Source organism: Paraburkholderia sp. BL25I1N1 (assembly GCF_003002025.1).
Taxonomy (GTDB): Bacteria; Pseudomonadota; Gammaproteobacteria; order Burkholderiales; family Burkholderiaceae; genus Paraburkholderia.
The window spans coordinates 1-57,671 of the sequence record NZ_PVZB01000040.1 but is presented as its reverse complement, the minus strand read 5'-3'; the positions used below and the strand labels follow the sequence as shown (position 1 = coordinate 57,671).

Here is a 57,671-nt window from a genome sequence, read left to right as displayed (position 1 = left end):
GACTCCAGCACGCCGATCCGCCCCTCGGCAAAGCTGCCGGGCGCGATCACGAACTGCACGTCCGGACGGGTGGCGAGGCGCGTCTGCCCAAAGCCGCCGACGAGCGCCGCGCTATAGGTCAATACGCCGGTCCCTGACACGACGTAGCGCATCATCTCGCGCGCGAGCGCAAGTCCGTGCGCGCGCTCGTTCGCGGTACCGGCACCGCGCACCCTATAGCCGAGCCGAACAACATAGTGGTCCTGCAAATTGTTGCCCACGCCCGGCAACGCGATCCGGGTTTTAACGCCTGCATTGTCCAGCACGGCCTTGTCGCCGATGCCACTCATTTCGAGCAGCCTCGGCGTGCCGATCACACCCGCGCTCAGAATCACCTCGCGGGTCGCACGGATCTGCACCGGAATGTTCGCGCCCGTCGTCCCATTGATGCCGCTCACATGCGTGCCGTTCATCTCGAGCCTGGATACCTGAAGGCCGGTTACTACCGTCAGATTCGGCCGCGCCATTGCCGGCCGTAGATAACCGCGCGCTGCGCTCGACCGGCGACGTCCGTCGCGCGTTTGCTGGTAGAACCAGATCGACGGACCGCGCGTGTCGCTGTTCGGATCGTCGACGAAATCGAGACCCGCCTTCTGTGCGGCCTGGACGACCGCACTGCAAATCTCCGGCGGGTTCTTCACGCGGCTGACCTGGATCGGACCGTGCGTGCCTCGTTGCGGGCTGCTGCCCTCGGTCCACGTTTCCGAGCGGCTGTAAAACGGCAGACAGTTGTCGAAGTTCCAGCCATTCGCACCCGACTGCTCCCAGCTATCGATATCTTCCGCAAACGGGCGCACATACAGCAGGCCGTTAATGGCACTGGAGCCGCCAAGCCCGCGTCCGCGGGGAAACAGGATGGCACGGCCACTCGTCCCGGCGTCGGCCTCAGTGCGATAGCGCCATGTCACAGTGGGATGATCGAGCAATCGCACGAAGCCTGCCGGCACGTGGATGAACGGGTGACGATCGCGCTCGCCGGCCTCGACCAGAATCACTTTGACGGTGGGATCTTCGGTCAGACGGTTTGCGAGCACGCAGCCCGCCGTCCCCGCGCCGACGATCACATAATCCGCTGTGTACGATTTCATGGCTTCGCTCCGGCAGCGGCCAGTTCACGGCCTTCCAGTGCTGCGATCTCCTCCTCGCCGAAGCCGTACTCGGCAAGTACTTCGGCCGTATGTTGTCCGAGCGTAGGCGGCGGACGGCGGTAGGCGACGGGGCTGCTGTGAAAATTCACCGGACTCGCGATGTTCGTTACCCTCCCCGCGACCGGATGTTCGATCTCGACAACCGCATGGTTATGCGCGATCTGCGGGTCCTGCGTCAGCGCGGTGTGATAGTCCTGCACGACCGCGCATGGCACGTCCGCGGCGCTCAGATGCGCTACCCAATGTTCCGCGGTATGCAGCAGAAAGTGCTGCTCGAGGATCACGTCGAGTGCATGCCGATTCGCAGTTCGCGCGGTGTTGCCGATGAACCGTTCATCGCTCAGCAATTCTTCGCGGCCCAGCGCCCGGCAAAGGTTCTGCCAGAATTTCTCCGTGAAGCAGGCCGCAAAGAAATATCGGCCGTCGGAGCCCTGATAGTTGCGGTACGGCACCATCGTTGGATGCCCGCTGCCGAGACGCTCCGGCGCTTTGCCGCTTCTCAGCGTCTCGCCGTCGCGCGGGATGGTGCTGAAAAGCGCAGCCGAGAGAAGCGACGTATCAATTCGCTGGCCTTCGCCATGCCGTTCGCGGTGTAGCAACGCGGCCGAAATTCCAAACGCGAGCAGCGCCGCCGCGCCGAAGTCCGGCAACGGCGCACCGAGCCGGACTGGATTGCCGCCCGCTTCACCCGTCATGTCCATGAGACCGGCCACGGCCTGCACGATCGGATCGTTCGCGGGCCACGCGGCGTAGGGACCGCTTTGTCCGAACGCCGACACGCTGGCGTAGACGATCTTCGGATTGCGCGCCTTGACGGCCGCATAGCCGATGCCCAGCCGATCCACTGTGCCCGGCCGGAAGTTTTCGACGACAACATCCGCCTGCTCCGCCATGCGCAAAAACGCATCCCGTCCTTTCGGCGACTTCAGGTCGAGGCGGATGCTGCGCTTGTTGCGGTTCTGCGAGAGGAACTGCACGCTTTCGCCCTGGACGAATTGATTGCCCAGTTTGCGCGAGAGGTCACCCGCCATGGGCTCCTCGACTTTGACCACGTCCGCGCCGAGGTCGGCGAGCAGCACGGTACCGACCGGACCAGCGGTCATGACGGTGAGATCGAGAATGCGGTAGCCCGACAACGGGCCGACTTGCTTCTTATCCATGATGTGTCGCCTGCAAATGCGATGCGTTGGTAAATTCCGCCCGCGGGTAATCGAGCACGTCGAAGGCGAGACGGAACGGGTCGGCCTCACCACGCGTGATGGTCAACGCGTGGCCGAAACGGGCATCGTCGCGCTGGGGAAAGTCGGTGCGGTAGTGGCTGCTGCGCGACTCGCGCCGCTCGATACACGCCTGCAAGATAACTTCGGCAGTGGTCGCCATGTTGTCGATCGTCAGCGCGTCGATCGCTTGCGCCGGCGTGGCAGCGCCACCCGCGGTGAACTGCGCGCGCGCCTCGCGAACGGCGGCTAACGCGATGTTCAAACCGCTCTGCGTCTTCTCGACGAGGCAATGCGCTTGCATCGCGGCGCGCAGATCGGCGGCGATACGTTGAGCGTCGAACGAGGCATTCGGTTTTAGCGCTGTTCCGAGGCGCGTTGCGAGCGGCGCTACGTCGTGCTTCCCCGGCGCGTCACTGCCGCGCGCAAACGCGGCCGCGCCGGCGCCTGCGCGATGACCGAAAACCTGACCTTCGGCAAGCGAGTTGCCGCCCGGACGATCCGGGCCGCGCACGCCGCCCGCGAGTTCCCCCACTACGAACAACCCCTCGATGGTCGACATCGCGTCGGTGTTCGTCATTCGCACGCCACCGTTCAGGCATTGGAACGCAATCCCGACGTCGAGCAGATCGCGCTTCGGGTCGAGTCCCTTCGCGCGCATCCAGCGCAAGGTGTTCGGAATAGTGGCCGCCAACCGCTCGTCCGGAATGTCGGCGAACGAGAAGTGCACCGCACCGCGCTCCGTGCCTCTGCCCTGAGCGATTTCCGTTGCAATCGCGATATCGATGTAGCGCGATTCGTTCGAGATCGTGAAGGGGAACACCTTCTCGTCCATCGCGGCTTCGGGCGTCACGCCTGCCGGCAGGTAATCCGCGAGGAATTCATGTCCGTCGCGATTGAGCATTTTCGGATGCAGAATGAAGCAGGACTTGCTGAAGAGTTGCACGTAAGGGTGCACCATCGCCGGTCCGAACTGGTGGAACTCCATGTTCACAAGTTCGGCGCCATGGCGGAAGCAGATGGCCTGGCCGTCGCCGGTCATTTCTGCTGTCGAGACTTGCTGCGAGAACAGACCGTGCGCACCGCCGGTGCCAAGCACAACGGCGCTCGCGGAAACCACCAGCAGCCGCCGCGATGCCAGATCCATCGCGACCACGCCGCTTACGCGCCCAATTGAATCACGCAACAGGTCGATGAGCGCCGCTGGCTGACGCGTCTCGACGCCGAGCTTCCTCGCTTCGTCCGCGAGCGCGCTCACGAAGGCTTTGCCAGTTTTTCCCTTCACGCCGAGCGCGCGCGCATACGTGCCGAAGTCGCTGCGGATGAGTTTATAGCCATCGTTGACGCGGTCGAACGGCACGCCGAGTTTGATCAGGTCAGCGATGCGCTTCGGTGCGTCCTCCGCCAGCACGCGCACCAGCTCGCGGTCGATGAAGCCGCCCGCCGGACGCATCGTGTCTTCGTAATGCACCGTGGCGCTGTCGTCGGCGCTGCCATAGCCGGCCGCGCCCATGCTCATGATTTCGCTCGCGCCGTGCACCGTGCTGCCGCCCTGCCCGACCGGCGCCTTTGCCAGCACGAGGACCTTCGCACCGGCCTGTGCCGCCGACACCGCTGCACGCGAAGCCGCGCCACCACCGCCAACCACTACTACGTCGGCTTGCGCGTAGTCGACGCCAAAGCCAAGTTTCTCCAATGTCTGAGCTGCCGTCACGTCTGTCTCCGCTTACGATTTAAGCGCGCGCGCCACGATGTTGCGCTGGATTTGATTGGTGCCGCCGAAGATCTGGAACATCTTGGCTTCGCGATAATGGCGCTGCATCGCGTATTCGGCGGAGTAGCCATTGGCGCCCATGATCTGGATGCCGTCAGTGGCGACCTGCACGTACGTATCCGACGCGAAGTACTTCGCCTGTGACGACTCGACGTCGCACGTTTCCCCCTGGTCGAGCAGTTTGGCCGCGCGAAACGCCATCATGCGAGCAGCATCGACGCGAGTCTGCATGTCGGCGAGCAGGTGCGACACCGCCTGGAAATCGATGATCGACTGCCCAAACTGCTTGCGATCGTTCGCATACCAGCGTGCAAGATCGATCGCCGCCTGAGCGCCGCCCACACACATCGCCGACAAAGCGATGCGCTCCTTCGACAGCACCGTGGTGAGTTTCTTCCACCCCACGTGCAGGCCGCCCACAATCATTTCTCCAGGAACACGCACGCCGTCGTACACCACTTCGCAGGTGCGAATGGCGTGGCCGCCGAGCAGGTCGATCGGATTGATCGTCAGGCCTCTGGATTCTTTAGGGACCAGAAAGAGGCTGATCCCGTCGTGCTTCTTCGCCTCTGGATTGGTGCGCACAGCGGTCAAGATATAGTCGGCCTGCATCGCGCCGGAAATCCACATCTTGGTGCCGTCCAATATGAAGTCGTTTCCATCAGCCACGCCGCGCGTCGTCAGCGAGGCAGCATCTGAGCCGGAGCCGTTTTCGCTCAGGGCGAAGGCAAGAAAGGCACGGCCTTCAGCGAGCTTCGGCAACACGTCGCCCTTGATATTGTCCGGCGCGAAACGCGCCAGCGCGCCGCCCACCATGTTCACGTTCGCATTCCAGAAGCGCGCAAGCGCGATCGTGTGATAGGCGACGATCTCCAGATAAGCGGCCATGTCAAGATAGCCACCGACGCCGCCATACTCTTCGGGCAGCGTGATGCCGAACCAGCCCTGTTCCGCCGCCACCTTCACGAGTTCCTCTGGGAAGCGCTTTTCTTCGTCGCACTGGCGGACATATTCCGGCGACGCATGGCGCGTCAGCACACGATTCACTGAATCGCGAAATTCGAATTGATCGGCGTTCAGATACGGTTTCAGGTCGCGCCGGTTGACGAGATTGCTTGCGTATTCGGGATTCACTGTGTCTCCTCCTTGTCCGATCAGGACACCTTGCGTTGCGCCACGACTTCTTCGGCCTGCCCGAGCGGAATTGCACGCAGCATTTGCGAACGCGACTTCGCCCCCGTCATCAGGAACGCAAGATCCGAGCCGCTGAGAATGAAACGCGCGCCTTTCTGCACGTAGGCGGTCATCAGCGCTTCGTCGTACACGCCGCCCACGCCCGGTACCTTGCCGTGCCGGTGGCATGCGGCGCACACGGCGTCGATAGCGGCCGCCACACGCGTATGGCCAAGTTGTCCAGTGATACCGAGATCCGCCGTAAGGTCGGTCGCGCCGACCAGCAGCACGTCGATGCCCGGCACCGCCGCGATCGCGTCGGCGTTCTCGAGGCCTTCGCGGGTTTCTATCATTGCTACGACGAGCACCTCGTCGTTGATCGCCCGAACCACATCGGCGATCGGGAGAGCCTCGAAGCCGACCTGCGGCAGCATGCCCGGGATCGACCGCCCGCCCGCCGGCGGGAAGCGGCACATATTGGCGATCTGCACGGCCTGTTCGGGCGTACTGACGTGAGGCACCACGATGCCCATCGCGCCGGTATCGAGCAGTCGTGTGGCGTGGAACGGCTCGTGGCCCGGCACGCGGATGATCGGCGTCACCCCGCCCACCAGAGCCGCCGCGCAGATCTGCGCGGCGGTGTCGATGTCCATGGAGTTGTGTTCCATGTCGATGAACAGCCAATCGAAGCCGGCCGTCTGCGCGATCTGTGCGATGTCGACAGTGCGAGCCTGGCGCAGCCCCATGCCGAGTGCCAATTCACCTGCGGCCAATTGCGCTTTTGCGTGATTCTTGATGCTTTGCATGATGGATTCCATTCAGGCGGTTGCGTCGAGCGGCTCGTCGTCAGCCAGTTCGAGGTTGATGAATTTGGTGTCCAGGTAGTCGCGGATTGCGTTCGGACCACCTTCACGTCCAAACCCGCTGTCCTTACTGCCGCCGAATGGCGTCTCCGCCGTCGACGCCACGAACGTATTCACGCCGACCACGCCGGCCTGCAAACGCTCAGTTGTTTCCAGCGTGTTGCGCATCGAGCGCGTGAAGACATAGGCCGCAAGCGCGAACGGCAGCCGGTTCGCCTCGGTGATGACTTCGTCCATCGTCGTGAACCGGTTGAGAGTGCCGACCGGGCCGAACGGCTCGTCGTTCATCAGGCCAATGTGCGGAGCGGGATTAGCGATGAGTGTCGGCTCGTAGAACCAGCCACGGCCGGATTGCGATGGACGGCGTCCACCGCATAGCACGCTGGCGCCTTCACTCACGGCTTCGTCGACGAGGCGTTCAATCGCCTCGCGGCGCTTCGACGTGGTCAGCGGACCGAGGTCGGTGTCCTGCTGCAGCGGATCGCCGACGCGTAGCGCCTTCGAGCGCTCGACCAGCGCCTTCACAGTCTTGTCGAAGATCGATTCGTGGATATAGAACCGCGTCGGCGACGCGCAAACCTGGCCCGCATTGCGGAACTTGCCCAGCGACGCGAGATGCGCGAAAGCATCGATGTCTGCGTCCCGATGCACGATCACGGGCGCATGGCCGCCGAGTTCCATCGTGACCTTTTTGAGCGTCTTCGCAGACATCTCGACGATCTGACGGCCGATGGGCACCGAGCCGGTAAAGCTGATCTTCGCCACGCGTGGATCGGCCATGACCGTCGGCGTAATTGCGTCAGCTTTGCCGATCACCAGATTGACCGCGCCCTCGGGGAACCCTGCGTCGACGAAGCAGCGCACCAGTGCCATCGTCGCACCGGCCGCTTCATTTGACGGCCGGATCACGAGCGCGTTGCCGGCGGCCAGCGCCGGTCCCATCTTGCGGGCCAGCAGCAGCAGCGGGAAATTCCACGGCGTGAAAGCGGCGACCACACCGAGCGGCTCGTAATGCACCAGATACCGTCCGCCCTTGACGCGGCTTTCATATGACATGCCGAACACGCGACGTGCTTCGTCGGCGAACCAGTCGATCGACTCAGCGGACGCATTAGCTTCCCCATTGGCCTGAGCAATCGGCTTGCCGGTTTCCAGTGCCACGATTCGTGCGAGCTGCGGCGCGCGTTCGCGGATGAGCGTTGCGGCTCGGCGCAGCAGTGCTGTGCGCTCCCACGGTGTGAGCTTGCGCATTGCGGCTGACGCCTCGGTCGCGGCATCGATGGCCTCCGTGACCTGTGCCTGCGTGGCCAGCGGCATATAGCCCAGCCGCTCTTCAGTCGCCGGATTGATCGAGACCTGCCCGTTGTCAGCCGTCGAAGACTGCCAGCGACCGGCGATCAGCAAGCCGTGCTCGCGATAGTGCCCCTCTAGTTCCATTGCCTCCTCCTGATAAGTATTACGGATTACCTGCGTTCCAGGTGCTTTCCCGGTGTTTCAGTGCATGCACTCTTTTTCTTATATCAACACCTTGACAGCTAAGTGTCAACACTTTTATAGTGTGTGTCAGCGAAACAGGATCTATCGCATGCACTTTCGATGCCGACGAATCGCTAAAAAGAACGCCGCGGCGCCGCCGAATGCGTCATGCACCCTCCCTTTCCATGGAGCGAGACAAATGAGTTCGTATTCCCGTCGTACCTTTCTTCAAACCCTCGGAGCAGCCGCGGTGGCGACAACCGGGACCGGTTTGTTCCCATCCCCGGCTGGCGCGCAGACCGCGCAGTTCAAGTTGAAGTACGCGAACAACCTGGCGCTGTCGCATCCGCTCAATGTCCGCGCAAAAGAGGCGGCTGACGCCATCAAGAAGGAAACCGGCGGCCGCGTGGAGATGCAGATTTTCCCGAACGGTCAGATGGGAACGGATACCGACATGCTGTCGCAGGTTCGTTCGGGAGCCATCGACTTTCTCACTCAAGGTGGCGTGGTGCTGTCGACGCTGGTGCCGGTCTCTGCGATCAACGGCATCGGCTTCGCGTTCAAGGACTACAACCAGGTGTGGGCGGCGATGGACGGCGAACTCGGCAGCCACATCCGCAAGGCGGTTTCGAAGGTGGGCCTCATCGCGATGGAAAAACCGTGGGACAACGGCTTTCGCCATCTCACGAGCTCGGTCAAGCCGGTGCAAAGCCCGGCCGACCTCAAGGGCCTGAAGATCCGCGTGCCGGTCAGCCCTCTTTGGACCTCGATGTTCAAGGCGCTCGACGCATCGCCCACCAGCATTAACTTCAGCGAAGCCTATTCGGCACTGCAAACCCGGGTGGTCGACGCGGAAGAAAACCCGCTCGCGCTGATCGAAACCGGCCGCTTTTATGAAGTCCAGAAGTACTGCTCGTTGACCGGCCATATCTGGGACGGCTTCTGGTTCCTTGGCAACGCGCGTTCGTGGGGCAACCTGCCACCGGACTTGCAGACCATTGTGGCGAAACACCTGAATGCGGCCGCAGTGGCTGAACGGGCGGACGTCGCGGCACTGAGCACATCGCTCGTCGAAACGTTGCGATCGCACGGCATGGCGTTCAACAAACCCGATATCCAGCCGTTCCGCGCCTCGCTGCAAAAGGCCGGCTTCTACGACCAGTGGCGCAAGAAATACGGCGACGAAGCCTGGGCGTTGCTCGAGAAGTACACGCAGAAGCTCGCATGAGCACGGACCACCGAAGAGTTTCTGGAGAACGAGTCATGACTTCCCGAGTTCATCCCGAGCAGGTGTTCGCCCACGACATGGGCGCGCCGAAGGAACGACCTGCGGTATCGAAGGTCGTGCGCGTCGGCAGCACACTCGAAACGGCCATCAAGTGGATCACCGAAGTGCCCGCTGCTTTGCTGCTGTTGGCCGAAGTGGTGCTGCTCCTCACCAACGTTTTCTGCCGCTACGTGTTGCAGGATCCGTTGATCTGGGGTGACGAACTTGCGTCGATTCTGTTCATCTGGCTGTCGATGCTGGGCGCAGTGGTGGCGTTGCGCCGCGGCGAACATATGCGACTGACGATGTTCGTCGCTAGAATGTCCCCGCAAAATCGTGCGTTTGCGGAGACAGTCGGAAATTTCATCGTGATGACTTTCGTGCTGCTGCTGGTTCGGCCGGCAACCGAGTGGGCGATGAACGAATGGATCATCAGCACGCCTGCGCTCGATCTGCCCAATGCAATTCCAGCGGCCGCGATTCCCGTGGCGGCTGTGCTGATGCTCGTGCTCGCCATTACACGGTTGCTCGAACGCTCGTCGCTTCGCGATTGCCTGAAGGCTTTCGCGCTCGTGGCCGGTGTTGCAATAGCGCTTTACATCGCGCGGCAAGCGCTCGCGCCGCTGACCGCGGTGAGCCTGATCCTTTTTTTCGCCGTCGGCGTGATCACGATCATCTGTCTCGGTGTGCCGATCATGGTCGCATTCGGCGTGTGCACGTTTGCTTATCTTGCAACCGTCACTGGCGCACCGTTGACCATTGTCGTGAGCACGATGAATCAGGGAATGTCCAGCCTGATCCTGCTTGCCGTCCCGCTGTTCATTCTGCTGGGCGCACTAATGGAGGCGATGGGACTTGCCGAAGCGATGATCCGTTTCCTCGCTTCGCTGATCGGACACAAGCGTGGCGGCCTTGCCTACGTGCTAATCGGCGCCATGTACCTCGTGTCCGGCATCTCCGGTTCGAAGGTGGCGGATATGGCCGCGCTCGCGCCGGGCCTGTTCCCGGAAATGAAAAAGCGCGGCGCAAACGAAGGCGACCTCGTCGCAATGCTCAGTTCGGCGGCTGCCATGTCGGAGACCATTCCGCCCAGCCTCGTGCTGATAACGATCGGTTCGGTGACGGGCGTTTCGATCGCAGCGCTGTTCACAGGCGGCTTCATGCCCGCCGTGGTCGGCGCGGTAGCGCTCGCGGCAGTGATCTGGTTCAAGAGCCGCAGGGAAAGCCTGCAAGGCGTGCAACGGGCCTCCCGGGCCGAGATCGGCCGCGCATTTCTGATCTCGCTGCCTGCGCTCGCGCTGCCCTTCGTGATTCGCGCGGCCGTGGTGGAAGGCGTCGCCACGGCGACGGAGGTGGCGACAATCGGCGTGGCTTACACCTGTGCGGTGGGTTTGCTACTGTATCGCCGCTTCGACTGGAGCCGGCTCTATCCTATTCTGGTGGAAGCGGCGTCGCTGTCTGGCGCGATTCTGATCATCATCGGGTGTGCAACGGCGATGGGATGGGCGCTCACGCAGTCAGGCTTCTCCGCGCAACTCGCCTCTATGATGATGGCTGCGCCGGGGGGCAAGCTCGGCTTCCTGGCGATCTCCGCGATTACGTTCGTGATACTCGGCAGCTTTCTCGAAGGTATCCCGGCGATCGTACTATTCGGGCCGCTGCTGTTCCCAATCGCGCGCGCTATGGGCATCTCGGATGTGCACTATGCAATGGTCGTGGTGTTCGCGATGGGACTGGGCCTGTTCGCTCCCCCGCTTGGCCTTGGCTTTTATGCGGCGTGCGCGGTCAGCAAGGTGGACCCGACCACCGCGATGCGCCGCGTTTGGCCGTATCTGGGGGCATTGGCCGGGGCCCTCATCGTAATAGTGCTGGTTCCATGGGTATCGGTAGGTTTTCTGTACGTAAAATAGGCATCGAAAAAATGGCACAGACAAGGCAATCGTCATGAAAAGCACGCTCAATGGTGAACCGAACAGCAAGGTGAACGCCCGCGCACCGGAGGTGATTGCGTCGAAACTCGACGACATCCGCGATCAGGTGCGCGGCCTGATCCAGCGGGGGGAGTTGCGCCCCGGTGAACGAGTGAACGAGCAGGCGCTCGCCAACCAGATCGGCGTCGGCCGTAATTCGGCGCGTGAGGCGCTACGCTCGCTTGAACAGGCGGGGCTCGTTCGCATTGTGCCGAACCGGGGCGCGGAAGTGCGGCGGCTGTCGCTAGAAGAGGCAATGGACCTCTACGAAATCCGCGCCGGACTCGCACGCACGGCGGGCCGCCTCGCTGCGCTGCGCCTGACGACCGACGAGGAGCATCTGCTCGGGCTCATCCTTGACCAGATGGACGCGGCCGTGGCCGAGCGGGATAGCCGTCAGTATCAGAACCTGAACACCGAGTTCCACCGTCAGTTGATGGCGGCGACCAAGAATCCGCGGCTGATCACGATCAATCAGGCCGTCGAAGACGAGCTGACGCTCTACCTTCACAAGGGCGTGTATTCATTCGCACAGATGCAGCGCTCCTCGAAAGAACACCGCGAACTTTTCGAGGCGCTGCGCGCGGGTCAAGCCGACGCGGCTGCGGAGGCTTTCGAGAATCACGTGCAGACGGGAAAGAAACGCATGCTCGACACTGTGTCCACGAGCCCCTCTGAACGTAAATGAATTGGAGCAGCTTGTTGAAAACTATCGTGTTTCTGGACCGCGCGACGCTGTCGGCCGATCTACCGGATTTTCCGTTTCCGCATCGCTGGGTCGAATATCCGTCTACGACGCCGGAACATGTGGTCGGGCGTTGCCGCGATGCGCATATCGTCGTGACCAACAAGGTTCCACTGTCGGGCGATGTGCTCGAGCAGTTGCCGCAACTGGAACTGATCGGCGTGCCGGCCGCAGGGGTTAATCATCTGGATACCAAAACATGCCGCAAACGGGGCATCGGTATCGTCGCGTGTCCGGGCTATTCGACGATTTCCGTGCCCGAGCACGCGCTCGCGTTGATGCTCGCGCTCCGCCGCAACCTTATGCCTTACTGGCAAGACGTTTATGCTGGCGGCTGGAGCGGATCACCCACCTTCTACGCCGAACTGCATCCGATCCAGGATCTGCACGGATCGACGCTCGGTATCGTCGGTGCGGGTCACGGTGGAAAGCGTCTCGCCGAACTGGCCGGCGCGTTCGGCATGCGGGTGCTGTTCGCGGAGCGTAAGCACGCGAGCCGGGTGCGCGACGGCTATGTGGCATTTGACGAGGTGCTGCGTGAGGCCGATACGATCAGCCTGCATTGCCCGCTGACCGACGAAACGCGGCATCTGTTCGGTCTCGCCGAATTCGAGCGAATGAAGCGCAGCGCGTCACTCGTGAACGCCGCGCGCGGCGGTATCGTCGACGAGGGGGCGCTGATCGAGGCACTCGACCGCAAGCTGATCGCAAATGCCGCGCTCGACGTCCTCGAGCAGGAACCGCCCGCGGCCGATCATCCGCTGCTATCGAATGCGCGCACCGATCTGATCGTGACGCCGCATGTTGCATGGCGGACCCAGGTGGCCATGACGCGGCTCGTCACGCAACTCGCACAAGGCATCGAAGAGCATTATGCGCAGCATTGAGAACAGCCCTTGAAGGGTTGTGGTGTAATTGGAATGCGTCGATCTGTGACGCTCGAGCTTTTGATGAGCACGAGCCAACTCTTTATTGCGACAAAACCCCGCAACATCATTTGGATGCTCGCCTTCAGCCATACGTTGAACCGCAAGGATACGCATCTCTTCAAGCGTGTTGTGAGCCAGGCTCCGGCCATCTCGTTTCATGGGCGATCCTCTCAATAGCTATCGCTCAAGCATAGGTCATCTGTCCACAAAATTCCTGACTTGTGAGTAATTACGGTCGCCGACCGCAACAGGTAGGATAAAGTGAAAGACCGCGCCCCGCCCGAGCGCGCCGGAGACCCATAGACGCCCGCCATGTGATTCAACGATTGAACGGCTGATGCGAAGCCCCATGCCGGTGCCGTGGGACTTGGTTGTAAAGAACGGATCGAAAATCCGTTCCGCGAGCTGCGGCGGAACGCCCATGCCGGTATCACTGACAGACACAAGAATCTGCCCGTTTTCGGCCCACTGCGACCTGATGACCATCTCCCGGATTCCATCAACATCCTTCATCGCTTCGATGCTGTTGACGATCAGGTTCATCGCGACCTGCTGCAATTGCACGCGGTCTCCAACAATCTGAGGGAGACCGTCTGCCAGTTCTGTGCGGACCGATATGTCGTATCGCGCGGCCCCGCCGCGCAAGAGGTCCACGGTTTCCCGCACAATCTCGCTTACCTCGACGACCTCCTGATTCAGGGCACCCTTTTCGAATTGTGTGCGGAGCCTGGCGATGATCTGCGCCGCGCGTTGTCCGTCGTTCGCAATATGGGTGAGCGCCGCGCGCGCCTGATCGAGATTCGGCTCATCGCGGTCAAGCCATCGCAGGCCGGCATTTGCGTAGGCGATAGCAGCCGTAATGGGTTGATTGATTTCATGAGCCAGGGAAGCGGCCAACTCTCCCAAGGTGGTCGCCCGGTTAATGCGTGCGAGATCGGCCTGCGCTTGACGTAGCGCGTGTTCGGCACGCTTCTGCTCGTCGATGTCGGTGGTGGTACCAATGAATTTCAGAACCTTTCCTTCAGCGTCACGCAAGACCACAGCTTGTTGGAGATGCCAGCGATAGCTTCCGTCCTGAGCGCGCAGGGAGCGGGTTTCTATTGCGAATCCTTGTCCCGAGCGCACCCCGCCCCAAAAGACCCTCGATGCCGCTTCGCGATCCTCGCGGTGGACTGCGGTCATCCAGGCCTCCGGGTGCGACCGGACGAAGTCGAGAGTCTGCCCGGAGTAATCAAGCCAAACCTGATTCACGAAGTCCGGTGTCCCGTCAGGCTTGAGTGTCCAGGCGGATACAGGAAGTCGCTGCAGCAGTCCGGCCTGGAGTTGCAGATCCGAATAGAGATGCGAATTCTCCAGTGAAATGGCGGCTTGCGAAGCCAGCAGCTGCAGAAGAGCAACCCGGTTTGACGTGAAGGCACACGGCGCGAGATTATTCTCCAGATAAAGCGCGCCGACAAGCTTTGCCTGCCTTACGATGGGCACGCAAAGTACGGAGCGTGAACCCTTACGCCGGACATACTCGTCTTTCGAATACACGCTATCGGCCGAGGCGTCATCGAGGAGCACGCACTCCTGTGACCGGGTGACATATTGCAGCACGGATTGCGGGAGGTCAGACGGCGTGATCGCGGCTTGACGAAGTGCAATCTCGATATGGCTCGGTCCACTGATCGCTTCCGCTTCGATCCGGGGCTCGCCGCCCCAAAAGAGGATGAGCAGAGCCCGACTAGCCCCAGCGTTCTCGACCGCGAGTCGTACCAGCTTCTCGATCAGACTGGGAAGGATCATCTCACTGGAAAGTGTCTGCGAAGCTTTGACAACGGTCTCAACATCCAACTGACCGGTCGGTTCGCCAATCGCGGCTGCGGAACCCGGCGTTCGCTCCCGGAGCAGATTCGGATAGCGTTCGTCAAGTTGTTTTACTTTGCCGAGAGCACCCCAACCGTGATAGCACCGACGCGCGTTGCGAAGATAGAAGTAGCCCGCGCTTTCGATACCACCCCCCAGGAAAAAACGTCCAGCAAGCTCGTTGGCGACGGCCTCGTTGTGCACAAAACTGTTCGCTTGTGCGGAGCGGATAGCCTGCTCGTAGAGGCGCATGGCGTCGAGGTCGCGCCCTCCGATCCGGGCGAGTTCCGCGCCCACCAGTGCGGCCCGGTTTTCGAAGTTTTCCGGGCAATTCTCCGCCCATATTGCAAGCTGCCTTTGGTGATCGGCAAGAGCCTCGAAGTGCTCCTTTCGCGAGCCTGCGATTGCATGGTCAAAAGCGCCGGCTCGGGCGAGTCCGCCGTAAAAGTAAAACTCCGCCACTTCGAAGTAGGAGTGCACTGACCAGAGCAAACGTTTTGCATTCAACGACGCAAGCACCGCGGCACAATGATCGCCGGCAAAGAAGTGAGCCTGTAACTTTCTGATCCAATAAAAACACTCTCGCGTCGCCAAGGATGCATTGCTCGAAAATTGCGCCTCGAATTGAAGCTCGTCGAATTGACCGCAATTGAAAGAACCGAACTGCGTTGTCAGGCCGCGTAATGTCCGCACAAACGCGAGCTGCGTGGCGATCTGGTCAATGAGGCGGCCGAACCGAACTTTCTTCGCAAACTCGAGACCGGCCTCGGCTTCACGCTGCACCTCGGCCAACGGCTCTCCCGTTGCGAGCAGATTAGTGTTCAGATGGTGGCAGCTAAATGCGCCAAAACTAAGGTCGCCGATCCTGTTTGCCGCGTCGAAGGCGCGCCGTAGGAGTTGTTGTCCGGTCCTAGCATGTCGCTTCCATGGGATGACACAGCTTCCGAAGCGCATATAGACGCGCGCCTGATAGCGACGCCATCCGTGCTTCTCCACGAGATCGTAGCCTAGTTTTCCGAACTGAAATCCGGCCTCGTAGTTTCCGAAATGAGGCCCGGCGATCATGCCGAACGATACATACGCGAAGCACGATGCGTCGCTGTTGCCATGTTCGAGGCTAAGGGAAAGTATCCGGCAAAGCACGAGCGCGAGAAGGTTCTCGTCGGTGAATTGCGCCCTAAGCACAGCCTCCGTGAAAACATCCAGAATGTCGAGTACATCCGGATCGGTGATCAACGGTAGGTCAACGAGCTCGCCGATTTGCCTCGTCCCCAGCCACGACCAGATTTGTTCGTATTCCTGCAATACCTGTTCATCCGTGGGATGGGGCGACCAATCTTTTCCGTACCCTCGCTGGTATTCGACGAATACCTCCTGCCACGGTCACCGCGACCTAGCAGGTTATAGAGCGTCAGGCGTAAATGGGCGACCAGCGCAGTATCGTGAGCAGTTTTCGCCCGTCCGGCCAACATGGAAAGACGGCTTTCCGAGCCAGTCATGTCAGCAGTCAGCAATTCGCATGCGGCAAGCAGATGCTCGATCGCAAAGACAAGACTATAGTTGCGATCCCAAGCCTCCTCCGTCAGCAATCTGCGCCCGGCGTGGAGATACTTGAGGGCCGAGGCGTACGCCGTCGACATCTTGGCGCGTCTACCCGCAATGAGATTCAGTTGCGCAATCCGTTCACGTTCCGCAATTGGCGTGATCAGATGAGCGCCACGGTTGAGTTGATTGACAATCTCGAAGATCCCTTCCTCAAGTTTGTCTGGCGAAGTGTGCGAAGCCATCGACATGCCGATTCGCAGATGCGCCTCGGCGCGCAACTCCTGAGGAATGAGCGAGTAAGCCGCCTCCTGCACACGGTCGTGGAGAAACCGGGAAGCCTCGTCTGAACACATAACGAATCCCGTTCGGACCGCTTCCCAAAGCCGTCCGTGCATTTCCTCGCTCGAGTCCTGATACACCGTGCGCAGCATGACGAAGTCGGCGCTGTTGCCGAGACACGCGAGTTGCTGCAGCGCTTGCTGCGTTTCGGTGGACCGCGACGCTGTTTGTGACGACGGCCAGCTCGAAATCACCATCTGCCAGTCGAACGCGCGCTGCGCGGCTCCAGATTGAGACCAACGCTAGGCGGCACCCTGTGAAATGCTCACCGGGGGTAGATCAATGGTTCAAGCGCGTAAAAGTTGGCGAGCGCCCACGAACGCCGGCGATGTTGAAATCAACTCAACGTAAGATCATGAGGCACACGACGAACTGCGGTTCGACGGGTGTCGGGCCAAGCTGAATAAGCGTCTATCGCGTCATCTGACAGTTTGCGCGGCTCACAGAGAGCATTGACGCGTTGTAGCGCGGGCGGATAGACAGCAACCAACTGATTTTGCGCGTTTCTTATTTAGGGAGTAAAGGCAAACCCACGGCCAGCTTGGGTACGTCTAGCCGGCGAATTGTACGGAAATCAAAGTTACCCCGGTCAGCCTTTGTCCCATAACTGAATTGGGGTTGTTGTACGTGGTAGGGATCCGGCCGGGCACCTCTGTGTGGGCGCCAGGTACGGCGCCGCTTCCGCCCAAGCCATGGAGCGGGCGCGGCAAGCCACCGAAATTGTTGCGCCGTGCGCCCGGCCATAAACCGCTCGTGGTGAAGGAACTGGCCATGCAATTACCCATGAACGCCTGGCAAACCGTAACCTGGCGGGAAGGCAGCAACGCAGCACTTTCCTCATGCTTTGCCGCCATATGGGTTCGTCCCGCACATCATGACTATTGGCGAAGTACCGTTCGCGACGAAGAATGGTTGCTTATTGAATGGCCTGATGGCGATACGGAGCCGCTCAAATATTTTCTCACTACTGCCCCCGGGGAGGCGACACTTGAGCAGCCTGTGTTCGTGACCAAATGCGCTGGCGCATCGAGCGCGACTATCAGGACCTGAAACAGGAGTTCGGGCTCGGTCATTGCGAAGGGCGAGGCTGGCGTGGCTTTCATCACCACGCCACACTGAGTATCGCTGCATATGGGTTTCTGATGGCTCAGCGACTCAGAATGCGCTCGGATGAGCGCGATAAAAAAACTTCCCCGAACGCGCGCTGCCTGCCCTTCCCCCGGATTACATCCCCCGGCGCAATCCAGCGCGCTCAGCGCCACGTTCCTGATTCCATTTCCACGTTGGGCATCCTGCTTGGACTAAAGCTCATGCAACGATGGCATTCTTCCTGTACGGTAACAGACCGCGCAACTACTTATGTGACACAGTAGTACTAGTTGCCCCTTCCGACGCAAATCACGCACGAGTTTGGACAAAGAGGTGTTAAGGAAAGTCTGCAAAAGTCCTGGCACTGACGCCCCGTTCAGCTTTCCTGGAAGCAGCGGGAATTAGTTGAGGAGAAGAGTAGCGCCGCGCAAACGATTTATCCAGGCTGGACTACTTCCCGAGCAAGGCAGGCGCGAAGAGATTGGGGTTGGCTTGTAACGCATCGCGGCAAACCCGATATTTTCTAGATGGACAAGACTGTTTATCCATGGTTGGTGTTGGGCTTCACTTTAGGAATTTCCTAAAATTGAGTTACTCGATGTGGGGCGACGTATACGCTCCGGGAAAAAGTACCAGGCCAGCGTTAAGGTGGAGGTGATCTCATGGCAGTCGCGCTAATCACGGGAGCCAGCCGGGGCATTGGCGCGGCTGTTGCCGTGGTTCTGGCCGAACACGGGTACAAGGTGGTCGTCAACCATCGCGCCAGCGCATCCCACGCCGAGGACGTGGTCGCGACTATCGTCGCAGCCGGTGGAGAAGCCGTGGCGATTAAAGCCGACGTCACCGAGCCTCATGATGTCGCGACCATGGTCGATGAAATCGAGCAGCGGTGGGGCGAAGTCGACGTTCTCGTGCACAACGCGTTGACGCCGTATGACGTTACCTCGTTCGCCAACCTGAGCTGGGAGCAACTCGGTGGCAAGCTCGACAGTGAGCTGCGTGCCGCCTTCCTGGCAACGAAGGCTGTTGTGCCGGGAATGATTTCTCGTGGCCATGGGCGGCTGGTCTATATGAGTACCCTGCTGTCGCGTCATCCGCGTGATGGGATGATTACCCTGGGCACCGCCAAGGCTGCCCTGGACCAGTTCGTGCGGTACGTCGCTTTGGAACTGGCGCCGCACGGAATCACCGCCAACCTCGTCGCACCGACCACCGTGGAGGGCGCTACTTCGACCGGGCTAGTCTCGCCCGAACGGCTGGAGGCGATCGCGGCGTCCATACCGATGCGACGGCTCGCCCGTCCCGACGAGGTGGCCAATACGGTGGCGTTCCTGGCAAGTGACGCTTCGGGTTTCACCACTGGCCACTACATTCCGGTGAGTGGGGGATTTGGCATGGAGTGAACACAACGAGCACGCGAATCGTCCGAGACTCGGAGAGCAGCTATTTTGCCAATGCGATTGATTGACCTGACAGAGGTGTTAATTGCCATGCACTCGATTGACCTGACTCATATGGGCAGTGGTACTCACGAAGAGCTGATCGCGCATGTGGCCGATCAAGAGGGATATTTCGAAGATGAAGGTATCCACGTCGCCCTCCGCGACGGAGCCGTGTGGAAGATTGAACGCGTGCGCGCCGGCGCAACCATCGGTCTGGGCCGAACTCTATTGTCGCGGCTGACCGACGGTATCCAATGGACGGCCCTCGCGGTCAACACCCATCGTCCGCTCTTTTGGTTCCTTGGCGCCAACGGGGTGCAATCCATGGACGGTCTTCGAGGGCGCCGACTGGCGGTCCACGGGGCTCGCACCGCCCCCGGGGTTTTCGCGCGGATCGTGCTGCGCAAACACGGGTTGGACCCCGATCGCGACTTGGAATGCGTGGAACGGATCCCGGGGGACTACCAGATGGACCTGCGACGCCTTCGCGACGGCTCGATTGACGCCGCCTACGTAGGCAGCACGTTAGCGCCCGAACAGGTCGCCCTTGAGGAGGGTTTTTCGGTGCTGTGCTGGGTGGGTGACCACTTCCAGATCCCCACCGTGGGACTCGCCGTGGATCCCGCGCGCATCTCGCTTGACGATCCGGCCCTGCAGGCGCTGGTGCGGGCCAACAAGCGGGCGCTCAAGACGATCGCCGAACAACCCGGTCTGGCCGTCAAATACATCAATTCGATGTTGGGCCGGCTGACCAGCGAGGAAGCGGAGCAATACTACGAGCGGTACGTCCGCCCGTATTTCACTTCCGACGGTCGGGTGGACCTCAAAGTCGCCCAGCAGGGGGTCGCCGCGGTCGCCACCGAACTTGGCATCCCAGCGGGAACCGCTGACCAGATGTACCTCCCGGCCTCGTAAGCGGGCCGCTACTCAATCAGGATGACCAGGAGTCGACCCGCGCTGTGGTGTCATATTTCTTCTGCGTGGCCGTTTACGGGGTGAAGCCGACGCGTGAACGTCCGACCGGCGACGCACGTGAACGAGAGTTTGTGGCCGAAGGGACTTGCATCACCTGGTGAGCTAGAAATGCCGGAATTCCCGTTCAATTTCATAGGCGGGAGACTTGAGGCGCGTACTAGAGAGCCCTATATCGGAATCGGAGTCCTCAATGAACAGCGTACAAATCGAGCAGAAGAGCTATGAGATGCCCCCGCGAGAAGGGATCAGCATCGCGCATTTTCTCACCGTCGCCGACATCGAGCGATCAGCTCGATACTACGAAAAGGTCTTCGGCGCTCGTATTCTGAGCCTCGGTGACGGCAACGCGCCTGGGTACCTTCAGCTTGGGAATATCTGGATGATTCTGAATGTTGGAGGCGGGCCGACCCCGGATAAGCCGACGGTAACGCTCAGCGTCCCCGACCCGGATCACATCAACAGCTTTTTGAATTTCCGCGTTGCAGATATTCAAGCGTGCTATGAATTATGGAAAAGTCGAGGAGCGGAGTTCATCTCGGAGCCGATCCCCAAGTACGGCGAGACGCGCTGCTACATCCGCGATCCGGATGGATATATTATCGAGGTCGGACAGAGCACCGAGTTGGTCTACGGCTGACGCTCGGCCCGGATTGGATGCCTTAAACGTTTACGGATGCCCGCCTGGCGCTAGCTGATTGGCGCGAAGCGCTCCGGCCTTCAACTGCCGAATCGCGAGCGAGCGGTCCGACCGGGGCGCACTGACTGTTGCACCGTCCGAAGAGGCGGCGCCTTGCGCTCTTCGATCGCTCCGATCGTAGCTAAGCTGACGAGCCTGAATACGCCTCACGCAGCCGGCATGCCGGAAAGCGGACAGACCGAATGTCGCCGGAGGGTCCAGAGTGTGTGGAAACTCCATTTTTTCCACTGGGGGTTGGTTACCGGTCAGGTCGATCGAGTTTGATACGGCGAGTTTGCACTGACCGAATGTCGCAGGCACAACAAAGCCCCTCTGGGCTTTAGCTTTCAACCATCTTCATGGCCTTCAACGTCCCTGCAACGCCAAGTATGTTCATCACCCGCTTCAGGTTATAGGCCAACACCTGAAGGCTCATCTATATGAACGCGTCCCGTTTGAGCAAGCTCTCGTGTGTTCTGGGAAACAGGTTGATCGCGGCTCTATATCCGGGCTTGTTGCAGCCTGATCCGCTGCGGCCCACTATGAAATCCGCTGACCCATGCCTCATTCTCCGTGCGAGCTCGAAGCTCGTATGAGCCTTCAGGTTTCGTGGATCATGGTCCGACCTCGTGTGTCATCACATACGGCGCCTGCGCAACCTTTGGACGTATCAATCTGATTGCAAGTTAGTTGTTCGCGAATCGATTACCGCCTATGCCGGCTTCCTGCTCACGTAATCCCTCTGGTATGGACGGTCATGCGCCAGAACCGCCCAGATCATCCGTGCCATCTTGCTGGCGAGCGCGACGATCACGACATTCGCTGGGCGACGCCTGCGCATCTCCTCAATCCAGGTGCCCGCATCCTTGGCGTGACTCAACACGGCGCGCGCGCCATGGATCAGCAGTGTTCGGAGATACGTGTCGCCCCTTTTGCTTATACCGTGCAAATTCACTTTGCCGCCGGACCCACTCTGTCTGGGTACGAGACCAGCCCACGCAGCAAATTCCCGACCGGAGCGAAATACCTTCGCATCGCCCATCGTTGCCACTGGAGCGGTTGCAGTCAGCAGACCCACGCCTGGAATTTCGCTGATGGCCTTTACGGCGGGATCGTGCTTGACCCACTCGCGCATTCGGCGCTCGATCGTGGCAATCTGCTCGTCAAGCTTTGCCAAACCGTTCCACTGCTCGCGCATCGTATCGACCAGCACCGCTGGAAGGCGCTCACTGATCCTTGCCAACACGGTCGGTATCGCTCGGTCCAGTGCCGCACGGCCTTTGCTCATCACTTCGCCATACTCAGTGAGCAAGCCTCTGAGGCTGTTGATCTGCATCGTAGGAAACTTCACCAGTTGCTGCGGCTTTGTCAAATTGACGGCGTGGGTACGTACCAGTACAGCGTGAGTAGGATTCCTGTTGATTATTGATCGATACCGGTCGACTCGGTGACGGTCCATTGGGACCAGCTGGCCAGCCGGGCCAACAGTTGCGTTCGATGATTGCCTGCGCTCATCCGGTGACGTGGCAACGCGAAGTGCTGGCGGATCGGGCCGAAGCAGGACAGAAAGCGTTGTGTCCGACGCGGGTCGCGGAATCCTTGCATCTGGCGCTCACGCCGGCGCGTCGGCTGGTGGCTGTTCTCCGCCCGGTTGTTGATTCTCGCGGCAGCTCGCACGAAGACGTGCTTCACGCCGGCTAGCTGTGACACCTCGGCCTTTGCCGCCGGGTAGCTGCGCACTGGTCGGTGACAATCTTACGGGGTACCGGGTAAGAGCGCAGCACCTTTCTGAAGAAGCGCCTCGTAGCTAACCTCGACGCCACGCTAGAGCAGCAGTTCCTCGATGTCGCGCAGGCTCAGGTTGAATCGATGGTACCAACGTACCGCGCAACTGATGACCGCGGCCGGAAAACGGAAGCCGTGATATGGCGAGGGAGTCTTCTTCATTTCGCCATTCTACCCAGCGACTCCTTCAATTTGACAATGCCAAAAATAGGCATCGCCGTGGCACGCGCGTTGCGCGCCTCGGAGTATCACTCTTCAGGAGAGGACCATGACAATCCATGACCCTAAAATACGGCCCCAGACGGGCGATGCCGGCGCGAACATTGTCGGCGGTCGAGTGGGTACAGGGCCCGGGCCGGACGTGATGACTGCGTCGACTCTGGATGGCAACAAGGTGGTCTCATCGGATGGAGCAGAGATTGGCAAAATATCCGACATCATGCTTGACGTGCGCAGCGGTCGTGTCACCTATGCGGTGCTCTCGGAAGGTGGCTTCCTTGGCATCGGCAGCACCTTGCACGCGATCCCGTGGAGCGCGCTGACACTGGACACAGATGAGATGTGCTTCTTTGTCGACATAACGGCCGAAGAGGTCAGAAATGAGCCCGGTTTCGACAAGGACCACTGGCCATCCATGGCGGACGTGCAATGGGGCGCCACGGTTCATCGGTATTACAACCGGGACCCGTACTGGTCGGGGCCCCGCGCTGTGAGCGAAGAAAACCTGACTGACATTTAAGATGTTTTATCGCAGACTGCCACCATGCGAAGCTGCCGCCGCTTGGCAAACGGCCGTACAGGCAGACCCAGTGCATCGGGCGTTGCTTCGGGCACGGAGGAAACCATGACGAATCATCGAAAGAAACAGACGCGCGACGTAGGCCGCCCCGAGGATAACAATGAGCGACGGCGACCAGAAGACGCGCCGAACGCCTCCGGCTCGCCGGCGCAGGACAGCGCTGCCCCTGTCCTGCGGTCAGAGGACGATGAACTGCGCGATGAAGATGCGCCGAAATAGAAGCGGCGCTGCGGAACTCGTGGCGAGACAGGGGCGCAAGCGGCGGCCCTGTGCTTCGCAAGGGGCATACCTCGGCGTACGGACCCGTTGCAGCACGTAGGCGGAAGTCCGGCCATCGGGTTCTGCGGCCAGTAAATTCTCGCCCGGCAGGACCACCGCCCGGACACTACCGCTATCAGCAGCGCAACTTTCTGTATCAGGTTAATGCTAGTTTTCTTCTTGCATCGCCGCAGTGAAAGTGATACCGAGCAGCAACCCTTCCGGTGAGATGAAACGAGTGACCGTCTGCCCCCAAGGTTCTGTCCTGGACTTGACGAGCATCCGATATCCTCGCGACTCAAGCTCCGCTGTTGCTTTCTCGACGCTCTCCACATCGAACTCGAGCCAGGCTTGCGGAACAGGGATGACGTCGGGCCAGGCCTCCTTGCCAAAGCAGGACTGGGCCGCCTGAGAAAGAGGCCACAGGGCAAAGCTTTTTGCGCCGTCGAGACCTTCCGTATGAAGGTAACCGCCGCTCTCCTCCTTGAAGGGGATACCGAGGCTCTCGCAGTAGAGTTCGTGACTTGCGTCCGCATCACGGACGATGGGGCCAAAGCCCGCGACGAACAGAATTTTGATGTTCCCGATGCGTTCCATGTCATCTCCTCTTCAGGCAATCCACGGAGTTCCTGGTAAATGTGACCCTTATATCCGCAGACCTTCACCCTGCTTTCGGGGGCGGCGTTGAATCCGTTCAAGCTCCGCACGAGCTGGATAATTTGCGCGTTCGTATCGCCCCGCGAAGCGAGGGTGCGCATTACTCGAATTCGCCGCAATAACGTCCCTGACCGACCTGCTCGTATCTATTCGCTGTCCGCTCTGACGACAAACAAACGGTGCTTCAGCTTCATGCGGGGCGTCGTTCAATTGTCCGAACTGGCCCTCGCCCGGTTAACAGCCGCTCCGTTGGATAGAGCCGCGCATCCACGGCTCGGACCTTAAACCGCGACCGCTTGGGCTCGCGCCCCGGCCAGGGAACCACGACGTCAAACTTCAACCACGGCGAGAAGCGCTGGCGCGTCGCCGATGACACGACTCTGGTGCCCTTTGCCCGTCGTGTCCTCGAGCAGGATGGCGCTTCCCGCCGCGACGCGTCGTCGCTCACCGTCACTGGCCTCAAACTCAACTTCCCCGCTGAGAATAAATCCCCACATGCGCATGGGTGAAGGATGAAGGTCGCCGACCCATCCGCTGGGCGCGTGCAAAAATCCGTGGCGGGTCGCTGCCGCGAAATCCGACACGTCAAAGGATTCAGCGGGGGGCGCGAAGTTGCGGGTGACCAGTAGGAGGTTTACCGACCCAAAATGACTTTCGCCAATCGAGTCTGAAAACAGTCGTGAAAATGTCAGCGCAAGCGCCATGGGGCTCTCCTTTTCGCGGCCTATGTTCCAGTCGGCGTTCGACGTAACCCGTCAGATTGGAATCTCAGACGCTTGAGTTACGCAGCGCTTTGCAAGACGGCGGCCACACAACGTTCGGATTGAGTGTCCCGCCCGCCGGCACCGGCGTCAAGACGAGGCGACGTAGCAGCGAGGGCATCGTGCCAGCATGGCGAAACAGGCGCGCAGAGGTGTGCCCTCACCCGATAAGCGGTTTCACGCCTGAACCCGTCCGAATAATCCTCGGAGTTTGCACACACTCACATTCGCCACCGCGTGCGCCAAGGCTTAAATTGACGGGCAGGCGGTGACGAAACCGCCGCTCACGCGGAAATAGTGACGCCGGAGACCAGCGAGCGGACCCATATTGCGTGACTGGCCATGAACGCACTAATCGTCACGAGAGGTTGCAATGCGACGTGCATATCATTATCGGGGCTTCGAGGCGACCATTGAAGTCGAGTCGGTGCCGGCTGTTATTGTCGCGGGCTCGGTGGTCGCGTCGGGAGGTCTTGTGGTGAAGGTTACTGTGCGACACCCGCCGTCCGGACGTGAGTTTCCCCCAGCCCAGCTCCTGGACGAAGGCGAACCGACGTTCGCCACCGAAGCTGAAGCCCTGATGGCAGGGTTTAGTGCCGCCCAACGGCTCATTGATGACGCGCTTGCAGAACGATGATGGCCGAATACTTCGTCGTGCATCCTAGCCACGTCGTAGCCCGCGCGCTGTTAGATGGGTAAAAGCGGCGTCGGATTTTCTAGCCGCTCGTGTCACAGGCACACGAGTTATCCGCAGTACCCGAGCGACGCTCTTTCAATTTCTGTGGCGCATCACTCAGAATATTCGCGCAAAGACGTGGCACCCCGTGCCGGAAGCCGTTGGTTGACTCACGGCCGTTGTCAGAACGCGGCTAGCGTACCGTCTCAAATACGACAATTGTCTCTATCGAGACGAGTGAAGGCGCAAAAGTGAACAATGCCGCGCCGTCTACCAGGAGCACCGGTGTGGTCCGCTTCAGCCTGAGAGCAGAGACTCGAATTGTTCAAGTGATAGCGGCTTCAGAAGCTGGCCATCGAAGCACGACATGTCGAAGCGCTCGGGGACGTCATCATACGCGGTCATTGAGAAGATGCGCCGGGACGCATATTTCTCGGATGCACGGAGCCGCAGGCACAACTCGTGGCCGCTAATGTCAGGCAGTCCAATGTCCACGAGAATGAAATCGAAAGCGCCGTCACCGCAGGCCGCAACCAATGCGTCAGCTCCGGAATACGCTTTCGTCACAGCATGCCCCATCGAGCATGCGACGTCAGCCAGCAGGTCAGTTGTAGCGCTGTAGTCGTCAACAAGAAGAACATTCATCGGACATCACTCCAACATGCAGAACACGCGAGGGCCGTCGCCTCACGTTGCGATGTCATGCAATTCTGTGCCGCGATTAACACGTACGCGGAGTACCATCGCATCCATGCTCGCGCCCAAGGTGCTTACCCGTCCTGGAATTCGCAGCAACGTCGGGCGTCTCCTCGTCGCGCGAGAACTGTACTCGACGCATCGAAGCATTTTCCAGCAAAACCTCGGCCACATAGCGAATATGAACACTACGCTGGTCGCACAACAATCATGTCGACATGGCGGCTCAGTGTGTGACTTTGGCGTATGTTGATTGTTGCTGCGCTCAAGGCCGCGCCGAAAGCGGCCACAGTCGCGCCGAAGGAAACCGATTCGCCCAGGCGAACCTAACCGAGCACTGCCAGTAGCTTGATAAAATTGCGTTTGGCGCGATAGGTCTGTCGGATTGACTCGAGTTCATCGCCAAAATGCGCATGCTCGTTCAGTTGCGCCCGCAGTCTCCGATGGTCCGCACAATGCCGAACGCCTCCTCATAACGGGCATTACGCGTTCCACTTTCGGCGGCGATGGGCAGCAGGCGGTGATACAGCACGATGGCGTCGTGCGGACAGGTCTTTGCGCGAATGGATGCCATCGTTGCCCACATCGTTGTCGCGACCGGACCGCCACAGAACGTCTTCCATGCCGTGTCATTCTCGCGCCCGGTGAGAAAGATTTTGACCAGCTCGGTTCGCGTCGGCATCTGCCAGGAGCTGCGCTTCGCTTTGGTCGACGCCTCTTCAGCACGAACAAGACTCCACAGATGATTGAGCGCGCGCTCGCGCGTCATGTCGTGCTGGCCCGTCGCGCTGGCGACATCCATCGACGCGGCGAATGCTTCGGCACCCGGGCGCACCTCAAATCGTTGCCATGCGAACGCATCTGCTTTTGCGAATTCGCCGCGCCGCAGGTTCTCCTGGATGCAGAAGTCGAGCAGACGTTGGTCCACGTTCTTTCCCGATTCCGTGAGGCCGCCTTCGGCCCACGCGAGACCTTCGTCGTAACGCCCGTGCTTTGCGCAAAGCTCTGCGACCAGCAAAAAACGGTGGACTCGACAGGTCCTTTGAGCGGATACGAATCAGCGCGTCGACGTCGCCGTCGAGTTCCGCCAGCGCCTCCATCGCGTGTTCCAGTCGCATGCGTGGCGGTTCGAACAACCGGCGAAATTCATCGCTCGGCGCCAGTGCCGGCAGGCCGTCCCATCCGTTTTCTACAAGCGTGCGGTACCGATGAATCCCAAGGTCGCCGAGCGGCTCGGCGTAAGCCGGCAACACATCGTAGAAGGTATCCCACACACCTTCGGTGTGAAACCGGAACAGTCGCTCGGCAAGCCTGATTGGGTCCGGGTGGGTCTGTCGACAGGCTTCGAGATGCACGGCGACAAGCTCCATGATGGCCGGCATCACATCGCCCCCGGAGTCATCAATGTGCTCGAGACTTGCTTCGGCGCCGGCAATCGCCAGTTCCGCAAGCTCGACCACCTGGGTGGCCTGAGGACCGTCGAGCCGCTGTCGCAGCATGACCGCGAGCGCCATCAGGCCGTCGCCGTACGCGCCGGCTTCGCGCCAGTCGAGTGGTCGCGAATGCGCGTCGCCTGTCGTACCGCGGTCTTCATGCTTGGCAGGTCACTGGCGTTCGCCGCACGCGCTGCGAACAGGAGCTTGTCGCGCAGCGCCATGTCGCGCTCGACCGCTTCCAGCAGCAAGTCGCGCACGGCTCCCGCATTCAGCGTTGCAACATATTCACGAATCTGCTCCTCGTACGTCTTGCGCTTTTTACGAGGCTTTGTCGGCTCTGACTCATCGGCATGAAACACGTCCGCGCCGGTATTCTCGAGCCACGACAGGGCGACCGCGACCGCGTCGCTTGCAGAAGATACCGTCCGCGCCGACCAGACAGTCGCATTCGTAGGTCAGCTCGCCGTCGTCGCCCACGCCAAGCTCGACGCTGTACCTGTGCGTGCCACGTACGCGCCCCAGGCGTAACGCTCCCGTAGAGCGTCGGCGCACACAATCCGGACCCTGTGGACCTCGACGAACGCGGCGGAATCACCGGCGACGTGGATCAGGTCAAGAGAACCGTTCATCCACTCTCACGCCGTCTCCACGACTTACGCGTCGGACTTCCACGGCCATGAGGGGTAGACTCGCCCGCTGCTTTCAACGCTCTCCCGGTGGGCCTCGGCTTGTCCGCCATTACGCTCGACATCGCTAGCGCTCGGCGCCTCGTCCGCCTGCAAGCTCCCGGAACTGCCATCGGTCGAATGAGTGCACACGTCCTCGCCGGCTTTCAGCGGCGGCAGGCCCGCGCCGAACCACGGAACTTCGCCCCGTAACGCAGCGACATACGCCCGCCATCCCTCCGCGTTGCCGGCAAACAGGCTCCGTCGAACAGTGGAAGCAAGACGCTTGCGATTCAGCTCAGGCTCAAGCAGTTCCCGCGGCCATGCGAAGAAGGCGTCTGACACTCGCTGAACAAACTGCTCTGCTGTCATCCGCGGCGATACCTGTTCCAGGAGCGGGAAGCCTCCAAGCGGGTCGTGCGCTTCGGCCAGTTCACGTACGGTCTTGTGGCCGTCACCGCATTTCAGGAGACGGTTTGCGACCTCCAGTACGTCTCCAAGGTGAAGCAACAAGGCACGGCGCTCGAATGCATCATTCATCTGCTCATTTCTCCCCTACGTGAGTCGAAGCACGATTCTAGCTCGCCGGTCGCGTAGCGCCGTGAGACGAACGACGTTCGCGTTGCCTCGAGTGGAAAAGATTCAGACTTCTCCGCGGAACTGCCTGACAGAGCGTCCATCCGGTCGATTTATCAGCAACCGAATACTGCCGATGCATGGCGAGGCGACAGTGAGTCGCCCTCAGGCAACGCAGGCGCGCGGATTTCGATGCTCAGGGATGAGCCGGACTGTGCCGTCGGCCATCCAGTTCCAGGCGACTCTCCAAGGCCCACTCACCTCGAAATATCCGGTTTCATAAATCACAAATCCCTGGTCAACATTGCGTGCGCCTGTGGCGTTAAGGAAACGAACGGTGAACAACCATCCCGTCACCCGAACGGAAAACTTGCTGGAGCGGAACATGAAAAGCACGAACGAGCGGTCCCTGCGCGGTCAGGTCGAAAAGTGGCTCGCACCGGCTCCCACGATGCACGTTCGTGTAACCAGATTCAGTCGCGCCGCGGGGAATGGGAGACGCTACGTGCGCGTCGAAATGTCGTCGCCAGCCGGAGCGCGCGCGTTGTTTTTCTTCAGGCGGATGACGGCAGGTGGAGCGTGTTCCCGCCGACTGCCAACAGGCGGAAATCAACTGCAGAGCACCTTTTCGTGCAGGTGGCCGCCGCCATCCCTTGATGACGGTCACGAGTTCGCCGCTCAGCCGCGGCGCTCGGAATTCAATCCGGCTTTCGGGCCTGTGCACGGCTATCGAGCCGCATTTTCGCAGGATGGGCGAAGTCCACGAACACGTGCGGCGCCACTGCACAGCGCGTGGGCCGTCTCGGCACAAGCCGGGCAGACGTCAGCTATGCAGGAGAAGAAAAGCATCCTCATTGTGGGGCATGCGGCTGGTGGAAGGGCGCGATCCGTCGTGGTGGTTGTGTTCATCGTGGATGGGAATGGACAGCTCGTGTCGTCTTCTGTGCACAGGACGAACGGTGACAGTGGCGCCGAACGCACGGCCCTCGCGACGCTGCGCCGGGCATCGCCGTTACCGCAACCACCGCCAGACCTGCTCGAGGGGCGCGGCCATCTGGAATTGATGGAAGACTGCCTCTTCAACGACAACAACGGCAATTTCCAGCTGCGCGAGTTGCCCTCACCGCAGGCGACAACCATTGACCGAAGCGGGAACGGTTTCCTGGCCGTGCGCGCTGCAGACCCATCCGGCACACGGACCCTCAACGCGTCGCGATGAGGCGCTCTGCGGTGCAGCGAACTGATGCCGGGGCCGTCCCTCTGTCGCAGTCGCGAACGATGCATCCCGGCGACAGACGAAAGCCCGTCATCCCGTCCTGCGTTCGCTTTCCGTCGGCTGTGACTTTCTGTTTTCCGGGCGTGCGATTTGCTGCTATGACGTTGTGGTTACGCGCGTTCAACTGACGCCTGATCCCGCGCGTTGCATCCGGACTGCGCGTTCAACGTTGTGGCGGCGGCCGGCCCAATCAATCGATCCCCGGGAGGCTCACATGGATCGCACCGAACATTCCGGCAGGGGTCATCCCTGCATCCGTTCCTGGAGGCTGCGTGCCTTGCTCACCGTGCTTGCAATGGTGTGTGCATCGTGCGGCGGAGGCGGCGGCACGACAGTCGATGCGGGAACAACCGGGGGCGGTGGGGCCGGAGGTGCGGGGAGTTCGGGCGGTGGAACCGGAAGTTCTGGAGGCGGAGGCGCCGGTACCGGCAGCAGTTTCGGGAACCCTGCCGCATCGACCGACGTTCTGACCTACCACAATGACCTGGCGCGCACCGGCCAGTACCTGGTCGAAACGTCGCTCACACCGGCCAACGTCAACGCGTCAGGCTTCGGCAAAATCGCGTTTCTGCCAGCGGACGGCAAGGTCGATGCGCAGCCGCTTTACGTCAGCAACCTCAGCATCGGCGGCGTGGCCCACAATGTCGTCTATGTCGTCACCGAACACGGCAGCGTCTATGCGTTCGACGCCGACACCAGCGCGCAGCTATGGCAACGCTCGCTGCTCGGCGCCGGCGAGACCACGAGCGACGATCGCCACTGCGGGCAGATCACACCAGAGATCGGCATTACCGCCACACCCGTCATCGATCGAGCCCGCGGCGCGAACGGTGTGCTCTACGCGGTCGCAATGAGCAAGGATGCGGGCGGCGGCATCCACCAGCGGCTACACGCGGTTGACCTCGCGACCGGTGCCGAGATGCTGGGCGGCCCGACCGGGATCGCTGCGACCTATCCCGGCACCGGCGCCAACAGCAGCAACGGCGTCACCGTCTTCGACCCGCAGCAGTACGCAGAACGGCAGGCACTCACTCTCGTCAACGGCAACGTCTATCTCGGCTGGACTTCACACTGTGATCAGGGGACCTATGGCGGCTGGGTGATGGCCTACGACGCCGCGACGCTCGCGCAGACGGGCGCACTGAACCTGACGCCCAACGGTAGCGAAGGTTCTATCTGGATGAGCGGCGCCGGAATGGCGTCGGATGGCACCTCACTCTACCTGCTCGACGCAAACGGCACCTTCGACCCGACGCTGAACGCGCAGGGTTTCCCGGCGAACGGCGACTACGGCAACGCGTTCCTCAGGCTGTCGACGTTGCCGCGGCTCGCGGTGGCCGACTACTTCGAGACCTTCGACACGATTGTCCAGTCCGCGCAGGATGCGGACCTCGGTTCTGGCGGCGCACTGGTGCTGCCCGAGCTGACCGATGCAAGCGGCGCGATCCGCCATCTGGCGCTGGGCGCCGGCAAGGACTCAAAAATCTATGTGGTCAACCGCGATGCGATGGGCGGATTCAACGCCAGTGCGAACCTGATCTGGCAGGAAATCGATGGCCAGTTGCCGGGGGGCGAGTTCGGCATGCCGGCCTATTACAACGGCGTCGTGTACTTTGGCGCGGTTGGCGACAATCTCAAGGCCTTTCCCCTGAGCGCTGCACGACTCGCGACGACGCCGTCGTCGCACAGTTCCGGCACGTTCCCTTATCCGGGCGCGACGCCGAGCATCTCGGCCAGCGGAACGACGAACGGCATCGTCTGGGCAGCCGAGAACGGGGCCACGGGCGGCCTGCATGCCTTCGACGCCGGCGATCTCGGCCGGGAGCTGTACGACAGTACCCGGTCCGGTGCGCGTGACGCGTTCGGCGCGGGCAACAAGTTCATCACGCCGATGATCGCGCATGGCCACGTGTATGTCGGCGCAACGAATGGCGTCGCGGTATTCGGGCTGTTGCACTGAAACCGGAGGATTGTCGCGACAACGGGCTGTTGCAGGGATACCGGTCTCGCCGGCCGTCGCCGGGACCGCCCCCAGCTGGACACACATCGGAAACTGATCATGACGCGATGCGCTGCCGGACGCACTAAACGCTCAAGGGTCAAAACAGGTTGTGCGGCCAGTCACCGATAAAAGGCGGGTTCCATGCGCAACGCTACGATGGCACAGGTCGAACGCGCGATTGTTGATTCAGCGCATTGGAGGCGTTCAGGTTCGCGATCTCAGCCCAACTGCACCACTGCCCGTGGGCGTGATCGAAGACGAGCAACCCCTCTTCGAACAACTCAGAGAAAAACTGAATGGCAAAAAACGGATTGCCGCTGGTCTTCTCTCCGACCAGTTCCGCTAACGGGCCAGCACGCCCTCGTTCACAATGAAGCGAATCACGGAGCAACTCTTCCAGGTCGTTGCGCGTTAAAGGCGCAAGTACGATGTCATGCACGATCGCCCCAGCCTGACGAATGCTTTCCAGCTTACGCGTCAGCGGATGCGTGGCGTCCACTTCGTTGTCGCGGTAGGCGCCGATCAGCATCAGGTCTTTAACGTCCGGATGCGTAAGTAAGTCTTCCATCAGATCCAGAGTAGCCGCGTCGAGCCATTGCAGATCGTCGAGGAAGAGCGCGAGCGGATGCTCCCTCGTGAACGCACCGATGAAGCGACGCAATACCAGTTGGAAACGCTTTTGCGCATCCCGCGGCGATAGTTCTGCGACCAGTGGCTGCTCGCCGATACTGAGCTTTAATTCCGGGACCAGATCCACCATGAGCTGACCGTTTGGACCGAGCGCCTCACGGATTGCATCGCGCCAGCGGCCCACCTCTTCCTGGCTCTTCGCGAGAATCGACGGATAAGGCACTGGAACGCCTGCGCGAGCGTCGCATATGGGATGTCGCGCTTGTACTGGTCGAACTTGCCTGACGCAAAGAGGCCTCGGGGCGGGACAAGTGGCTTATGCAGTTCATTTACGACAGCGGACTTGCCGATCCCCGAATAGCCTGAAACCAGAACGAGTTCCGGCGTGCCTCCGCTTACGACACAGTCGAAGGACGCGAGCAGAGTATTGATTTCAGTTGAGCGCCCGTACAGTTTCTCGGGAATGAGCAGTTGATCCGGCATGTCATGCTCGCCAGGCGTGAGCTCCTCGATGTGTCCGCGAGATTCCCATTCCTTGAGGCATCGCTGCAGATCACGCTCCAGCCCCACCGCTGTCTGGTGTCGCTGTTCGGCGGTCTTGGCGAGCAGCTTCATGATGACGGACGATACGGGAGGAGGGACAGCTTGCGTCCGTACAGCGGGGGGAAGGGGCTGTCTTGCGATATGGCAGTGCACCCACTCCATCGGCTCAAAAGCGGTGAACGGGAGGCTGCCGGTCGACATCTCGTAGAGCGTGACACCCAGAGAATAGAGATCGCTGCGGGAATCGATCGAGCGATTCATGCGCCCGGTCTGTTCGGGCGCCATATAGGGGAGTGATCCGGCAATAAGTTCAGGGGCATCGGTCAACTGGCGTTCGCGAGGGAGCCGGGACGCGATGCCGAAGCCGGTCAACCACACATGACCGGCGTCGTCGACCAGCGCGTTCGCCGGCTTGATGTCCTTATGAATGAGGCCCTGCCGGTGAGCCTGACCAAGCGCTGACGTCAGACCAATGGCGATGCGCAGGAAGCGAGGGAGATCAAACTGGTGATCGTTTTGCTGCTCGATGAACCGGTCCAAGGGTTCACCGCCAGGGTCCTTGAGAATGAGCAACGCGCGCCCCAGGTGACGGGTCAGCGCGAGAGGCTGTGCCGCCCATGCCGCATCGAGCTCGGCCGCTAACGACCATTCGTGTTCGAGTCGCCGGAGGCAGTGAAGCGACGGTCGCTCCGTGGCAACTGCTAGCGCCAGGATCGGCGTCGGATCGCCGAGCGCTTTGCCGCGATAGAGCGTGAAGTCCGGCTCCTCGCGAAGCGCCTCTAACACGTATCCGGAATCCTCTGCCATTGAGAACACTCGTGCCATCAGGTAGAAGGCTCAGTTCTTTCATAATGAAAGAACTGAGCGTTCGATTTCCGAATTCGCGGGCAATGCTATTGTCAGCTGTAGGGAGGCGCCCGTGCTAGGCTGTCGGTTCCCCGCATCGCGCAGCACCGATGATTGTCGCACACCGATTTGCGTTCGGTCGATCAGGGGGCGCCCTCTGGTTTCGGCTCAGTTGAAACAGAATCGATCAACGGCCGTTTCGAGTTGTGAAGCGGCTGCCCAAACAGGCGCCTCACCGGTGGCGGGAATGTCCCCTCATGGCCGATCGGGTGAAGTCGCCGACGGCCGCTTATGGGCACTCCGGTTGGCAAAAACTGAACTTAGCTGCCTGACCGCTTTGGAGAAGGTCATCTGACTGGTTCGGGTCGGGCTGAGTCCTTCCGCGCTTCGAACTCATCGCCGCAAAGCGGTCATTGGTATTTCGCTTCCCGGAAGCGGCCGGTCGTCAACGCGCACTTCCGCGACCCCAAGCGGTCAGCCAACTTGATGGGCCACAACGTCCGCTTTCCGGTTGGAATCCGCCACTCCCGATCTGCCATTCGGACGCCGAGGGAAGCGGCCATGGCGGTGCGCCGCCAAATGCAAGGTCGAGATCAACCTCTTCGCAAAGACGACTGCCGATCGAATCCCAAAGGAGTAACCCACGATCAACATGCTGATCATGAGTTTGAGGTAGATGGAAGGGATCAGATCCGACATACGACCGTAGTGCGGTGTCAATGCCTTCACAAGCCGGGACGCTCAACGTACCGATCGACGTGGCGCAACAGACGTGTTTGCGGCACGTGACGACCAAATGGACCGGTTCACACCGCGATCGAACGAGCGCAATGACTCAGTTGGTTTTGCTTGATCCCGAGCGCTTTGACATTGCCCTTGATTACCCGCCCGTTTCACACACAAGAGATCGAACACGCCCGGAGTTACTCGTGACAGGCTCTCGGGGAGATATAGGCCGTGTTGTAGTGTCCCGTCACGCGCGGTTACGGTTGTAGACATCCAGAAACACCGCCGCCAACAAGACCATGCCCTTGATCACTTGCTGGTAATCAATGCCAATGCCCATGATCGACATGCCGTTGTTCATCACGCCCATGATGAATGCGCCGATCACCGCGCCCACAACCTTGCCCACGCCCCCGGAGGCCGATGCTCCGCCGATGAAACAGGCCGCGATCACATCGAGCTCGAAGCCAAGGCCAGCCTTCGGCGTTGCCGTATTCAGGCGTGCCGCGAAAATTAGACCTGCCACTGCCGCCAATACTCCCATGTTCACAAAGGTCAGGAAAGACAAACGCGCGGTGTTCACGCCCGACAGACGCGTCGCCTTCTCGTTGCCGCCCAGCGCATAGATACGTCGACCGATCGTCGTGCGATTGGTAACAAACTGGTAGATCAGGATCAGTACGGCCATCAGCATCAACACATCGGGCAAACCCTTGTACGTGGAAAGCAGCCAGCACAAGTACGTGACGGCCCCCGCGAACAACACGTTTTTCATGGCGAAGAACGCGACCGGTTCGACTTCCATATCGTGTGCCCGTGCCTTTCGGCGCTTGCGTACCTCCGCCCCGACCAGCCCCAGCGCCAAGATGACGCCAACGATGAGGGACAATACGCGTACCTCTGTGCCGCCGAACGGATCGGGCAGAAAGCCAGTACTAATGCGCTGAAACCGCAGCGGAAATGGCCCGACCGATTGCCCTTGCAATAGCGCCAGTGCGAGCCCCTTGAAAATAAGCATCCCTGCCAGCGTCACGATAAACGACGGAATGCGCGCGTAAGCCACGAACCAGCCCTGCGTCGCACCAATCAACGCCCCCACCAGAAGCGCCACGATGATCGTCGGCACCACGGGCCATGAGTACTGCACGATAAGCACCGCGGCCAGCCCGCCGATAAAGCCGCTGACCGATCCGACGGACAGATCGATATAGCCGGCTACGATCACGAGCAGCATGCCCAGCGCCATCACAACGATGTAGCTGTTCTGCAAAACCAGATTAGTGATGTTCAACGGCTGCAACAGTACGCCGTCGGTCTGGTACTGGAAAAACCCCATGATAACGACCAACGACAGCAACAGCCCGTAGTCGCGCAGGTTGTTCTTGAGAAAGCCGAGTTTCATGAAATGGCCTTGATTCGATGTAGAGAGGTCACGCATGACCGGCGTTCACGATGGCGCGCATGATACGTTCCTGGCTTGCTTCGGTTCGATCGAGCTCGACCACGAGCCGACCTTCGTTCATCACGTAGATGCGGTCGCACATCCCAAGCAGTTCCGGCATTTCGGAAGAGATCATCAGAATCCCTTCGCCCCTGCGCGCCAGTTCGTCAATGATGGTGTAGATCTCGTATTTGGCACCGACATCAATACCGCGCGTGGGTTCATCGAGAATCAGAAGACGCGGTTTTGTAAACAGCCACTTGCTCAGCACGACCTTCTGCTGATTGCCGCCCGAGAGATTGACCACCCGTTGCTGGATGCCCGAACTGCGGATGCGCAACGATTCGCGATATTGCTGCGCAACCTTTGCCTCGACGTGTTCATCGATTACACCGTGATCGGACACTTCGGCGAGGTTGGCGAGCGACACGTTTTTACGGATTTCTTGCTCGAGGATTAGGCCATATCCCTTGCGATCCTCGGTCACATAGGCAATGCCATGCTTGATGGCCTTGCCGATGGTCGATACATCCACGGTCTGGCCGTCGATCAGCACCTGTCCGCTGATCCGCCGACCATACGAGCGCCCGAAGATACTCATGGCCAGTTCGGTGCGGCCCGATCCCATCAGTCCGGCGATGCCGACCACTTCGCCCTTGCGTACGTTCAGGTCGATGCCCTTAATGACCTCGCGCTCCGAATACTGTTCGTGGAACACGTGCCAATCGCGTACTTCGAAGATCACGTCGCCGATCTGCGGCTCGCGCTGCGGATACCGGTGTGCCATGTCACGGCCGACCATGCCGCGAATAATGCGGTCCTCGCTGATCTCGCCTGCGGCGCAGTCGAGCGTCTCGATCGTGCTTCCGTCGCGGATGACGGTAATCTGATCCGCGACCTGTGTAATCTCGTTGAGCTTGTGCGAAATGAGGATGCAGGAAATACCTTGTCCCTGGAGTTCCAGCAGCAGTTTCAGCAGCGCTGCGCTATCGGTCTCGTTCAGACTCGCAGTGGGTTCGTCGAGGATCAGCAGCTTCACGCGCTTTGATAGCGCCTTGGCAATTTCCACCAACTGCTGCTTGCCCACGCCCAGCTTTCCGACGCTCGCGTCGGGCGACTCGTTCAGACCAACGCGCTGCAGCAATTCGCGCGTGCGCTTATGCGCCGCGTGCCAATCGATCACACCGCATTGCGCCAGTTCATTGCCAAGAAAAATGTTTTCGGTGATCGAGAGCGTTGGCACCAATGCCAATTCTTGATGAATGATGATGATGCCGCGCTCTTCGCTATCGCGGATGTCCGTGAAGCGTTGCAGTTGCCCTTCGAAATGGATTTCCCCCTCGTAGGACCCGTGCGGATACACACCGCTCAGTACCTTCATGAGAGTGGACTTGCCCGCGCCATTCTCACCGACGACAGCATGGATTTCTCCAGCTTTGACGGTCAGATTGACGTTATCGAGTGCTTTGACACCCGGAAACGTCTTGGTGATGCTGCGCATGGACAGGATGGTCTCGTCCGCCACGCCATCTCCTGGATTTGTGATGTATTGCAGGGTCCGCTAGCCGGAGCGCACGTGGCGTCTCCGGCGACAGGCTCGACTTCGATATTGCCTTACTTGATCTGCGCTTCCGTGTAGTAGCCGCTGTCAACCAGGATTGGCTTCCAGTTGGAGCCATCCACCAGTACCGGGTTGAGCAGATACGACGGAACAACCTTCACGCCGTTGTTGTAGGTCTTGGTGTCGTTCACCTCCGGCTGCTTGCCTTGTGCCATTGCGTCGATCATCGCAACCGTCACCTTGGCGAGCTGACGCGTGTCCTTGAACACAGTAGAGTACTGCTCGTTGTGCAGGATGGACTTGACCGAAGGAATCTCGGCATCCTGCCCGCTGACGATCGGGCACGGCTGCTGAGCCGTGCAATAGCCCACACCCTTGACCGACGACAGAATGCCAATGCTCAGACCGTCATACGGGCTCAACACGGCGTCGAGCTTAGCATTGCCGTAGTAAGCCGAGAGCAGATTGTCCATGCGGGCCTGAGCGACGGCGCCATCCCAGCGCAACGTGCCGACCTTGTTCATACCAAACTGCTTACTGCGCACCACCAGCTTGCCGTTCTTGATGTACGGATCCAGCACGCTCATCGCGCCGTTATAGAAGAAGAAGGCGTTGTTGTCGTCGGGCGAACCCCCGAACAGTTCGATATTGAACGGGCCTTTACCCTGTTTCAGACCAAGCTTGTCAACAATGGACTGCGCCTGCAGCACGCCGACCTTGTAGTTATCAAACGTCGCGTAGTAATCGACATCGGCCGTGCCTTTGATCAGGCGATCGTATGCAATGACCTTGATGCCGGCATCGTGCGCCTTTTTGAGCACATCGGTCAGCGTCGTCCCATCGATTGCAGCGATCACCAGCACCTTCGGCTTCTTGGTGACCATGTTCTCGATTTGCGCGAGCTGATTCGGAATATCATCGTCGGCATACTGGAGATCGGTGGTGTAACCATCCGCCTGCAGATACTTGACCATGTTATTGCCATCGGCAATCCAGCGCGCCGAGGACTTGGTCGGCATGGACACAGCAACCAGCCCCTTGCTGTCGGCATGCGCGATACCGATCATTGGCAGCGCCATGAACGCAATTAGGGTTTTCAAGAACAGACGTTTCATTGGAATGTCTCCTTCGGTGTGTGAATGAGTGCCGCTCTCGCCGCGGTCCAGGCGACCGTATTGTTAAAGCACCGCGGTTTGATTCTGAGTTGTCCGTGTCAGGCCCACATATAGATGGTCTCGATGATGCAGCGGAACTCGACCTCATCAAGCTCCGTCTCGCCACACTCAAGCGTGCACCCGTCTTCGGTACAAATTCATCGTGCACGAAAGACCCAGACGCCATTGGCAAAACGCATTCGCGGCCCGAACGGCCTTGCAGGACTGCGCCCGGTCACCGTGCGCATATCAGGCGGCCACTTTACTCGGGTCAGGGGACTGCTGCGATACCCCCTTGTGACGCAGCTGTCCCGGCGCCCATTGATGTAATTCGTGTCTCCCGCTCCGATCTCGCTCGTTTTGATTTTTGCCCTCGAGTAGGTTGGCAGCAAGTCTACGTCCAGCGTTAGCATGCGTCCAATATAAAAGAACCCTAGTATTGATACCATTTTTGGTATCGCCCATTGTGTCTTCCCCACCTGTTGCACTGAAATCTGCTATCGGAGTGCAGGGCTAGACGGTGGGATCGTGTTTGGCCGCACTCCTATAGGTATCCGCGCTGGGGATGAGCCGGCGGCTTGCCATCCCATCGACGAATGTCCGGTCCCAGCCCGCGTAGCCGCCGCCCGAATGCCCAACCAATGTACGGCTCGAACGTCCGTTGTTGGCCGGCAAGGCGCCCGCTCGCCGGTCATGATCTGTCAAACCTCCGTTTGCTCGGCCATCTCGAGCGCGTCGTCCACCTCAATCCCGAGGTAACGCACCGTACTTTCAAGTTTGGTACGGCCTAAGAGGAGCTGAACTGCGCGCAGGTTCTTCGTGCGCCGATAGATCAACGATGCCTTCGTGCGGCGCATCGTGTGAGTGCCGTACGCAGCATCGTCCAGTCCGATTGACGCGATCCATCGATGCACGATGCGAGCGTACTGACGCCTCGACACGTGCGCTGACGCGTGCAGCCGACTCGGGAACAAATAATCGGCCGGCTTGAGTCCCTGCGCCGAAATCCAGGCCGCGACGCTTTGCCGAGTCTGCTCAGTGATTTCGAACTGCACCGGTCGTTGCGTTTTTTGCTGCATGAAGGTCGCTCGCAAGACCACGTGGCTTCCCATACAGATGTCCTGCACCTGAAGTCGCGTTAGATCACATGCCCGGAGCTTGCTGTCGATTGCGAGATTGAACAGTGCCAGCTCGCGAACGTTCGCTGACATCTGAAGCCTCGTCCGAATCGCCCAAATTTCGCGCAGCTTCAACGGCGGCTTCTGGCCAGTCAACCTTCCTTTGTTCCACGGCGCCCGACGAGTACCGGAAGAATTAAGCGTATCCATGTCAACCTCCTCTTCAATGAAGGGAGATCGATTGTGCGCGCCGCACAGCGGTCGCTCTTCGACCCAATCCAGTCATACGCAACGGATTGCCCAAAGGCAGCTGTCGGATGGACAACGGTCATTCCAGGCTTACTGCTTGCCGCTGTTCCATCCGACGCGCTCACGTGAGGCGATAAGCCTTGCGCACGGTGCCCCGGAACAAAGCCTCGCGTTCGCCAGCGCTAGCGTGCGCAGTCAACTTCTTAAAGGCGTTCCAACCGTTGCTGAACGGATAGGAACCCTTGTCCACCGGGAAGTTGCTCTCGAACATACAGCGCTCTGCACCGAATGCCTCGATACATGTGTACATCCATGGCTTCCATGCTTCGGCCAAATCGTCCGAGGTCGGCGGACGCTCACCCTTTTCAAACTCGAAGCCATTAATGCGCATGCCGAGGCCACCCACCTTCACATAGACATTCGGCAACTGGGCGAGCGCGCGCATCGAACGGGACCAGGCATCAAACACTTCAGCGCGCTGATTTGCATAGCTGGCAATGCGGACTATGCCCCCGCAATGGTTGATGATGAAAGGCGTATCAGGATAGACCTTCGCCAGGTCGAACAGCTCCGGCAACTGTGGGAAGAACAGCCATGCGTCGTACGACAGTCCCAGCGAAGCCAGTTGAGCGACGCCTGCCCGGTAGTCGGGATCGAGCAGCAGCCCTCGAGGCGCCGCCGATAATGGATTGACGAGCGTCTGGTCAGCATCCCAGGTAACGAGATGTCGAACGCCACGGAACCGACCATCGCCAGCACGCAGTTCTGCTTCGAGAACATCGCGAACCGCCGCTCCCCTACGAAGATCTGCATAGCCGACCATACCCTTCGCAACCTCCGGCTTGCTTTTTTGCAAAGGCGCCGTGACGCCAGCAACATACTCGATTTCTCCGACCGGGCGCAGCGACTCAGGACCAGACGGGCGATATCGCGTCAGCCCCTGCATGAACACCGACGCGGTGATGTTATGGCCCGTTTGCGTGTCCTGAAGATACTCATCAAGGAGATAGGTCCAGCCCGGACGATCGTAAAGGTGATGATGCGCGTCGACGATCGGCAGGTCAGGCTCAAGCGCCGCTTCGGTGCCGGAAGCGAGCCAGTCATTCCGAACAGAAAGATAGTTGCTGGTTGTACTCACGGAATGCGTTTCCTCTTTTGCAAATGCCTGACGCAGAGTGACAGCGGGGAAAATCAATGATGCTGCGGCAGCGCCAATCAGCTGCCGGCGCCGGGGCGAAGGGGATTTGTTCATTCTTGTTCCCCGCGGCCAAAGGCATAAAGCGACAAGGTCAGCAAGGTCGTGATGCCTAGCACGATCGAAAGTCCAATCATGCCGGCCGAAAACGTGCCGAAACTGTCCTTCAAATAACCCACCAGGTACGGTCCCGCAAATCCACCGAGCGCACCAATCGAGTTAATGAAAGCGAGGCCACCGGCAGCCGCCTGTCCGGCAAGGAACCGGGCCGGGAGCGTATAGAAGATCGTGCGGCCCGCAATCGTGCCGATCAACGCCAGCGTGATGCCGGTCATGGCCGGAACCAGTTGATGGAAATACGTCGAGACACCCAGCGCGATCGCACCAATCAAAAGCCCTGCGGCGAGATTTGCGATCGGGCCACCGCGACGATCGACTCGCTTTGCCCACCAGAGTAATGCGATCGTGGCAAAGAAATAAGGCACGGCCGACATCCAGCCGGTCTGCGTCACGCTCATCCCGTGAGCCCTCAGCATCTGAGGCAGCCAGATACCGATGCCATAGGAGCCCATCGTAAAGCCGAAGGAGATCATCGCAAGGATGTAGGTGCGCACGTCCTTCAACGCCGCGACGAAATTTTTCTTCTTCTGACTGGACGCGCCTTCCCGATCGAACGCGCCTTGAAGAGCTTGCCGTTCCTCCTGGGACAACCACTTCGCATCAGCGGGCTTATCCGCCAACATTTTCAGTACCAGAAAACCGAGGACGCACGCAGGCAGTCCTTCAACGATGAACATCCACCGCCAGCCCGCCAGTCCCAGGACGCCGTCCATATGAAGCAGCCCCGCCGACAGCGGACCACCGACAAGCGACGACAGCGGCGTGGAGACGGTGAACCATGCGAGCACGCGAGTGCGATAGCTAGCCGGGAACCAGACGGCGAGAAAAAAGATCACACCCGGAAAGAAGCCGGCCTCACCAATACCGAGCAGCAGCCGGATCGCGTAGAAGCTCTTTGGCCCCACGGCGAGCGCGGTTGCCGCTGCGAAAAAGCCCCATGTGATCATGATGCGGGCAAGCCAGCGTCGCGCGCCGAAGCGGTATAGCGCCAGGTTGCTCGGGACCTCGAACACACAGTACCCGGCGAACATGATGCCTGCACCCCAGCCGAACTGGGTGGCGCTCAAGCCGAGATCGTGATTCATCGTCAGCGCCGCGAAACCGACGCTCGTGCGATCCAGGTAGTTGAAGAAGTACGCAAGCGCGAGGAGCGGAATGAACCGCCACGCGGCTTTTCTGACCGCAGACTGCTCGACGGTGGAACCCGCCGTACCGCCTGTCGTGATGTTCGATGAAATGGATGTCATGTCTCGTCTCCAGACGAATCAAGGCGCGCACAAGGCTCGGTGGCCTCTGCGGCTCGGCGATTCTTTGTGGGTGTTGCAACGTCAGGCGCTGGCGAGTTCGTTCGCCGACGGGTTCGACGCATTGCCAGGCTGAGCGTCCTGACACTTGACAATCCCGGCCTCGGTCAACTGCCTGAGATCCTCCTGCGTGTATCCGAGACCTGTCAGCAGCGCCTGGGTATCCTGACCCAGCGAAGGCGGCGCCGCACGCAGGCGCAGGCGCTCACCGCCAAGCGTCAAGGGCAGCAGTGCAGTCCGCGTCGCAATGGCCTGCGCTGCGCCGCTTGCGTCGGGCGGCAAAGTCACCTCGGCGAGTCCGCCGGTAGCGAGCAGGTGCGGATCATCGAACAGGTCATGTGGTTTCGTGATCGGCGCATATGGCAGTCCGCAGCGCTCGAAGATTGTGCTGATCTCGGCAGCCGTGAAGGCTTCCATATGTTTTCGGATCTGCGGCAACAACCATTCGCGGGCCTGCACGCGCTGATTGTTGGAAGCGATCCGGTCGTCCGCCTTGAGTTCTGCAAGCCCGAAAGCGTCGCAAAACAGCCCCCATTGCGTATCCGAGACTACCGCGAGGAAGATCTGCTCGCCGTTTTTGACCGAGAACACGTCGTAGACAGCCCATGCTGAAATGCGGCTCGGCATGGGTGCCGCGGCCTTACCGGTCACCGCGTACTGCATCATGTGCTGAGCTACGAGAAATACATTGTTCTCGAACAGTGCGCTCTGTACTTCCTGACCATGTCCCGTGCGTTCGCGTTGAGCCAGCGCCGCCATCGCACCGATCGCGCCGAACATTCCACCCATGATGTCGTTGACACTCGTCCCGGCTCGCAACGGTCTGCCGTCAGGTCCGGTCATATAAGCGAGGCCCCCCATCATCTGCACGACCTCGTCGAGCGCGGTGCGATGATCGTAGGGGCCGGGCAGAAAGCCCTTATGCGACACGTAGACGAGACGCGGATTGAGCCTGGACAGCGCTGCGTAACCGAGGCCGAGCTTATCCATCGTGCCGCTCTTGAAGTTTTCGCTGAAGACGTCCGCCCCGGCAAGAAGCTTGTGAACGATCTCCACGCCGCGGGGATCTTTTACGTCGACCGCGATACTCTTCTTGTTGCGGTTGAACGTACTGAAAAAGCCCGCACCGGACCCGCGCAAAACACGTGTGCTGTCGCCGGAAATAGGCTCGACCTTGATCACTTCCGCGCCCAGATCCGCCAGCACCATGCCGCATGTCGGGTCCATCACCATGTGCGTCATCTCGACGACGCGTACGCCGCTATACGGCAAATTCTGATTTGCTTGCACGTCGCTCATTGCGCTACTCCAATCAGGCAGCCTTCTGGTTGCGGCGCGCTGGGGGCGCGGCCATCTGCATACACGAATCCCTTTGGAAGGCCCGCGTCCTGCACGTGTCCATATAAGGCTTCGCCAGGCAGCGCCTCCGCGAGAATGGCGCGCGCCGCAATGAGCCTGTCGATGTCCACACCGGTGTCATAGCCCATCGCTTCGAGCAGAAACGCCAGGTCCTCAGTCACGATGTTGCCGGTCGCGCCTGGCGCATAGGGACAGCCGCCCAGGCCGGCCTGACTCGAATCAATTGTCGTCACACCGACCTCGAGCGCGGCGACGACGTTTGCTAATCCCTGTCCACGCGTGTTATGGAAATGTGCGCCGCCAGCCTTCGCGCCGAATTCCGATTGCAGCCGGCGGAACAGTCGGCGAACCTGTGCCGGATTTGCATAGCCGCTGGTATCCGAAAGGCCAATTTCGTCGACGCCGCTCTCGGCCATTGCCTGGCACATGCGCATCGTTTGATCGTCGCTCACGGTGCCCGCGATCGTGCAGCCGAAGGCAACCGAAACGCCGGCTTCGATCTGCACGCCCGGAAACTGTTCGTTACGAAGCGCGACGATATGGCGGACTTCTTCGATCATCTGCTCATTGGTCTTCCGGATATTGGCCAGCGAATGTTCGTTGGTCACCGAAACGGGAAGCGTGATCTTATGCACACCCGCTTCGAATGCGCTCTGGCTTCCTCGAAGATTCGGTGCGAGAACCGCGACGCGTAGATGCGGGATCGAGAGGGCATGCGCCACGACTTCGCGGATGTCAGCCATCTGCGGCAGCAACTTCGCAGGCACGAACGATCCAACTTCGATTTCCCTGATTCCCGCAGCCGCGAGTGCGGAAAGCCATCGCAGCTTCGCAGCAGTGGGCATGACGCGCTTGATGCTTTGCAGACCGTCGCGCGGCCCGACCTCGCTGATCAGCACCTTCGGACTTGAAATGCTCATATTCGGCTCCTTGGTTCTATCTGACAGACCTATGTTTCATTAGAGAGAACTATAGGCACGTTCGAAAACCTGTGAAAGAGGGGTAAACCCACGGAAATAGAACTTGAGTTCTGTCAGATGGAACGATAGGATGCCGCTTATGATCAAGACGACAAAACACGCCGTGACTGCTGATGCCCTTTCAACGCCTGAACCATCCGATACTGCCAATGACAGTTCCAGCGGCGTAGCCGTGCTCGACCGTGCGTTTGCCATCCTCAACGCGTTCGGCCCGACCGACGACCGGTTGACGCTTACCGAACTTTCGCGGCGCACGGGGTTGTACAAAAGCACGGCCTTGCGCCTGCTGGGCGCGTTGGAGCATGGAGGCTTCATCCGCAAGTTGAGCGACGGGCAGTACGGCGTCGGCCACCAGCCGCTACGACTCGCCGCGCTCTATCAGCGATCTTTTCAGGTCGGTCCCGTTATCGAACCGTTGCTTCAGCAGTTGAGCCGCGACGTGGGGGAAACAGCGTCGTTCTATGTGCGGCAGGGGGACCGTCGACTGGTGCTCTATCGTGTCGAGCCGACGCGAAGCGTGCGTGTGTCAATTCGCGTCGGCGAAGAATTCCCGATCGACAAAGGCGCGTCCGGCAAGGTACTGCTCGCTTTCACTGAGGCGCGGGATCCTCGCTGGAGCGAAGTGCGCGAGGCTCTTTGGGCAGCGTCTTATGGTGAACGCGATCCCGAAACCGCTTCGACGTCCGTCCCCGTATTCGACTCGACTAGCGAGTTGGTGGGTGCCCTCACGCTATCGGGACCGAGAGAGAGGTTTGGTACTCCTTCGACCATTCACGCAGCCGTTGCGGCCTTACTCGACAGTGCAAAGCGCGCGACCGTTGCGCTCGGCGGCAAGGGTGGTCGGTACGATGCCAGCATTGCGGAATTTGCTAACAGAAGCTGAAGTAAGGACACTCACGGTCGCTCGCGAATGGTCGACCGCTCACATTGAATTGCCGAACTACCATGTCAGGTCCGGCGCGATTTCGGGGATGGTGGTACTGGGTACTGCAAACCGCGCCCACAAGTGCTCGTTCAGATCCTCGGCCAACCGGTCAGGTCTAGTGCCACCCCTTGCCCGAAGGATATGGGGCACAACCTACGTGCTCGTTTGCCGCCAGGCGGCGGAGTAACTGTTTGCGGCCTCGGGTCGAAAGGCCGCAAATGCCAGGCGGATTCAACCGGTGAATGCAACACACTAAAGCTGACGGTCAAGCAGGCAGAGCTAACGTCTGTTCCTGGCCGGTCACTGCCTCATGCAATTTGCATACGAGGCCCGAGCCATCGGAAGGCTGCGATCGGCTGGACGCGACCCATCTTGGCCCTTGGGGCTGCAAGGCTACAATGGCCGCTTTCGAGGTAACAACCGCCTCCCGAGCCGCTACCGCGGCGCAAGCGATCCAAACCAGTGGGGTAACGGTAACGGCCATCCACCCAGGAAGTCGCTGCCATAAGGCACCGTCTAATCGCATCGGTAGAGCGGCCAGGTTCGCAACTTCGTCCGGCGTGCCAGCACGTTTCGCCGAATCCGCCTAATGTTGCAGGGGCGCTGTGCGGAATTGTCTACACGGCCCTGCCGCAGGATCTATAGACGTCGATACGGATCGAGAATGCTGCGGTACTTCCGGACAGCCGCTCGCCGGCTAACTATCGAGACGAACTTGAAAAACGGCTTGCAAAGGCTGTCTTTGCCAAGCCGTAAAATGGGGATTCGGGCAACATGCGCCGCAATGCGAGCGCGCTGGCCGGTTCGAGCCCGAATAACCTCGAGTTAAGTTCCGGGACCGCCAACACTGAGACCTTCGATGGAACTTCGACAATTACGATATTTCGTCAGCGTCGTTGAGCATGGCAGCATGGGCAAAGCCGCGCTTGAGTTGGGCGTCGTCACGTCGGCGCTCAGCCAGCAAATCAGCCGACTGGAAAGCGAGCTCTCGACCCGCCTACTACAGCGAACCTCGAGCGGCGTCGTGCCCACCGATGCAGGACTCGCCTTCTGGCGTCAGGCGCAACTCGCGCTGCGCCACATCGATGATGCCGCGGTTGCCGCCCGCCAGGCTCGCCTATCCGGCCACGTCAGCGTGGGACTCGCACCGAGCACGACAGGTGTGCTTGGACTGGCATTCATGCAGGCGATGCGCGAGCGCTATCCGGACGTACGGCTGCGCATGGTCGAAAGCCTATCCGGGTATCTGGGCGCAATGCTTGGCGCGCGGCAAATCGATCTCGCGATCCTATTTCGTGAAGAGCCCGCACAACGGTGGAGCGTCATGCCCTTGCTCGACGAGCGCCTATTCGTGATCGGTGCTTCGACACTGCCCGGCATGCCCGGGCGATCGCGAACTTCAATCGCGAAGCTGGGCGCCCTACCGCTGATCCTGCCAAGCGGCACACATGGCCTTCGCGCACTGCTCGACGCCGCATTCAAGCGCGCCGGTTACGTCCCATCCATCGCCGCCGAGGTCGACGGCCTCGCCATGCTCATGGACGCCGTGCGCGGTGGACTCGGTGCAACGATCCAGCCAGGAGCGGCGCTCGCACGCACGGAGAATGCGTCCCTGACGAGCGTGCCCCTCCTGGAGGCATACGCAACGAGGCCGAACCTGATCGCGAGCGTCTCTGACGACGAGTTGTCGCCCGCCGGGCTTGCCGCGCGCGTCGTGCTGGGCGACGTCGCGCGCAATGTGATCAACGCAGGCCTCTGGCCCGGCGCCTCACTGCGTGCGGCACCCTTCACGAAACGTGAAGACCCCTTGTCGCCTCCCTGATGGCGGCGCCGACCCGTGCTTCCTATAGTTGTCTCAAAGGAGACAACCCAGATGGTCGACGTTCTTGTTATTGGCGGAGGCAACGCGGCACTATGCGCTGCATTGATGGCGCGCGAAGCCGGCGCCACCGTCCTGCTTCTCGAATCGGCGCCGCGCGAATGGCGTGGCGGAAATTCCCAGCACACTCGCAACCTGCGCTGCATGCACGACGCGCCGCAAGACGTGCTGGTCGACGCTTATCCAGAAGAGGAATACTGGCAAGACCTGCTCAAGGTAACCGGCGGCATCACGAATGAGGCGCTCGCGCGGCTCGTGATCCGGGCATCATCGACTTGCCGTCCGTGGATGCGCAAGCACGGGGTGCGCTTTCAGCCGCCGCTTTCCGGTGCGCTACATGTCGCACGAACCAATGCGTTCTTTATGGGTGGCGGCAAGGCGCTCGTGAATGCCTACTATCGCAGCGCCGAAGCGCTCGGAGTGCAAATCCGCTACGACACGCCTGTCGACGCAATTGAACTCGATGTAGACCGTTTCGTCGCGGCGCACAGCGGCGGACAACGCTTCGAAGCCCGCGCCTGTGTGCTCGCGGCCGGCGGATTTGAATCGAATCGGGAATGGCTGCGTGAAGCGTGGGGACAAAACGAGCGCGGTGAATGGCCCGCCGACAATTTCCTCATTCGCGGTACGCGCTTCAATCAGGGCGTGCTGCTCAAGCACATGATCGAGTCGGGCGCCGATGCCATCGGCGATCCGTCGCAGTCGCATTGCGTTGCCATCGACGCCCGCGCGCCGCTTTATGACGGCGGCATCTGTACGCGTATCGACTGCGTGTCGCTCGGCGTCGTCGTCAATCGCGATGCACACCGCTTTTACGACGAAGGTGAAGATTTTTGGCCGAAACGCTATGCGATATGGGGGCGGCTCGTCGCACAGCAGCCTGACCAGATCGGCTACTCGATTATCGACGCGAAGGCGATCGGCCGTTTCATGCCACCAGTTTTTCCGGGCACGAAGGCCGATTCGATACCCGAACTGGCGCGTCAACTGGAACTGCCGGAAGCGACGTTCGTCGAGACTATCCGGGCCTACAACGCTGCCTGCCGCGCGGGCACCTTCGATCATACCGCGCTCGACGACTGCCGCACTGAAGGCCTCTCGCCAGCGAAAACCCACTGGGCGCGGCCCATCGATACCCCGCCCTTCTTTGGTTATGCATTGCGGCCAGGCATCACGTTCACATACCTGGGGCTCAAGGTTAATGACCATGCCCAGGTGCATTTCGGCGGACGCCCGAGCGAAAACCTTTTCGTAGCGGGAGAAATGATGGCCGGCAACGTGCTCGGCAAAGGTTATACGGCGGGCGTCGGCATGTCGATCGGCACCGCATTCGGACGCATTGCCGGCACGCAAGCCGCGATGGCCGCCGCTCATCAAACTGGAGTTCAACGTGCAGAAGCTTGAAGCACTTGTCCGCGAAGCGCGGGAGCTCGCTTCGCCTTCCGTCACCGGCCGCCACGCCGCGACCAGCGAGCCTGCGACGTCGATAATCCGGGTACTTCCTCTCACGCAAAACGAAGCGGAAGTCTCGCGACAGATGCAAATCTGCAATGCGTGCCGTTACTGCGAAGGATTCTGCGCGGTCTTTCCCGCGATGACACGGCGCCTCGAATTCGCCAAGGCGGACGTCAATTACCTGGCCAACCTGTGCCACAACTGCGGCGCGTGCTATCACGCCTGTCAGTATGCGCCGCCGCATGAGTTCGCCGTGAACGTGCCGAAGGCGATGGCCAAAGTCCGCCTGGAAACCTATGCCGAATATGCGTGGCCCGCGCCGATGGGCGCGCTATACAAGCGCAATGGATTGACCGTCGCGCTTGCGCTCGCGATCGGACTTGCCCTCTTTCTGGCGCTTGGTATCGGCTTGAAGGGGTCGCTGTCCGCGGGCGCATTGGGCGGCAACTTCTACGCGATTTTCCCGCATAACCTGCTCGCGGCGATGTTCGGCGCGGTCTTCGGCTTCGCGATGCTCGCGCTCGGCGTCGGCGTGTCGCGATTCTGGCGTGCCGTGTCGGCGGGAACAGCCAGCGCGCCGGCCATCGCAGAGGCCGCGAAGCACGCGCTCACCCTGAAGTATCTCGACGGGGGCCATGGCGACGGCTGCAACGAATCGAATGATGCCTTCACGCTCGCTCGGCGGCGTTTCCATCATTTGACTTTCTATGGCTTCATGCTGTGCTTCGCGGCAACGGTGGTGGCCACCTTCTATCACTATGCGCTCAACCTGCACGCGCCATACCCGGTTCTGAGCCTCCCCGTGCTGCTCGGCACGATCGGTGGAGCCGGTTTGCTCGTGGGGCCGGCCGGCCTGCTCTGGCTCAACCTGCGTCGCGATCCTGGCCGGGACGATCCGAAACAGCGCCCGATGGACCGCGGATTCATCGCGTTGCTGCTCCTGACTAGCGCTTCAGGCCTCGCGCTCCTCGCATGGCGCGACACTGCTGCGATGGCGTGGCTCCTCGCTTTCCACCTCGGTGTCGTGATGGCGCTCTTCGCCACGCTGCCCTACGGCAAGTTCGCCCACGGGATCTATCGCTGTGCGGCGCTCCTCAAGTCATCGATCGAAAAGCGGCAGGCGAGCCGTCTGCAACTCGGCTCGGATTGAGGTCGGTCGTAACGACAACGCCTCCGATCGGCGGGCACTCACATAACACATCCATGGAGACAACTCATGCATCCCTCATCAGTCAACGCCGAGGATAGCGCGCACCGTCGAACCTCGAAGGCCGGCGCCGTCCTGCGCGTAACCAGCGGCAACTTCCTGGAGCAGTTCGACTTCTTTCTTTTCGGCTTCTATGCGACCTACATCTCGCGCATCTTCTTTCCGTCTACGAGCGAGTTCGCCTCGCTGATGCTCACCTTCGCGGTGTTCGGTGCGGGTTTCCTGATGCGTCCGCTGGGGGCGATCGTGCTCGGCGCATACATCGACGAAGTGGGCCGCCGCAAAGGGTTGATCGTCACACTTTCGATCATGGCGAGCGGCACGATCCTGATCGCGTGTGTGCCCGGATACACGACGATCGGACTTCTGGCACCTGCCCTCGTGCTGCTAGGGCGCTTGCTGCAAGGCTTTTCCGCAGGCGCCGAGCTTGGCGGCGTCTCTGTCTATCTGGCGGAAATGGCGACGCCGGGACACAAGGGCTTCTATACGAGCTGGCAGTCCGCGAGCCAGCAGGTCGCAATCGTGGTCGCGGCCGCCCTCGGGTATCTGCTCAATGACCTGTTGACGGCCAGCGAAATCGGCGCATGGGGATGGCGGATTCCATTCTTCGTCGGTTGTGCGATCGTGCCAGTTATTTTTCTGCTGCGACGCACCCTGCAGGAAACCGATGAATTCAAGGCGCGCACCCACCATCCGCGTGCAGGTGAAGTATTCGCCACGATGCTGCAAAACTGGCGAACGGTGCTCGCGGGCATGCTGCTCGTCGCCATGACCACTACCACGTTCTATCTCATCACGGTCTACACGCCGACCTTCGGCAAATCTGTGCTGAAGCTCACCACTGCGGATAGCCTGATCGTCACACTCTGCGTGGGCCTCTCGAACTTCGTCTGGTTACCGATCGGAGGCGCGCTCTCGGACCGCATCGGGCGCAAGCCAATTCTCATTGCCATCACCGTGCTCGCCATCTGCACCTCGTATCCGGCGCTCTCCTGGCTGTCATCCGCGCCGAGTTTCGGCCGCATGCTGATCGTGCTTCTGTGGCTCTCGTTTTTCTTCGGCATGTACAACGGCGCGATGGTCGTAGCGCTCACTGAAGTCATGCCCGCCGAGGTCCGCGTGGCTGGATTCTCGCTCGCGTTCAGTCTCGCCACCGCGGTTTTTGGAGGCTTCACGCCCGCCGTCTCGACGTATCTCATTGAGATCACCGGCGATAAGGCCGCGCCCGGCTACTGGCTGAGTTTCGCCGCCGCATGCGGACTTGGCGCGACCCTCGCGCTGTATCGCCGGCGCCGCACAGCCAAGCGGTCCGCATCGCTTACCTGAAGGTTGCTCCTGCGTCTGCTACCCGCAAGCGCGGTCGCGGCGCCGATGCTTTCGCGTCGTGGCGCCGTCCTTTCATTCAGCATTGATAACTGCCGAACATCAATGCTTCGAAAAATTGCACTTATCGTTTCGGGCGTCTTGAGCAAATATCGATTCTCAAGACGTTCATAACACGCATCGACTGAGAACGCATCGGAGACAGGCGCGAAGCGCAGAACCGCGTTTCGCCGCATCCCAGTGCAAGCCCGATTATGGCTGCCTCCTACCGTCACCGACGCGCGTCTCGCCTGCTCCACCTCGCTAGGAGAATCCTGCCGCTGCTTTCACAGCGTACCCAGGGCAGCGGTGCGTCTCGCACGTACCGCACTGAGCTGACTGAATACCCAGTATCCGCTTCATTCGTCATTGCCTAGAAAATTCAGGAGACACTTCACATGCAGATCACCGGAATGTTGCACGGCGCGCGCCTGTTGCAATTCGTCGGCTTTCCGTCCAGCGAGGTGCTGGGCCCCAGCGCCAGCGAGGAAGAGATCAAGTCGCTCATCGATCGATACGGTCAGATATTCATCAAACCGGTGTTCAAGGGCGGCGTGGGCAAGAAAGGCAAAGCCGGCCTGCTCGGCCGCGCAACCGATCTCAAGACAGCGCTCGCGGAAAAAGAACGGCTGTACTTTGCCGAACACGTTGTCGGTCATGTGAGGGCCAAGGCGAACGGCGTGACGTTCGAAGCGGGTGTACCGGCCAAACACGAAGTCTATTTTTCGATCACGGATTCCACGCGTTTTCGCGCTCCCACCATGACGCTGTCGCACATGGGCGGAATGGACATCGAGGAGGTCGATCCCAGCCACGTCGCGACGGTGCCGTTCGATGCGCTGACCGGGCTGAAGGCGTTCGTCGTAGCGAATGCGCTGAGCGAGATCGGTGCGCCGCGTGAAATCATCTCGCCGCTCGTGCAGCAATTACCGAAGCTCTGGGAACTCTTCCATGATTTCGGCATGACAACGCTCGAACTCAACCCGGTCCGCATGCGCGAAGATCAAAAGGGGCGTCTCACGCCCGTCGCCTGCGACTTCAAGTGCGGATTCGATCGCGACGACCCGCGTTTCTCGCGGCTTGGACTGCCTGCGCATCTGTTCGCCGCCGATTACTCGGATTTCGAACAGGAGATCAACCAGCTTCGCACGCACCAGGGACAAAGCGATGTCTACGTGATCAACGAGCGCGGCACCATCCTCGCGCCCACCTTCGGCGGCGGCGCGAACTCCCTCGTCACGGAAATGCTCGGAGACGCAGCCATCATCTCGTCGGACTTCGGCGGCAATCCACCATACGAAAAGATGAAAGAGGTGGCGCGCATCTGCTTCCGGCACTGGCTCAAGCAGTCCAACGTACTCTTCATTATCGGCGGCAAGTCGAACAACACCGACATCTACGAAACCTTGCGCGCGATGGCCGATGCGCTGCGCGAGCACTTCAGTGAGCATGGTCCGACGCCGCTCTATGTCGTGCTCGGGCGCGGCGGTCCCAACCTGGTGCGAGGCATGTCCACCCTGCGCGACACCTGCGATTCGCTCGGCCTGCCTTACCGCCTCTTCGGTTTCGACTCCGACATCAGCGAAGTAATCCAGTACGCACGCAAGGCCGATGCATGGATGCAGGCGTGTGGACGCTCGCAGGTCGCGGCGCGCATCGGCGCGCGCGACGCTCAATCGCAAATGGCATCGGCCTGAGGAGATCGACATGCACAAGCAAGGCAATAGCCACTTCAAATACTTCGTCGGCATTCAGTCGCTGGCAGACATCGCCACGCGCGAAGATCGCGTTTGCGTGCTCAATATCCTCGGTGGCGAGTCGTCCGATGTGACGCCGGTGAGTCACGCCTTCTCGGGCGCGAATGTGGTGTTCGGCACGGCGCCCGGCAAAGGCGGACAGGTGCTCCCGACGCCCGTCGGCGACATTCCCGTCTTCAACAACGTGCGCGAGGGCCTGGAAACCGGTCACCGGTTCAACTGCGGTGTCGTGTACCTGCCGCCTTCGGCCGCGCGCGACGGCGTGGCCGAGTTGATCCGCGTGAATCCGGAGCTGCGCAAGATCTTCATCGTCACGGAAAAGATTGCCGTGCACGACGCCCGTGAGATCCGCGCGATGGGACAACAGGCGGGCATCGACATCTTCGGCGCGAACGGGCTGGGCGTCGCGGACTCATGGCAGCGCGTGCGGATCGGCGGTGCGCTCGGCGGTGACGATCCGGGCGCCACACTGCGCCAGGGATCGATCGCGATCTTCTCGAACTCCGGCGGCTTCAGCACCACGATCGCCCAGTATCTGCGCATGAGCGGCTGGGGCACGTCGACGGTCATTTCCAGCGGAAAGGATGTCTACATTCACTATGCCGCGCCAGAATTCGCCTTTGCCCTTGCCAACGACGCGCGCAGCAAGGCCGCCGTGCTGTACTGCGAGCCCGGCGGATACTACGAGGCCGACGCGCACTTCAACAAGCCCGTGGTCGCGTGCGTGGTGGGCCGCTGGAAAAGCCGTCTCACGCGCGCGGTCGGACATGCGGGCGCGATGGCGGGCGGCGCCGACGACGCGCTCGCGAAGGAACGCTGGTTCAAAGAGAAGTTCGGCGTCGAACGGCTCTTCACGCCCGACGATCCGTGCTGCTCGGCGAAGGGCGCGGTGGTGACGAACATCGCCCATATTCCTGCCGCGCTCACGGCGGTGATGCGCGCCAATGCAACGATGCCCGACTTCGAGCCCGAAGGCAGCCTCGCGCTCAAGCCGTGGTTCGGCTCGGATCAGGGGCTCGATCTGCCCGGCGATCTCGCGCTTGCAGTCGTGGGAGCGGTAGCCCCGTATGACGAACAGGTCGCGCGGGTGAATGACCAGATCGGGGCGATCCCGCCTCGGCAGCCATTGAAAGATGCCTCGGGCGCCTCGCAGATGGATGCAAAGACTCAGGTCAGCAGCCTGCACGGCGTATCGATGCTCGAAGCGGCGACGCATTCCTTCGAAGCGAACGTGTGCCTCGCACTGCTACACGAGTTCGGCGGCGCAAACGACGAGAAGCTCATCGACGTCGCGGTCGGCGCGGCAGTGAATCTGTACGGCACGCCTGAACTGGCGGCGGCGCAAGCGGCACGAGAAGCGGGTAACGCACCCAACGCGGTGCTTGCCGCCGCAGCGGCGATCGTCGGGCCGAACCGCCAGCGCGCGGCCCGCGAGGCAGCGAGGCTGATGATCGACCGGTTCGCCGCTGCAAAACTCGCGGACGCATTCGATCGCGATTTCGACGTCGACGCGATAGACACTGAAGGCATCGCGGTACTCTTCTCCGATGCACCCGACCCGAAGGCGCAAGCCATGCTCGCCGGGCTCGCCGCACGCGGCGTGAGTTCCGTATTCGTGCGGTGGGTTGCCAACGGCCCGGGGCATCCGCGCTCGGACGCCGTGCTCGCGGCGATCACGACGACACTCGCCTGGGGCCCGCTCATGCGCAAGCGCATCTCGCGTCTGACGGCGGAGAACCTGCCATGGTGGACGAAACTCTTCGGCACGCTGATCGGCGCCTCGGCGGACGCGTCGCGCCACCAGCCCGACAGCTTTTGCGAGTTTTCCACCGAGGCACTGCTCGGCGAGCGCTCGCTGACGGAAGTGGCATTCGCAGCGCTGCTCGGCGTGAAGCCATCCGCAGACGATCTGTTCGCATTCAGAACGTTGACGGGACTGCTGCTCACTAACGGACCGGGTGCGATGTCGGCGCAAGGCGCGAAGGGCGCGGTATCGGCGGACGGTCCCGAGTCCCCGGAACGCGTGCAGTTGAACAAGGCGCTGATGGGTTTTCTCACGCACTCGGGATACACGCACGGCGGCAACGGATATGAAGGTATCGCGTTTCTCAACGACGCGTTTCGCGACAGCGGCCTCGACGATCCCGGCGACGCGCATCACGGCGTCGATCTCGAAGCGCTCGCGCGCCGCTCCGTCGAGCGCTACGCGCAGTACAAGGCGCGTCAGAAGCAAGCTGGCAGCCTCGATATCGCCAAGCTGCCGGGCGTGAACCACCCGGTCTTCAAGGACAAGCCGGTAAATCACGATCCGCGCGAGGTCTTCATCGCCGGGCTTTATGAGGCGCGCGGCGAATACAACGTGTTTCACGCGTACTACCGCGCGCTGGTGCAGGCCTTGTTCGACGCGGGCGTGTCGCGTACCGTCTACTGCGTCAATGTCGATGCCGTGATCGCCGCGTTGCTGCTGAAGATGCTGTGGCAGCCGCTCAAACGCGGGGAGTTCAGCGAAGCGGACCTCGAAACCGCGGCTTTCACGATCTTTCTCTATCCGCGCATGCTCGGCTGCGCCGCGGAAATCGACGATCACCTCAACCGCGGCCGCAACATGGACACGCGCACACCCGCTTCACAGTGTCGTTTTGTTGCCTGACCCGCTGGCCTCTGATCGTCGCCGCCACGCTGGCGCAGCCACGCACGGCGGCGCCTAACGGGCGTCGATTGACACTGCGCCAGTACCGGCTCCGTCGACGATGTCGCCAGAACGATTAGCCGGTGTAGTGACCGTCCACGGCGTCTCACGATTCACACTCAGTGATTGCGTCCGGGCATGGCCATCGACGGCGCAGCGGCCACACCGAGCCTCGTTTCCAATACACGCAAAATCCGCCCGTGTTACTCAACGGTCCGACGGCACTGCAGACGTTAGGCGCGACGGCGCCGGTTTCGCGAATTCAGCCGTCATTCACGTGAGAGACGCGCGCGTCGCCTTCTGGCCGAACTGAGCCAAAGACTCGCCTCGCAGCATGAACAGAGTTGGTGGAGTCGGCTCGGTCGCAAGTTCGCCACCCTGCGCTATCATGGTGGACTCGACGAGGGCGCACATGTGTACCTCTCGAAGCCAACCCGAACGACGCCAGCTGCTCACGAATCAGGATGTCATAGCCGACATGCGAGACGTGCCACACATCAAAAGCCGGTTGCTGATGGTCGCGGCATTCGCGATCCCCGCGTTCGTGTTCATCGACGGCTGCAAGTCGACAGCGACGCAGGCTGTGACCGCGCCGGCGGAGGTCGCCACTGACGACGCTGCGCTCGCCGCCAAGGTGAAGCAGGCGCTCGTCGCAGACCCAGGGCTGAGATCCTTGCCGATCAGCGTCGCCACGTATCGAGGCGTCGTGCAGTTGTCAGGATACGTGGATGCAGAGGTACAGATTGAGCAAGCGCTTGCCGTGACGCGCGGCGTGGCGGGGGTGCAATCCGTGAGCAACGATCTACACCTCAGGCCGCAATAACGCGCGCTCGTCGGAAGACAGATGACGGACGAGACAGCGATGCCTGGGCTGCGCGCGACCAGCGGTTCCGTCAAAGGAACAGGTGCATCTGCGCCTTGACGGGCATTCCCCTGCGCTCTATCACGTTTGCCGGTTTCGGGCCGACCGTGATCGGTAGAGTCGAGATGTGGCGCGGTAGCGGTAGGCTCGGTTTGTCTGTTACCGCCGCTTTCGTCTGGCGGTGCCCCAATAACCTCGCCGTAACCC

General features: G+C 60.8%; 45 protein-coding genes and 4 pseudogenes (1 of these 49 running past the window's edge). 21 read left to right on the top strand and 28 right to left on the bottom strand.

All coding sequences use genetic code 11. The features are described from left to right. The 6 genes in view from B0G73_RS37185 to B0G73_RS37160 are tightly spaced (at most 20 nt apart) and all read right to left on the bottom strand, a layout consistent with a single transcriptional unit that may run on beyond the window. A protein-coding gene (locus tag B0G73_RS37185; RefSeq protein ID WP_106286026.1) for a GMC family oxidoreductase crosses the window boundary here: on the bottom strand, positions 1-1,127 show its 5' portion. It extends 514 nt beyond the left edge of the window; only the first 1,127 of its 1,641 coding nucleotides appear in the window; its start codon is at positions 1,125-1,127; its stop codon lies off the left edge, out of view. Further along, the gene (locus B0G73_RS37180) at positions 1,124-2,347 is read right to left on the bottom strand and encodes a CaiB/BaiF CoA-transferase family protein (RefSeq protein WP_106286025.1); all 1,224 of its coding nucleotides are present in this window, start codon (positions 2,345-2,347) and stop codon (positions 1,124-1,126) included. The genes B0G73_RS37185 and B0G73_RS37180 overlap by 4 nt, the downstream gene beginning before the upstream one ends. Continuing rightward, positions 2,340-4,118, bottom strand: a complete 1,779-nt coding sequence (locus B0G73_RS37175; RefSeq protein WP_106286024.1) for an FAD-binding protein — start codon at positions 4,116-4,118, stop codon at positions 2,340-2,342. The genes B0G73_RS37180 and B0G73_RS37175 overlap by 8 nt, the downstream gene beginning before the upstream one ends. A gap of 12 nt (positions 4,119-4,130) precedes the next feature. Further along, on the bottom strand, positions 4,131-5,312 hold the full coding sequence (locus tag B0G73_RS37170; protein ID WP_106286023.1) for an acyl-CoA dehydrogenase family protein: 1,182 nt from the start codon (positions 5,310-5,312) through the stop codon (positions 4,131-4,133). Between the two features lie 20 nt (positions 5,313-5,332). Then, complete coding sequence (locus B0G73_RS37165; protein WP_181196749.1) at positions 5,333-6,157, bottom strand: HpcH/HpaI aldolase/citrate lyase family protein; 825 nt, start codon at positions 6,155-6,157, stop codon at positions 5,333-5,335. A gap of 12 nt (positions 6,158-6,169) precedes the next feature. Further along, entirely contained in the window at positions 6,170-7,651 is a 1,482-nt protein-coding gene (locus tag B0G73_RS37160) for an NAD-dependent succinate-semialdehyde dehydrogenase (RefSeq protein WP_106286021.1), read from the bottom strand. Positions 7,652-7,889: 238 nt separating this feature from the next. On the opposite strand from B0G73_RS37160, the gene B0G73_RS37155 reads away from it, so the two are divergent. The 4 genes from B0G73_RS37155 to B0G73_RS37140 all read left to right on the top strand — a co-directional run bounded on the left by B0G73_RS37155 (position 7,890) and on the right by B0G73_RS37140 (position 12,559). Beyond that, a complete protein-coding gene (locus tag B0G73_RS37155; RefSeq protein ID WP_146144281.1) occupies positions 7,890-8,918 on the top strand; it encodes a TRAP transporter substrate-binding protein in 1,029 nt (342 codons plus the stop codon). Between the two features lie 77 nt (positions 8,919-8,995). Continuing rightward, positions 8,996-10,867, top strand: a complete 1,872-nt coding sequence (locus B0G73_RS37150; protein WP_181196750.1) for a TRAP transporter large permease subunit — start codon at positions 8,996-8,998, stop codon at positions 10,865-10,867. A gap of 34 nt (positions 10,868-10,901) precedes the next feature. Beyond that, on the top strand, positions 10,902-11,615 hold the full coding sequence (locus B0G73_RS37145; protein ID WP_106286019.1) for a GntR family transcriptional regulator: 714 nt from the start codon (positions 10,902-10,904) through the stop codon (positions 11,613-11,615). Between the two features lie 14 nt (positions 11,616-11,629). Beyond that, complete coding sequence (locus B0G73_RS37140) at positions 11,630-12,559, top strand: D-2-hydroxyacid dehydrogenase (protein ID WP_258194151.1); 930 nt, start codon at positions 11,630-11,632, stop codon at positions 12,557-12,559. Between the two features lie 237 nt (positions 12,560-12,796). Here B0G73_RS37140 and B0G73_RS37135 read toward each other — a convergent pair whose 3' ends face one another. Both B0G73_RS37135 and B0G73_RS37130 read right to left on the bottom strand, forming a co-directional pair. Beyond that, a complete protein-coding gene (locus B0G73_RS37135; protein ID WP_106286017.1) occupies positions 12,797-15,685 on the bottom strand; it encodes an ATP-binding protein in 2,889 nt (962 codons plus the stop codon). Beyond that, the gene (locus B0G73_RS37130) at positions 15,682-16,530 is read right to left on the bottom strand and encodes a hypothetical protein (RefSeq protein WP_106286016.1); all 849 of its coding nucleotides are present in this window, start codon (positions 16,528-16,530) and stop codon (positions 15,682-15,684) included. The genes B0G73_RS37135 and B0G73_RS37130 overlap by 4 nt, the downstream gene beginning before the upstream one ends. 406 nt (positions 16,531-16,936) lie before the next feature. On the opposite strand from B0G73_RS37130, the pseudogene B0G73_RS37125 reads away from it, so the two are divergent. The 4 genes and pseudogenes from B0G73_RS37125 to B0G73_RS37110 form a co-directional block, all read left to right on the top strand. Beyond that, positions 16,937-17,603, top strand: a pseudogene (locus B0G73_RS37125) (IS701 family transposase); the annotation flags it as partial. A gap of 481 nt (positions 17,604-18,084) precedes the next feature. Further along, positions 18,085-18,825: an SDR family NAD(P)-dependent oxidoreductase gene (locus B0G73_RS37120; RefSeq protein ID WP_106286015.1), complete on the top strand. Its 741-nt coding sequence runs from the start codon at positions 18,085-18,087 to the stop codon at positions 18,823-18,825. A gap of 51 nt (positions 18,826-18,876) precedes the next feature. Next, positions 18,877-19,779 carry an ABC transporter substrate-binding protein gene (locus B0G73_RS37115; protein WP_258194150.1) on the top strand — a complete coding sequence of 301 codons (903 nt, stop codon included), beginning with the start codon at positions 18,877-18,879 and terminating at the stop codon, positions 19,777-19,779. 250 nt (positions 19,780-20,029) lie between these two features. Then, positions 20,030-20,476 (top strand): VOC family protein, encoded by a 447-nt coding sequence (locus tag B0G73_RS37110; protein ID WP_106286014.1) that lies wholly within the window; start codon positions 20,030-20,032, stop codon positions 20,474-20,476. 751 nt (positions 20,477-21,227) lie between these two features. Here B0G73_RS37110 and B0G73_RS37105 read toward each other — a convergent pair. Next, positions 21,228-21,875: pseudogene (locus B0G73_RS37105) on the bottom strand (IS110 family transposase); the annotation flags it as partial. A gap of 62 nt (positions 21,876-21,937) precedes the next feature. Then, positions 21,938-22,462: pseudogene (locus tag B0G73_RS42035) on the bottom strand (DDE-type integrase/transposase/recombinase). Between the two features lie 106 nt (positions 22,463-22,568). Here B0G73_RS42035 and B0G73_RS37095 point away from each other — a divergent pair. Next, on the top strand, positions 22,569-23,039 hold the full coding sequence (locus B0G73_RS37095; RefSeq protein WP_106286013.1) for a PRC-barrel domain-containing protein: 471 nt from the start codon (positions 22,569-22,571) through the stop codon (positions 23,037-23,039). 105 nt (positions 23,040-23,144) lie between these two features. After that, entirely contained in the window at positions 23,145-23,318 is a 174-nt protein-coding gene (locus B0G73_RS40850) for a hypothetical protein (RefSeq protein WP_181196748.1), read from the top strand. Positions 23,319-23,525: 207 nt separating this feature from the next. Here B0G73_RS40850 and B0G73_RS37090 read toward each other — a convergent pair whose 3' ends face one another. Both B0G73_RS37090 and B0G73_RS37085 read right to left on the bottom strand, forming a co-directional pair. Continuing rightward, on the bottom strand, positions 23,526-23,954 hold the full coding sequence (locus B0G73_RS37090; RefSeq protein WP_106286012.1) for a VOC family protein: 429 nt from the start codon (positions 23,952-23,954) through the stop codon (positions 23,526-23,528). A 389-nt stretch (positions 23,955-24,343) separates the two neighbouring features. After that, positions 24,344-24,718, bottom strand: a complete 375-nt coding sequence (locus B0G73_RS37085; protein ID WP_106286011.1) for a cupin domain-containing protein — start codon at positions 24,716-24,718, stop codon at positions 24,344-24,346. Positions 24,719-25,148: 430 nt separating this feature from the next. Between B0G73_RS37085 and B0G73_RS37080 the strand changes: the two genes are divergently transcribed. Continuing rightward, complete coding sequence (locus tag B0G73_RS37080; protein WP_106286010.1) at positions 25,149-25,412, top strand: hypothetical protein; 264 nt, start codon at positions 25,149-25,151, stop codon at positions 25,410-25,412. Positions 25,413-25,748: 336 nt separating this feature from the next. On the opposite strand, the gene B0G73_RS37075 is transcribed toward B0G73_RS37080, so the two are convergent. The 6 genes from B0G73_RS37075 to B0G73_RS40845 form a co-directional block, all read right to left on the bottom strand. Continuing rightward, positions 25,749-26,096, bottom strand: a complete 348-nt coding sequence (locus B0G73_RS37075) for a response regulator (RefSeq protein WP_106286009.1) — start codon at positions 26,094-26,096, stop codon at positions 25,749-25,751. Positions 26,097-26,568: 472 nt separating this feature from the next. After that, complete coding sequence (locus B0G73_RS41665) at positions 26,569-26,949, bottom strand: hypothetical protein (RefSeq protein ID WP_258194149.1); 381 nt, start codon at positions 26,947-26,949, stop codon at positions 26,569-26,571. Between the two features lie 34 nt (positions 26,950-26,983). After that, the gene (locus tag B0G73_RS41660) at positions 26,984-27,661 is read right to left on the bottom strand and encodes a DUF6880 family protein (RefSeq protein WP_258194148.1); all 678 of its coding nucleotides are present in this window, start codon (positions 27,659-27,661) and stop codon (positions 26,984-26,986) included. After that, complete coding sequence (locus tag B0G73_RS41655; RefSeq protein WP_258194147.1) at positions 27,661-27,840, bottom strand: hypothetical protein; 180 nt, start codon at positions 27,838-27,840, stop codon at positions 27,661-27,663. The genes B0G73_RS41660 and B0G73_RS41655 overlap by 1 nt, the downstream gene beginning before the upstream one ends. Before the next feature lie 396 nt (positions 27,841-28,236). Beyond that, the gene (locus B0G73_RS37065; RefSeq protein WP_106286008.1) at positions 28,237-28,788 is read right to left on the bottom strand and encodes a hypothetical protein; all 552 of its coding nucleotides are present in this window, start codon (positions 28,786-28,788) and stop codon (positions 28,237-28,239) included. 201 nt (positions 28,789-28,989) lie between these two features. Continuing rightward, positions 28,990-29,211, bottom strand: a complete 222-nt coding sequence (locus B0G73_RS40845; protein ID WP_181196747.1) for a hypothetical protein — start codon at positions 29,209-29,211, stop codon at positions 28,990-28,992. Positions 29,212-29,707: 496 nt separating this feature from the next. Here B0G73_RS40845 and B0G73_RS37055 point away from each other — a divergent pair. Together B0G73_RS37055 and B0G73_RS37050 are read left to right on the top strand one after the other, a co-directional pair. Then, a pseudogene (locus tag B0G73_RS37055) lies at positions 29,708-29,968 on the top strand (TonB family protein); the annotation flags it as partial. Between the two features lie 427 nt (positions 29,969-30,395). Next, positions 30,396-32,060 carry a PQQ-binding-like beta-propeller repeat protein gene (locus B0G73_RS37050; RefSeq protein ID WP_258194152.1) on the top strand — a complete coding sequence of 555 codons (1,665 nt, stop codon included), beginning with the start codon at positions 30,396-30,398 and terminating at the stop codon, positions 32,058-32,060. A gap of 193 nt (positions 32,061-32,253) precedes the next feature. Here the strand turns inward: B0G73_RS37050 and B0G73_RS42030 are convergent, their stop codons facing one another. The 10 genes from B0G73_RS42030 to B0G73_RS37000 all read right to left on the bottom strand — a co-directional run bounded on the left by B0G73_RS42030 (position 32,254) and on the right by B0G73_RS37000 (position 45,268). Then, entirely contained in the window at positions 32,254-32,916 is a 663-nt protein-coding gene (locus B0G73_RS42030) for an AAA family ATPase (protein ID WP_374957053.1), read from the bottom strand. Next, the gene (locus B0G73_RS37045) at positions 32,838-34,082 is read right to left on the bottom strand and encodes an AAA family ATPase (protein WP_374957052.1); all 1,245 of its coding nucleotides are present in this window, start codon (positions 34,080-34,082) and stop codon (positions 32,838-32,840) included. Before B0G73_RS37045 ends, B0G73_RS42030 begins: the two co-directional genes overlap by 79 nt. Before the next feature lie 1,012 nt (positions 34,083-35,094). Then, positions 35,095-36,249 carry a multiple monosaccharide ABC transporter permease gene (gene mmsB, locus B0G73_RS37035; RefSeq protein ID WP_106286032.1) on the bottom strand — a complete coding sequence of 385 codons (1,155 nt, stop codon included), beginning with the start codon at positions 36,247-36,249 and terminating at the stop codon, positions 35,095-35,097. 28 nt (positions 36,250-36,277) lie between these two features. After that, positions 36,278-37,789 (bottom strand): multiple monosaccharide ABC transporter ATP-binding protein, encoded by a 1,512-nt coding sequence (gene mmsA, locus B0G73_RS37030; RefSeq protein ID WP_106286031.1) that lies wholly within the window; start codon positions 37,787-37,789, stop codon positions 36,278-36,280. A gap of 113 nt (positions 37,790-37,902) precedes the next feature. Then, positions 37,903-38,964 carry a multiple monosaccharide ABC transporter substrate-binding protein gene (chvE, locus tag B0G73_RS37025; protein ID WP_106286004.1) on the bottom strand — a complete coding sequence of 354 codons (1,062 nt, stop codon included), beginning with the start codon at positions 38,962-38,964 and terminating at the stop codon, positions 37,903-37,905. A gap of 740 nt (positions 38,965-39,704) precedes the next feature. Further along, entirely contained in the window at positions 39,705-40,331 is a 627-nt protein-coding gene (locus B0G73_RS37020) for a tyrosine-type recombinase/integrase (protein WP_106286003.1), read from the bottom strand. A 160-nt stretch (positions 40,332-40,491) separates the two neighbouring features. Continuing rightward, the gene (locus tag B0G73_RS37015) at positions 40,492-41,622 is read right to left on the bottom strand and encodes an amidohydrolase (protein ID WP_106286002.1); all 1,131 of its coding nucleotides are present in this window, start codon (positions 41,620-41,622) and stop codon (positions 40,492-40,494) included. Continuing rightward, positions 41,619-42,932: an MFS transporter gene (locus B0G73_RS37010; RefSeq protein WP_106286001.1), complete on the bottom strand. Its 1,314-nt coding sequence runs from the start codon at positions 42,930-42,932 to the stop codon at positions 41,619-41,621. Before B0G73_RS37010 ends, B0G73_RS37015 begins: the two co-directional genes overlap by 4 nt. An 81-nt stretch (positions 42,933-43,013) precedes the next feature. After that, complete coding sequence (locus B0G73_RS37005) at positions 43,014-44,288, bottom strand: CaiB/BaiF CoA-transferase family protein (protein ID WP_106286000.1); 1,275 nt, start codon at positions 44,286-44,288, stop codon at positions 43,014-43,016. After that, positions 44,285-45,268 (bottom strand): hydroxymethylglutaryl-CoA lyase, encoded by a 984-nt coding sequence (locus B0G73_RS37000; RefSeq protein WP_106285999.1) that lies wholly within the window; start codon positions 45,266-45,268, stop codon positions 44,285-44,287. The genes B0G73_RS37005 and B0G73_RS37000 overlap by 4 nt, the downstream gene beginning before the upstream one ends. Positions 45,269-45,407: 139 nt before the next feature. Between B0G73_RS37000 and B0G73_RS36995 the strand changes: the two genes are divergently transcribed. The 8 genes from B0G73_RS36995 to B0G73_RS36960 all read left to right on the top strand — a co-directional run bounded on the left by B0G73_RS36995 (position 45,408) and on the right by B0G73_RS36960 (position 57,425). Beyond that, complete coding sequence (locus B0G73_RS36995) at positions 45,408-46,211, top strand: IclR family transcriptional regulator (protein WP_106286030.1); 804 nt, start codon at positions 45,408-45,410, stop codon at positions 46,209-46,211. A 901-nt stretch (positions 46,212-47,112) separates the two neighbouring features. Next, on the top strand, positions 47,113-48,075 hold the full coding sequence (locus B0G73_RS36990) for a LysR family transcriptional regulator (protein WP_106285998.1): 963 nt from the start codon (positions 47,113-47,115) through the stop codon (positions 48,073-48,075). A gap of 51 nt (positions 48,076-48,126) precedes the next feature. Beyond that, positions 48,127-49,536, top strand: coding sequence for an FAD-dependent tricarballylate dehydrogenase TcuA (tcuA, locus tag B0G73_RS36985; RefSeq protein WP_106285997.1), 1,410 nt, complete (start codon positions 48,127-48,129; stop codon positions 49,534-49,536). Then, positions 49,523-50,737, top strand: a complete 1,215-nt coding sequence (tcuB, locus tag B0G73_RS36980; RefSeq protein ID WP_106286029.1) for a tricarballylate utilization 4Fe-4S protein TcuB — start codon at positions 49,523-49,525, stop codon at positions 50,735-50,737. The genes tcuA and tcuB overlap by 14 nt, the downstream gene beginning before the upstream one ends. 66 nt (positions 50,738-50,803) lie before the next feature. Continuing rightward, positions 50,804-52,120 (top strand): MFS transporter, encoded by a 1,317-nt coding sequence (locus B0G73_RS36975; RefSeq protein ID WP_106285996.1) that lies wholly within the window; start codon positions 50,804-50,806, stop codon positions 52,118-52,120. Between the two features lie 434 nt (positions 52,121-52,554). Continuing rightward, complete coding sequence (locus B0G73_RS36970) at positions 52,555-53,853, top strand: ATP-grasp domain-containing protein (RefSeq protein WP_106285995.1); 1,299 nt, start codon at positions 52,555-52,557, stop codon at positions 53,851-53,853. A gap of 10 nt (positions 53,854-53,863) precedes the next feature. Beyond that, on the top strand, positions 53,864-56,563 hold the full coding sequence (locus tag B0G73_RS36965; RefSeq protein WP_106286028.1) for a CoA-binding protein: 2,700 nt from the start codon (positions 53,864-53,866) through the stop codon (positions 56,561-56,563). A 517-nt stretch (positions 56,564-57,080) separates the two neighbouring features. Next, positions 57,081-57,425 carry a BON domain-containing protein gene (locus B0G73_RS36960; protein ID WP_106286027.1) on the top strand — a complete coding sequence of 115 codons (345 nt, stop codon included), beginning with the start codon at positions 57,081-57,083 and terminating at the stop codon, positions 57,423-57,425. Positions 57,426-57,671: the final 246 nt, after the last annotated feature.

Coding starts and splice junctions, on each gene's coding strand:
- B0G73_RS37115 (WP_258194150.1), top strand. CDS start 18,877: ATGCGATTGATTGACCTGACAGAGGTGTTAATTGCCATGCACTCGATT.
- B0G73_RS37065 (WP_106286008.1), bottom strand. CDS start 28,788: ATGAATGATGCATTCGAGCGCCGTGCCTTGTTGCTTCACCTTGGAGAC.
- B0G73_RS37005 (WP_106286000.1), bottom strand. CDS start 44,288: ATGAGCGACGTGCAAGCAAATCAGAATTTGCCGTATAGCGGCGTACGC.
- mmsB (WP_106286032.1), bottom strand. CDS start 36,249: ATGAAACTCGGCTTTCTCAAGAACAACCTGCGCGACTACGGGCTGTTG.
- B0G73_RS37145 (WP_106286019.1), top strand. CDS start 10,902: ATGAAAAGCACGCTCAATGGTGAACCGAACAGCAAGGTGAACGCCCGC.
- B0G73_RS37045 (WP_374957052.1), bottom strand. CDS start 34,082: ATGGCAGAGGATTCCGGATACGTGTTAGAGGCGCTTCGCGAGGAGCCG.
- B0G73_RS40845 (WP_181196747.1), bottom strand. CDS start 29,211: ATGTTCCGCTCCAGCAAGTTTTCCGTTCGGGTGACGGGATGGTTGTTC.
- B0G73_RS37165 (WP_181196749.1), bottom strand. CDS start 6,157: ATGCAAAGCATCAAGAATCACGCAAAAGCGCAATTGGCCGCAGGTGAA.
- B0G73_RS37120 (WP_106286015.1), top strand. CDS start 18,085: ATGGCAGTCGCGCTAATCACGGGAGCCAGCCGGGGCATTGGCGCGGCT.
- chvE (WP_106286004.1), bottom strand. CDS start 38,964: ATGAAACGTCTGTTCTTGAAAACCCTAATTGCGTTCATGGCGCTGCCA.
- B0G73_RS37050 (WP_258194152.1), top strand. CDS start 30,396: ATGGTGTGTGCATCGTGCGGCGGAGGCGGCGGCACGACAGTCGATGCG.
- B0G73_RS37150 (WP_181196750.1), top strand. CDS start 8,996: ATGGGCGCGCCGAAGGAACGACCTGCGGTATCGAAGGTCGTGCGCGTC.
- B0G73_RS37160 (WP_106286021.1), bottom strand. CDS start 7,651: ATGGAACTAGAGGGGCACTATCGCGAGCACGGCTTGCTGATCGCCGGT.
- B0G73_RS36995 (WP_106286030.1), top strand. CDS start 45,408: ATGATCAAGACGACAAAACACGCCGTGACTGCTGATGCCCTTTCAACG.
- B0G73_RS36960 (WP_106286027.1), top strand. CDS start 57,081: ATGCGAGACGTGCCACACATCAAAAGCCGGTTGCTGATGGTCGCGGCA.
- tcuA (WP_106285997.1), top strand. CDS start 48,127: ATGGTCGACGTTCTTGTTATTGGCGGAGGCAACGCGGCACTATGCGCT.
- B0G73_RS37015 (WP_106286002.1), bottom strand. CDS start 41,622: ATGAACAAATCCCCTTCGCCCCGGCGCCGGCAGCTGATTGGCGCTGCC.
- B0G73_RS37010 (WP_106286001.1), bottom strand. CDS start 42,932: ATGACATCCATTTCATCGAACATCACGACAGGCGGTACGGCGGGTTCC.
- B0G73_RS36975 (WP_106285996.1), top strand. CDS start 50,804: ATGCATCCCTCATCAGTCAACGCCGAGGATAGCGCGCACCGTCGAACC.
- B0G73_RS36965 (WP_106286028.1), top strand. CDS start 53,864: ATGCACAAGCAAGGCAATAGCCACTTCAAATACTTCGTCGGCATTCAG.
- B0G73_RS37180 (WP_106286025.1), bottom strand. CDS start 2,347: ATGGATAAGAAGCAAGTCGGCCCGTTGTCGGGCTACCGCATTCTCGAT.
- B0G73_RS37085 (WP_106286011.1), bottom strand. CDS start 24,718: ATGGCGCTTGCGCTGACATTTTCACGACTGTTTTCAGACTCGATTGGC.
- B0G73_RS37000 (WP_106285999.1), bottom strand. CDS start 45,268: ATGAGCATTTCAAGTCCGAAGGTGCTGATCAGCGAGGTCGGGCCGCGC.
- B0G73_RS37130 (WP_106286016.1), bottom strand. CDS start 16,530: ATGGTGATTTCGAGCTGGCCGTCGTCACAAACAGCGTCGCGGTCCACC.
- B0G73_RS37110 (WP_106286014.1), top strand. CDS start 20,030: ATGAACAGCGTACAAATCGAGCAGAAGAGCTATGAGATGCCCCCGCGA.
- B0G73_RS37090 (WP_106286012.1), bottom strand. CDS start 23,954: ATGGAACGCATCGGGAACATCAAAATTCTGTTCGTCGCGGGCTTTGGC.
- B0G73_RS40850 (WP_181196748.1), top strand. CDS start 23,145: ATGACGAATCATCGAAAGAAACAGACGCGCGACGTAGGCCGCCCCGAG.
- B0G73_RS37095 (WP_106286013.1), top strand. CDS start 22,569: ATGACAATCCATGACCCTAAAATACGGCCCCAGACGGGCGATGCCGGC.
- mmsA (WP_106286031.1), bottom strand. CDS start 37,789: ATGCGCAGCATCACCAAGACGTTTCCGGGTGTCAAAGCACTCGATAAC.
- B0G73_RS41665 (WP_258194149.1), bottom strand. CDS start 26,949: ATGGATGTCGCCAGCGCGACGGGCCAGCACGACATGACGCGCGAGCGC.
- B0G73_RS36990 (WP_106285998.1), top strand. CDS start 47,113: ATGGAACTTCGACAATTACGATATTTCGTCAGCGTCGTTGAGCATGGC.
- B0G73_RS37020 (WP_106286003.1), bottom strand. CDS start 40,331: ATGGATACGCTTAATTCTTCCGGTACTCGTCGGGCGCCGTGGAACAAA.
- B0G73_RS37080 (WP_106286010.1), top strand. CDS start 25,149: ATGCGACGTGCATATCATTATCGGGGCTTCGAGGCGACCATTGAAGTC.
- B0G73_RS36970 (WP_106285995.1), top strand. CDS start 52,555: ATGCAGATCACCGGAATGTTGCACGGCGCGCGCCTGTTGCAATTCGTC.
- B0G73_RS41660 (WP_258194148.1), bottom strand. CDS start 27,661: ATGGCGCTCGCGGTCATGCTGCGACAGCGGCTCGACGGTCCTCAGGCC.
- B0G73_RS37075 (WP_106286009.1), bottom strand. CDS start 26,096: ATGAATGTTCTTCTTGTTGACGACTACAGCGCTACAACTGACCTGCTG.
- B0G73_RS37155 (WP_146144281.1), top strand. CDS start 7,890: ATGAGTTCGTATTCCCGTCGTACCTTTCTTCAAACCCTCGGAGCAGCC.